This window comes from Epilithonimonas sp., from assembly GCF_032054305.1.
In the GTDB taxonomy this organism is placed as follows: Bacteria; Bacteroidota; Bacteroidia; order Flavobacteriales; family Weeksellaceae; genus Epilithonimonas.
Map to the genome: position 1 here is coordinate 173,015 of NZ_DAMBSX010000004.1, position 57,671 is coordinate 230,685.

At 35.2% G+C, this 57,671-nt stretch carries 50 protein-coding genes, 2 pseudogenes and 1 riboswitch (2 of these 53 running past the window's edge); of the genes and pseudogenes, 27 read left to right on the forward strand and 25 right to left on the reverse strand.

Translation table 11 applies throughout. The features are described from left to right. From ileS to trpS, 9 genes and pseudogenes are all read left to right on the forward strand, one after another. Positions 1 to 3,203: the 3' portion of an isoleucine--tRNA ligase gene (gene ileS / locus RTX21_RS09940; RefSeq protein WP_312767272.1), read on the forward strand. Its footprint begins 250 nt before the window's first position; only the last 3,203 of its 3,453 coding nucleotides appear in the window; the start codon falls outside the window, past its left edge; it ends in the stop codon at positions 3,201 to 3,203. A 153-nt stretch (positions 3,204 to 3,356) separates the two neighbouring features. Beyond that, positions 3,357 to 3,737, forward strand: a complete 381-nt coding sequence (locus tag RTX21_RS09945; RefSeq protein WP_312767274.1) for a TraR/DksA C4-type zinc finger protein — start codon at positions 3,357 to 3,359, stop codon at positions 3,735 to 3,737. Positions 3,738 to 3,814: 77 nt separating this feature from the next. Beyond that, positions 3,815 to 4,057: a DUF6576 domain-containing protein gene (locus RTX21_RS09950; protein WP_312767275.1), complete on the forward strand. Its 243-nt coding sequence runs from the start codon at positions 3,815 to 3,817 to the stop codon at positions 4,055 to 4,057. Between the two features lie 63 nt (positions 4,058 to 4,120). Continuing rightward, positions 4,121 to 4,312: a DUF2683 family protein gene (locus RTX21_RS09955; protein ID WP_312767276.1), complete on the forward strand. Its 192-nt coding sequence runs from the start codon at positions 4,121 to 4,123 to the stop codon at positions 4,310 to 4,312. Then, positions 4,312 to 4,965 carry a lipoprotein signal peptidase gene (locus RTX21_RS09960; RefSeq protein WP_312767277.1) on the forward strand — a complete coding sequence of 218 codons (654 nt, stop codon included), beginning with the start codon at positions 4,312 to 4,314 and terminating at the stop codon, positions 4,963 to 4,965. Before RTX21_RS09955 ends, RTX21_RS09960 begins: the two co-directional genes overlap by 1 nt. Positions 4,966 to 4,983: 18 nt before the next feature. Further along, positions 4,984 to 5,624 (forward strand): annotated as a pseudogene (locus RTX21_RS09965) (vancomycin high temperature exclusion protein). Positions 5,625 to 5,999: 375 nt separating this feature from the next. After that, positions 6,000 to 7,088, forward strand: coding sequence for a histidine kinase (locus RTX21_RS09970; RefSeq protein WP_312767279.1), 1,089 nt, complete (start codon positions 6,000 to 6,002; stop codon positions 7,086 to 7,088). Between the two features lie 9 nt (positions 7,089 to 7,097). Next, entirely contained in the window at positions 7,098 to 7,820 is a 723-nt protein-coding gene (locus RTX21_RS09975) for a LytTR family transcriptional regulator DNA-binding domain-containing protein (protein ID WP_312767280.1), read from the forward strand. Between the two features lie 86 nt (positions 7,821 to 7,906). Beyond that, positions 7,907 to 8,875 carry a tryptophan--tRNA ligase gene (gene trpS, locus RTX21_RS09980; RefSeq protein WP_312767282.1) on the forward strand — a complete coding sequence of 323 codons (969 nt, stop codon included), beginning with the start codon at positions 7,907 to 7,909 and terminating at the stop codon, positions 8,873 to 8,875. A gap of 54 nt (positions 8,876 to 8,929) precedes the next feature. On the opposite strand, the gene RTX21_RS09985 is transcribed toward trpS, so the two are convergent. The 6 genes from RTX21_RS09985 to RTX21_RS10010 all read right to left on the reverse strand — a co-directional run bounded on the left by RTX21_RS09985 (position 8,930) and on the right by RTX21_RS10010 (position 13,746). After that, positions 8,930 to 9,628 carry a YjjG family noncanonical pyrimidine nucleotidase gene (locus RTX21_RS09985; RefSeq protein ID WP_312767284.1) on the reverse strand — a complete coding sequence of 233 codons (699 nt, stop codon included), beginning with the start codon at positions 9,626 to 9,628 and terminating at the stop codon, positions 8,930 to 8,932. A gap of 76 nt (positions 9,629 to 9,704) precedes the next feature. After that, positions 9,705 to 9,842 carry a hypothetical protein gene (locus RTX21_RS09990; RefSeq protein WP_312767285.1) on the reverse strand — a complete coding sequence of 46 codons (138 nt, stop codon included), beginning with the start codon at positions 9,840 to 9,842 and terminating at the stop codon, positions 9,705 to 9,707. A gap of 44 nt (positions 9,843 to 9,886) precedes the next feature. Continuing rightward, on the reverse strand, positions 9,887 to 10,477 hold the full coding sequence (locus RTX21_RS09995) for a sigma-70 family RNA polymerase sigma factor (RefSeq protein ID WP_312767286.1): 591 nt from the start codon (positions 10,475 to 10,477) through the stop codon (positions 9,887 to 9,889). A gap of 218 nt (positions 10,478 to 10,695) precedes the next feature. Further along, entirely contained in the window at positions 10,696 to 11,169 is a 474-nt protein-coding gene (locus tag RTX21_RS10000; protein WP_312767288.1) for a hypothetical protein, read from the reverse strand. A gap of 141 nt (positions 11,170 to 11,310) precedes the next feature. Further along, the gene (gene metK / locus RTX21_RS10005) at positions 11,311 to 12,591 is read right to left on the reverse strand and encodes a methionine adenosyltransferase (protein ID WP_312767289.1); all 1,281 of its coding nucleotides are present in this window, start codon (positions 12,589 to 12,591) and stop codon (positions 11,311 to 11,313) included. A gap of 201 nt (positions 12,592 to 12,792) precedes the next feature. Next, positions 12,793 to 13,746, reverse strand: a complete 954-nt coding sequence (locus tag RTX21_RS10010; RefSeq protein WP_312767290.1) for a hydrogen peroxide-inducible genes activator — start codon at positions 13,744 to 13,746, stop codon at positions 12,793 to 12,795. A 112-nt stretch (positions 13,747 to 13,858) separates the two neighbouring features. Between RTX21_RS10010 and RTX21_RS10015 the strand changes: the two genes are divergently transcribed. The 3 genes from RTX21_RS10015 (at position 13,859) to recJ (ending at position 18,185) form a co-directional block, all read left to right on the forward strand. After that, the gene (locus RTX21_RS10015; RefSeq protein ID WP_312767291.1) at positions 13,859 to 15,349 is read left to right on the forward strand and encodes a catalase; all 1,491 of its coding nucleotides are present in this window, start codon (positions 13,859 to 13,861) and stop codon (positions 15,347 to 15,349) included. Positions 15,350 to 15,480: 131 nt separating this feature from the next. Beyond that, positions 15,481 to 16,380: a T9SS type A sorting domain-containing protein gene (locus RTX21_RS10020; RefSeq protein ID WP_312767292.1), complete on the forward strand. Its 900-nt coding sequence runs from the start codon at positions 15,481 to 15,483 to the stop codon at positions 16,378 to 16,380. Between the two features lie 92 nt (positions 16,381 to 16,472). Then, on the forward strand, positions 16,473 to 18,185 hold the full coding sequence (recJ, locus tag RTX21_RS10025; protein WP_312767293.1) for a single-stranded-DNA-specific exonuclease RecJ: 1,713 nt from the start codon (positions 16,473 to 16,475) through the stop codon (positions 18,183 to 18,185). Positions 18,186 to 18,241: 56 nt separating this feature from the next. On the opposite strand, the gene RTX21_RS10030 is transcribed toward recJ, so the two are convergent. The 3 genes from RTX21_RS10030 to RTX21_RS10040 form a co-directional block, all read right to left on the reverse strand. Further along, positions 18,242 to 22,372 (reverse strand): PKD domain-containing protein, encoded by a 4,131-nt coding sequence (locus RTX21_RS10030; RefSeq protein ID WP_312767294.1) that lies wholly within the window; start codon positions 22,370 to 22,372, stop codon positions 18,242 to 18,244. Between the two features lie 82 nt (positions 22,373 to 22,454). Continuing rightward, positions 22,455 to 23,222, reverse strand: coding sequence for a LytTR family DNA-binding domain-containing protein (locus RTX21_RS10035; RefSeq protein WP_312767295.1), 768 nt, complete (start codon positions 23,220 to 23,222; stop codon positions 22,455 to 22,457). Continuing rightward, positions 23,219 to 25,135: a histidine kinase gene (locus tag RTX21_RS10040; protein WP_312767296.1), complete on the reverse strand. Its 1,917-nt coding sequence runs from the start codon at positions 25,133 to 25,135 to the stop codon at positions 23,219 to 23,221. Before RTX21_RS10040 ends, RTX21_RS10035 begins: the two co-directional genes overlap by 4 nt. A gap of 141 nt (positions 25,136 to 25,276) precedes the next feature. On the opposite strand from RTX21_RS10040, the gene nadD reads away from it, so the two are divergent. The 7 genes from nadD (at position 25,277) to RTX21_RS10075 (ending at position 33,546) form a co-directional block, all read left to right on the forward strand. Next, positions 25,277 to 25,891 (forward strand): nicotinate (nicotinamide) nucleotide adenylyltransferase, encoded by a 615-nt coding sequence (nadD, locus tag RTX21_RS10045; protein WP_312767297.1) that lies wholly within the window; start codon positions 25,277 to 25,279, stop codon positions 25,889 to 25,891. 7 nt (positions 25,892 to 25,898) lie between these two features. Beyond that, positions 25,899 to 26,645 (forward strand): hypothetical protein, encoded by a 747-nt coding sequence (locus RTX21_RS10050; protein ID WP_312767300.1) that lies wholly within the window; start codon positions 25,899 to 25,901, stop codon positions 26,643 to 26,645. 27 nt (positions 26,646 to 26,672) lie between these two features. Continuing rightward, complete coding sequence (locus tag RTX21_RS10055; RefSeq protein WP_312767302.1) at positions 26,673 to 27,272, forward strand: XAC2610-related protein; 600 nt, start codon at positions 26,673 to 26,675, stop codon at positions 27,270 to 27,272. Beyond that, on the forward strand, positions 27,269 to 27,610 hold the full coding sequence (locus tag RTX21_RS10060) for a DUF3817 domain-containing protein (RefSeq protein WP_312767304.1): 342 nt from the start codon (positions 27,269 to 27,271) through the stop codon (positions 27,608 to 27,610). The genes RTX21_RS10055 and RTX21_RS10060 overlap by 4 nt, the downstream gene beginning before the upstream one ends. A gap of 76 nt (positions 27,611 to 27,686) precedes the next feature. Beyond that, positions 27,687 to 28,685, forward strand: coding sequence for a 2-hydroxyacid dehydrogenase (locus RTX21_RS10065; RefSeq protein ID WP_312767306.1), 999 nt, complete (start codon positions 27,687 to 27,689; stop codon positions 28,683 to 28,685). Between the two features lie 298 nt (positions 28,686 to 28,983). Continuing rightward, positions 28,984 to 31,197, forward strand: a complete 2,214-nt coding sequence (locus RTX21_RS10070) for an outer membrane beta-barrel family protein (protein ID WP_312767308.1) — start codon at positions 28,984 to 28,986, stop codon at positions 31,195 to 31,197. Positions 31,198 to 31,266: 69 nt separating this feature from the next. Next, a complete protein-coding gene (locus RTX21_RS10075) occupies positions 31,267 to 33,546 on the forward strand; it encodes an outer membrane beta-barrel family protein (protein ID WP_312767310.1) in 2,280 nt (759 codons plus the stop codon). Positions 33,547 to 33,626: 80 nt separating this feature from the next. Here RTX21_RS10075 and ctlX read toward each other — a convergent pair whose 3' ends face one another. The 6 genes and pseudogenes from ctlX to RTX21_RS10105 form a co-directional block, all read right to left on the reverse strand. Then, positions 33,627 to 34,544: a citrulline utilization hydrolase CtlX gene (gene ctlX, locus RTX21_RS10080; protein ID WP_312767312.1), complete on the reverse strand. Its 918-nt coding sequence runs from the start codon at positions 34,542 to 34,544 to the stop codon at positions 33,627 to 33,629. 39 nt (positions 34,545 to 34,583) lie between these two features. Next, positions 34,584 to 34,973 (reverse strand): annotated as a pseudogene (locus RTX21_RS10085) (four helix bundle protein). A gap of 76 nt (positions 34,974 to 35,049) precedes the next feature. Then, positions 35,050 to 35,964: an arginine deiminase family protein gene (locus RTX21_RS10090; protein ID WP_312767314.1), complete on the reverse strand. Its 915-nt coding sequence runs from the start codon at positions 35,962 to 35,964 to the stop codon at positions 35,050 to 35,052. A gap of 259 nt (positions 35,965 to 36,223) precedes the next feature. Beyond that, entirely contained in the window at positions 36,224 to 37,510 is a 1,287-nt protein-coding gene (locus RTX21_RS10095; protein ID WP_312767317.1) for a citrate synthase, read from the reverse strand. Between the two features lie 220 nt (positions 37,511 to 37,730). Continuing rightward, the gene (gene eno / locus RTX21_RS10100) at positions 37,731 to 39,023 is read right to left on the reverse strand and encodes a phosphopyruvate hydratase (protein WP_312767320.1); all 1,293 of its coding nucleotides are present in this window, start codon (positions 39,021 to 39,023) and stop codon (positions 37,731 to 37,733) included. A gap of 127 nt (positions 39,024 to 39,150) precedes the next feature. Continuing rightward, positions 39,151 to 39,543, reverse strand: coding sequence for a septal ring lytic transglycosylase RlpA family protein (locus tag RTX21_RS10105; protein ID WP_312767321.1), 393 nt, complete (start codon positions 39,541 to 39,543; stop codon positions 39,151 to 39,153). A 133-nt stretch (positions 39,544 to 39,676) separates the two neighbouring features. Here RTX21_RS10105 and RTX21_RS10110 point away from each other — a divergent pair, with 133 nt between their 5' ends. Genes RTX21_RS10110 through RTX21_RS10125 form a run of 4 tightly spaced genes read left to right on the forward strand, consistent with a single transcriptional unit; the run spans position 39,677 to position 42,367 of the window. After that, entirely contained in the window at positions 39,677 to 40,444 is a 768-nt protein-coding gene (locus RTX21_RS10110) for an enoyl-CoA hydratase-related protein (RefSeq protein WP_312767323.1), read from the forward strand. A gap of 9 nt (positions 40,445 to 40,453) precedes the next feature. After that, the gene (locus tag RTX21_RS10115; RefSeq protein WP_312767325.1) at positions 40,454 to 40,894 is read left to right on the forward strand and encodes a dCMP deaminase family protein; all 441 of its coding nucleotides are present in this window, start codon (positions 40,454 to 40,456) and stop codon (positions 40,892 to 40,894) included. Positions 40,895 to 40,923: 29 nt separating this feature from the next. Then, positions 40,924 to 41,835: a site-specific tyrosine recombinase XerD gene (gene xerD, locus RTX21_RS10120; RefSeq protein ID WP_312767326.1), complete on the forward strand. Its 912-nt coding sequence runs from the start codon at positions 40,924 to 40,926 to the stop codon at positions 41,833 to 41,835. Between the two features lie 19 nt (positions 41,836 to 41,854). Beyond that, a complete protein-coding gene (locus RTX21_RS10125; RefSeq protein WP_312767327.1) occupies positions 41,855 to 42,367 on the forward strand; it encodes an NUDIX domain-containing protein in 513 nt (170 codons plus the stop codon). A 68-nt stretch (positions 42,368 to 42,435) separates the two neighbouring features. On the opposite strand, the gene RTX21_RS10130 is transcribed toward RTX21_RS10125, so the two are convergent. Together RTX21_RS10130 and miaA are read right to left on the reverse strand one after the other, a co-directional pair. Further along, on the reverse strand, positions 42,436 to 42,993 hold the full coding sequence (locus tag RTX21_RS10130) for a thioredoxin family protein (protein WP_312767330.1): 558 nt from the start codon (positions 42,991 to 42,993) through the stop codon (positions 42,436 to 42,438). Positions 42,994 to 43,037: 44 nt separating this feature from the next. Beyond that, on the reverse strand, positions 43,038 to 43,949 hold the full coding sequence (miaA, locus tag RTX21_RS10135; RefSeq protein ID WP_409414975.1) for a tRNA (adenosine(37)-N6)-dimethylallyltransferase MiaA: 912 nt from the start codon (positions 43,947 to 43,949) through the stop codon (positions 43,038 to 43,040). A 184-nt stretch (positions 43,950 to 44,133) separates the two neighbouring features. On the opposite strand from miaA, the gene RTX21_RS10140 reads away from it, so the two are divergent. Both RTX21_RS10140 and RTX21_RS10145 read left to right on the forward strand, forming a co-directional pair. Further along, positions 44,134 to 45,288, forward strand: coding sequence for a methionine aminotransferase (locus RTX21_RS10140; RefSeq protein WP_312767333.1), 1,155 nt, complete (start codon positions 44,134 to 44,136; stop codon positions 45,286 to 45,288). Positions 45,289 to 45,295: 7 nt separating this feature from the next. Further along, complete coding sequence (locus RTX21_RS10145; protein WP_312767335.1) at positions 45,296 to 45,862, forward strand: DUF2911 domain-containing protein; 567 nt, start codon at positions 45,296 to 45,298, stop codon at positions 45,860 to 45,862. A gap of 54 nt (positions 45,863 to 45,916) precedes the next feature. Here RTX21_RS10145 and RTX21_RS10150 read toward each other — a convergent pair whose 3' ends face one another. Together RTX21_RS10150 and hutI are read right to left on the reverse strand one after the other, a co-directional pair. Beyond that, a complete protein-coding gene (locus tag RTX21_RS10150; protein ID WP_312767336.1) occupies positions 45,917 to 46,543 on the reverse strand; it encodes an HAD family hydrolase in 627 nt (208 codons plus the stop codon). Beyond that, positions 46,543 to 47,769 carry an imidazolonepropionase gene (gene hutI, locus RTX21_RS10155; protein WP_312767338.1) on the reverse strand — a complete coding sequence of 409 codons (1,227 nt, stop codon included), beginning with the start codon at positions 47,767 to 47,769 and terminating at the stop codon, positions 46,543 to 46,545. The genes RTX21_RS10150 and hutI overlap by 1 nt, the downstream gene beginning before the upstream one ends. An 88-nt stretch (positions 47,770 to 47,857) precedes the next feature. Between hutI and RTX21_RS10160 the strand changes: the two genes are divergently transcribed. Further along, positions 47,858 to 48,529, forward strand: a complete 672-nt coding sequence (locus RTX21_RS10160; RefSeq protein ID WP_312767340.1) for a hypothetical protein — start codon at positions 47,858 to 47,860, stop codon at positions 48,527 to 48,529. Positions 48,530 to 48,562: 33 nt separating this feature from the next. On the opposite strand, the gene metF is transcribed toward RTX21_RS10160, so the two are convergent. The 6 genes from metF to RTX21_RS10190 all read right to left on the reverse strand — a co-directional run bounded on the left by metF (position 48,563) and on the right by RTX21_RS10190 (position 57,294). Next, entirely contained in the window at positions 48,563 to 49,519 is a 957-nt protein-coding gene (gene metF / locus RTX21_RS10165; protein WP_312767341.1) for a methylenetetrahydrofolate reductase [NAD(P)H], read from the reverse strand. Positions 49,520 to 49,538: 19 nt separating this feature from the next. Next, positions 49,539 to 52,220 carry a methionine synthase gene (gene metH, locus RTX21_RS10170; RefSeq protein WP_312767343.1) on the reverse strand — a complete coding sequence of 894 codons (2,682 nt, stop codon included), beginning with the start codon at positions 52,218 to 52,220 and terminating at the stop codon, positions 49,539 to 49,541. A gap of 3 nt (positions 52,221 to 52,223) precedes the next feature. Next, the gene (locus tag RTX21_RS10175) at positions 52,224 to 53,237 is read right to left on the reverse strand and encodes a homocysteine S-methyltransferase family protein (RefSeq protein ID WP_312767344.1); all 1,014 of its coding nucleotides are present in this window, start codon (positions 53,235 to 53,237) and stop codon (positions 52,224 to 52,226) included. Between the two features lie 328 nt (positions 53,238 to 53,565). Next, positions 53,566 to 54,726: an aminotransferase class I/II-fold pyridoxal phosphate-dependent enzyme gene (locus tag RTX21_RS10180; RefSeq protein ID WP_312767346.1), complete on the reverse strand. Its 1,161-nt coding sequence runs from the start codon at positions 54,724 to 54,726 to the stop codon at positions 53,566 to 53,568. A gap of 82 nt (positions 54,727 to 54,808) precedes the next feature. Then, positions 54,809 to 56,347 carry an ACT domain-containing protein gene (locus tag RTX21_RS10185; RefSeq protein WP_312767348.1) on the reverse strand — a complete coding sequence of 513 codons (1,539 nt, stop codon included), beginning with the start codon at positions 56,345 to 56,347 and terminating at the stop codon, positions 54,809 to 54,811. After that, the gene (locus RTX21_RS10190) at positions 56,347 to 57,294 is read right to left on the reverse strand and encodes an alpha/beta fold hydrolase (RefSeq protein ID WP_312767350.1); all 948 of its coding nucleotides are present in this window, start codon (positions 57,292 to 57,294) and stop codon (positions 56,347 to 56,349) included. The genes RTX21_RS10185 and RTX21_RS10190 overlap by 1 nt, the downstream gene beginning before the upstream one ends. Positions 57,295 to 57,349: 55 nt before the next feature. After that, positions 57,350 to 57,454, reverse strand: a riboswitch (SAM riboswitch). A gap of 170 nt (positions 57,455 to 57,624) precedes the next feature. Between RTX21_RS10190 and RTX21_RS10195 the strand changes: the two genes are divergently transcribed. Next, a protein-coding gene (locus tag RTX21_RS10195; protein ID WP_312767351.1) for a glucose 1-dehydrogenase crosses the window boundary here: on the forward strand, positions 57,625 to 57,671 show its 5' portion. 760 nt of this gene lie beyond the right edge of the window; the window shows 47 of its 807 coding nt (coding positions 1-47); the start codon lies at positions 57,625 to 57,627; the stop codon falls past the right edge of the window.

Genomic DNA, 57,671 nt, shown 5'->3' on the forward strand with positions numbered 1-57,671 from the left:
CAGGTTGGGACACGCACGGGCTTCCTGTAGAATTGGGTGTTGAAAAAGAATTGGGAATTACCAAAGAAGATATCGGAAAGAAAATCACAATCGAGGAATACAACGAAGCTTGTAAAAACGCCGTGATGCGTTACACCGACGTTTGGAACGATATGACTGAAAAAATTGGTTACTGGGTTGATATGGAAAATCCATACGTCACTTACAAACCAAAATATATGGAAACGGTTTGGTGGCTTTTGAAGCAGATGTATGACAAAGGTCTCATCTACAAAGGTTACACCATCCAGCCGTATTCCCCGAAAGCAGGAACAGGATTATCTTCTCACGAGGTTAATCAGCCTGGTGCTTATCGAGATGTGACGGACACAACTGTTGTAGCTCAGTTCAAAACTTTGCCAGAATCGTTGCCTTCATTTTTACAAGGTTTTGGCGATGTTCATTTCTTGGCTTGGACGACTACACCTTGGACTTTACCTTCAAACACGGCGTTGACTGTTGGTCCAAAAATCGATTATGTTTTAGTAAAAACTTTCAATCAATATACCTTTGAACCGATTAATATTGTTTTGGCAAAACCATTGGTTGGGAAACAATTTGGGAAGAAATTCGTGGAAGGAACAGATGAAGATTTCGCGAACTATACTTCAGAAAGCAAAACAATTCCTTATCAAATCTTAGCCGAATTCAAAGGTGCTGATTTGGTTGGAATCAAATATGAGCAACTTTTAGATTATGCCAAACCTTACCAAAATCCAGAAAATGCTTTTAGAGTAATTTCGGGAGATTTCGTTACGACGGAAGACGGAACAGGAATCGTTCACACTGCTCCAACTTTCGGTGCAGATGATGCTAAAGTTGCGAAAGAAGCTTCGCCAGAAGTTCCACCAATGTTGGTTTTGGATGAGAACGGAAATCCGGTTCCTTTGGTAGATTTGCAAGGTCGATTCTTATCTGTTGTTAATGATGAAATGTATGGTTTCGCTAATGAATATGTGAAGTCTGAATATCTCAATGATGATGAAAAGAATGTTGAATTCAATATTCAGAAAGAGAATTTAAAATCAATCATCGCAGATTTAAAAGTTTATTTATCTGTTGATGAGAGAATTGCACTTAAATTAAGAAAAGAAAACAAAGCTTTCAAAGTTGAAAAATATGTTCACAGTTATCCGCACAGTTGGAGAACCGATGAGCCTTTGTTGTATTATCCGCTAGATTCTTGGTTCATCAAGGTAACCGATGTGAAAGACAGAATGTTTGATTTGAATGAAACCATCAACTGGAAACCAAAATCCACAGGAGAAGGCCGTTTCGGAAACTGGTTGAAAAATGCCAACGATTGGAATCTTTCCCGCTCAAGATATTGGGGAATTCCGTTGCCAATTTGGAGAACGGATGATAAAAAAGAAGAAATTCTAATCGGTTCTGTTGAGGAATTATACAACGAAATCGAAAAATCAATCGAAGCTGGTTTCCAAAAAGAAAATCCTTTCAAAGGTTTTGTAGTTGGCGATATGTCTGAGGAAAATTATGCATTGGTTGACCTTCACAAAAACATTGTTGACCAAATCACTTTGGTCTCAGCTTCCGGAAAACCGATGAAGCGTGAAAGTGATTTGATTGATGTTTGGTTCGATTCAGGTTCGATGCCTTATGCGCAATTGCACTACCCTTTTGAAAACAAAGAGCAAGTTGACAACAACAAAGCTTTCCCGGCAGATTTTATCGCAGAAGGTGTTGACCAGACTCGTGGATGGTTTTATACTTTACACGCGATTGCAACAACAGTTTTTAATTCTGTAGCTTATAAAAATGTGGTTTCAAACGGTTTGGTTCTAGACAAAAACGGACAAAAAATGTCTAAACGTCTTGGAAATGCAGTTGACCCATTCGAAACGCTTTCTGTTTACGGACCGGATGCGACACGTTGGTATATGATTTCCAATGCGAATCCTTGGGAAAACCTTAAATTCGATATTGAAGGAATTGATGAAGTGAGAAGAAAATTCTTCGGAACACTTTACAACACTTATTCTTTCTTCGCTTTGTATGCAAATGTTGACGGATTCAAATACCTTGAAAGCAATGTAGAAAATCGTCCGGAAATCGACAGATGGATTTTGTCTGAATTAAACTTATTAATTAAAGAAGTAAAATCTTTCTACGAAGATTACGAACCGACAAAAGCATCAAGAGCCATCAATACTTTTGTTAATGACAACTTGTCCAATTGGTACGTGAGATTGTGTAGAAGACGTTTCTGGAAAGGCGATTATTCTGATGACAAAATCTCGGCTTATCAGACTTTATATACTTGCTTGGAAACTGTTGCGAAACTTTCTGCACCAATTGCGCCATTCTTCATGGACCAATTGTTCCAGGATTTGAACAAAGTGACTGGAAGAGATTTGGTAAACTCTGTTCACTTGACAGATTTCCCTATTGCAGATGAAAGTTTGATTGACCAGGATTTGGTTGAGAAAACCCATTTGGCTCAGCAAATCACTTCGATGGTTTTTTCATTAAGAAAAAAAGAAAATGTAAAAGTTCGTCAGCCACTTCAAAAAGTGATGATTCCTGTTTTGGATAAGAAAACTGAGAAACAAATCTTGGCCGTCTCTGAACTCATCAAACAGGAGGTCAACGTTAAGGAATTACAACTCATTAACGCAGAAGAAGCTTCGCATCTTATTGTAAAACAGATAAAACCGAATTTCAAAACGCTTGGTGCGAGATTAGGAAAAGATATGAAAACAGTTGCTGGCGAAATTTCAAACTTCGGTTCTGAGCAAATTGCTGAATTGGAGAAAACAGGAAAAGCAAATGTTTCAGGATATGACATTACGGTTGAAGATGTTGAAATTTCCACCAAAGATATCCCAGGTTGGACAGTTGCAAGCGAAGGAAAAACAACTGTGGCATTAGATTTGGTATTGACGGATGAATTGAAAGCGGAAGGAGTCGCAAGGGAATTCATCAATAGAGTTCAGAACCTTAGAAAAGATAAAGATTTCGAACTAACGGACAGAATTTCAATAGAATTGGAAGAATCTTGCCCATTCCGCAAAGAATTTATTAACAATGAAGCATATATTTCTGCGGAAGTATTGTCGGATAAAATAGAATTTGTAAATTCACTCTCAGATTTCGAAGAAATAGAGATAGATGAGGAAAAATTCAAGGTTAAAATTGAAAAATAATCATCACTATTTAATTATTGTTAAGGATTTATGAATTAAAAATCATTATTGGGTTATTTCAAACTTTATCTTTATTCTTGTTAATTAAAATGCGTGGCTGCTAAAATAAAAAGCCAAAAAAAATAAAAATTTGAACAATTAACAACGATGGAAATGGCAGACGAAAAATTAAGATATAGCGATGCTGAACTTCAAGAATTTAAACAATTAATTCAAGAAAAAATTGCAAAGGCAGAGAATGACCTTGGCCTTATAAAAGAAAGTTTTATCAATAATCAAAATAACGGAACGGATGACACTTCACCAACCTTCAAAGCTTTTGAAGAAGGTGCAGAGACATTAAGTAAAGAACAAAATGCAATCTTGGCATCGAGACAGGAAAAGTTTGTTCGTGATTTGAAACATGCACTGATTCGTATCCAGAACAAGACCTACGGTGTTTGTAGAGTAACGGGAAAACTGATTCCCAAGGAAAGGCTGAGAGCTGTCCCACATGCAACACTTAGTATCGAGGCTAAGAATATGCAGAGATAAATAAATGATCATCAAAATACAAAGTCCGAGTTTCCAGTTCCAAAGACTGGGAATTGGGACTTTTTTCTTATAAACAAATGATGCTAATTATTATTTTACTTTTGATCACTGTAGTTGGTTTTGTCCTTAGTAGAAATCAATCTGTCAAAAACATCTTCAAACCTGAGGAGAAATATTACACTATTGATGATGAGTACAATGCAAAGCGCAAGGAAAGACAGGACGAAATTGATAAACTTTTGGGTAAGATAGGAAAAAACGGCTTGAACGACCTTACCGAAAAAGAACGCAAAAGACTGGACGAGTTATCTAAGAAATAACTAATTTGAAGTACATTTGCAAAAATATCCCCTGGGGAAATAATTGTCTCAAAAAATCAAAAAATGGAATCTATAATTGTACATACCAAAAACTCTATGGAGCTGACAGCACTGAAAAGTGTTTTGAAAGAGATGGGAATCGAGTTTGAAAAATTTCATACCAGAAACCAATTCCATAATCAGAAAACTATCCAAAAGATCAGTGACAGAAAAGATAAAAAAATCACTAAAAATCAAAAACCAAAAGGATTGTAATGAATAAGAAGACAATAATCATATTAGTTACAATATTAATTCTACTTATAGATCAGGCTTCAAAAATCTACGTTAAAACCCATTTCTATCTTGGTGAAAGCGTGAATGTTTTTGGACTCAATTGGTTCAAGATGACTTTTGTGGAAAATCCGGGAATGGCTTACGGGTTGCATTTCGGAGGATTGTGGGGAAAATACGCATTGATTATCCTTAGAATAGTTTTAGCAATCGGAATGGTCATTTTATTTAAAAAATGGCTGAAAGAAGGCGCGTCCAATTATCTTATTATTCCAATGGCAATGATATTTGCCGGCGCAATCGGTAATGTTTTTGACGGCATTTTCTACGGTGTAATTTTCGACAGTGGTACTTTTTATGATGCAGCTTCTGAAAGATGGATTGATTACGGTGGAGTTTCTAAACTGACACAAATTGGACATGGCTATTCTGATCTAATGAAAGGTTGCGTGGTAGATATGCTCCATTTTCCTTTGGTAGATACGACTTGGCCAGAGTGGGTTCCGGTTTTGGGAGGAAATAGAATAGAATTCTTTAAATATATCTTCAATGTTGCAGACAGTTCGATAACGGTTGGCGCTTTATTTCTTTATATCTTTAGAAAAAAGGCATTTCCAAACGGATTGGATTTTTAGAAAATAAAACAAACACAAATGAAACTATTTAAAAACTTAATCAAAATATTCCTGTTGCTTATCGTGACAGGATTTCTTTTTGTTCTTTTCGCGAATTATTCTATCAAAAAAGAAAGTGATTCTTTTATCTCTTATTCTATTTCGGACATTCCGAAGATAAAAACAGATATTGTTTTGGGAACGAATAAAAATTTAAGCAACGGAAATCCCAATCTTTATTTCAAATACAGAATCGATGCGGCGACAGAATTATACAAATCTGGAAAAATAGAATCTATCATCGTAAGCGGAGACAATTCTGTAAAAGGATACAATGAACCTAGCAAATGAAAAATAACCTCATTGCCAATGGAATTCCAGCCAATAAAATCTATGAAGATTTCGCAGGATTCAGGACTTTAGATTCTGTCGTGAGAGCCAAAGAGATTTTTGGACAAAACAAAGTTATTTTCATTTCATAGAAATTCCATAATGAACGAGCGGTTTTTCTTGCTCAAAAATTCGGGATAGAAGCCTTTGGATACAACGCAAAAGATGTAAACAAATACGCCGGACTGAAAACCAATCTCCGGGAATATTTTGCAAAGGCAAAGGCTTATCCGGATATCTGGTTCAATGTTGAGCCGAAATTTGGTGGAGAAAAAATCTTAATTCCTTAGAAAAAACCTTTCAATATTTACAATTTACCGCCCGTCATATTTTGACGGGTTTGTTGTTTTCTACATTCTATATTTGTTTTAGAAAATCATCAAAAACTTTAATTATGGTCACAATTATTATCGAAATCGTTTTCAAAATCATTGACTTCATCACTCAGTTATTTTAACTATTAACCATGAAAATTTAAAAACTATGAAAAACAAACTTGGTTTCGGGAATTCGATTTTCAAAATTTCACATTTCACAACCAGCATTGGGTTTTGTTTACCCTGTTACATTTATCGTAGCTATAATTTTGGTATTTAAAAAAACCAAAAAACAGCCTAGTAAATAAAGTTTAAACTAAATTCGTAACATTAAATACAACTCCGATTGTGACATTGCTCAAAAACTGGAAATATCACGTTTTTACATTTACTTATTTACTAAGTACCATTTTCTTTTTTTTGACATTCAAAAAACTAATTTATAATGAGATATATTCAAAACTATATCTTAACGTTTATATTTTCGAATTGTTCTTCGTCACATTTCTACTCTATATCATTTCCAATATTGTCATCTATTTTATTGAACAATTGTCGTTAAAACAGATATTCAACTTTAGAAATATTGCATTGATATTAGGAATTGTCTTGTTTTTGCATATCCTTTTCCAACTGATGCTTTGGCCTTTTCTGCTCTACGCACAAGATTTTTTGGCAGAATCTCAAGCCAGATACGAATTTACAGCCAGCGAAACTTTTGACAAAAGATTGGTTAATTATTTTTACTTTCTTTTTATAACCATTAATTGGTTGGTCTTCATTTATGCATACAAAATCTATCAAAGTAGACAAGAGGATCTGAAGCAAAAATTATCCATCGAAAAAAGTCTGAAGGACGCTCATCTTAACACATTGAAAGGACAGATCAATCCGCATTTTATTTTCAATAGCCTTAATAATATCCGCGGATTGGTGCAGGAAGACCCTTTGAAATCAAAAGAAATGATCACACGGCTTTCTGAGCTGCTTCGGTCTTCTCTGCTTTTAGGAAAAACCAATTTTGTAACCGTAGAACAAGAGTTGGAAACGGTGGAGAACTTCCTCGAAATTTCTAAAATCCAATATGAAGATAGGCTGAGTTTTCAGTTTGATATTTCTGAGGAAACGAAAAGCATTCAGATTCCGCCGATGATTTTGCAAATGTTGGTCGAAAATGCAGTTAAACACGGAATTTCTACGTTGAAAAATGGTGGCAATATTTTTATTAAAACTTATTTAGATAAAAGCGATCTTCAAATAATTGTAAAAAATACCGGTAAAATTTCCCAAAGTGAAGATTCTACAAAAATCGGTTTGCAGAATATTGAAGAGCGTTTGAAGCTTTTATACGACGACAAAGCAACGTTCAAATTATCAGAAAATAATAATGAAGTGACTGCAGAAATCAGCATCAATTCAGGAAAAATTAATATTTAAATTAAAAAAATGAAGAAAATCAAGGCCATCATCATCGAAGATTCCAGACTTGCGAGAAACGAGTTGAAAGACCTGTTGAATGATATCCCTGAAATCGACATTCTTGCCGAAGCAGAAAATGCGGATGTCGCTTTTGAATTGATTAATTCTCATAAACCGGATTTGATTTTTCTGGACATTCAGTTACCTGGAAAAGATGGATTTCAGCTTTTGGAAATGTTGGATAATATTCCGATGGTTGTTTTCACAACCGCTTTTGACGAATTTGCCATCAAATCTTTCGAATACAATACTTTAGATTATTTACTAAAACCAATTAATCCAAAAAGACTTTCTCAAGCTGTCGAAAAAGTCAAACAAAAACTGGCAGAAACGATAGAAAAGCAAGATAAAAAATTGGATTTTGACGACCAGATCTTTATTAAAGATGGCGAAAAATGTTGGATGGTAAAAATCTCAGAAATTTATCTTTTTGAAGTAGAAGGCAATTACACAAAAGTATTTTTTCGAAATGAAAAAGCAGTTTTGACTCGTTCTCTTAATGTCATTGAAAAGAAACTCCCCGAAGAAAAATATTTCCGAGCCAATAGAAATACGATTTTCAATATCAATTATATCCAGAATATCGAGAATTGGTTCAGCGGAAATCTGATGATAAAACTTCCGAATGATAACCAAGTAGAAATTTCCCGTCGACAAGCCGTTCTATTCAAAGAAGTTTATGGAATCTGATTAGAAATTTAAAATATTCTTAATGCGTCTAAAAATGAGATAAAAAACTAAATTTTATCTATTTTTGTACAAATTATAATTAAAAAATGTCTAGAATCTTAACCGGAATACAAGCCACCGGAACCCCACATTTGGGGAATCTTTTGGGAGCCATCATCCCCGCAATCGAATTATCAAAACAAGCAGGAAATGAATCTTTTCTTTTCATCGCCAATCTGCATTCTTTAACGCAAATCAAAGATGCAAAGGAGCTGAAACAAAATACCTATGAGATTGCTGCGGCTTGGCTTGCCTGCGGACTAGACACAGAAAAAACGTTTTTTTACAGACAAAGCGACATACCGGAAACCTGCGAATTATCCTGGCATTTGTCGTGTTTTTTTCCTTACCAAAGGTTGACTTTGGCGCATTCTTTTAAAGATAAAGCAGACAGATTACAAGACGTGAATGCTGGGCTTTTTACCTATCCAATCTTGATGGCGGCAGATATTTTGTTATACGATGCAGAAATTGTTCCTGTTGGTAAAGACCAGTTGCAACATTTGGAAATTGCCCGTGACGTAGCTTCAAGATTTAACAATCAAATGGGTGAAGTTTTGGTTTTGCCACAAGCAGAATTGCAGGAAAACACCAAATATGTTCCCGGAATCGATGGACACAAAATGTCAAAATCCAGAGGAAATATCATCAACATCTTCTTGCCGGAAAAAGAATTGAAAAAGCAGGTGATGTCAATTGAAACAGATTCCAAAACGCTGGAAGAACCAAAAGACCCGTCAACTGATAAGACCTTTGCAATCTATGAATTGGTTGCCTCGCCTGAACAAACTGAAGAATTGAGAGCAAAATATCTGGCTGGAAATTATGGTTACGGTCATGCGAAAAAAGAACTTTTAGACTTGATCCTTGTAAGATTTGCGAAAGAAAGAGAAACTTTCACTTACTACATGAACAATTTGGATGAGCTGGAAGCTAAATTGCAAGAAGGCGCAGAAAAAACCAGAGTTATTGCAACTGAAACAATTAAAAGAGTCAGAGAAAGTCTGGGAATTTAATTCTGAACTTTAAAATAATAACAAAGCTTTTCAAATTTGAAAGGCTTTTCTTTTTTATAAATATTGTTTGATTTCTGATAAGTGTTTGACAAATTTCAAACCTTCTTCCAGTGGATTTTCATCCAAAACATCGAAGAAAATAATATCAATTCCGAAGTTTTGCGCTCCTTTTACGTCAGCAATCCAATCGTCTCCAATTAGAATACTTTCATTTTTTTCAGCTTTTGCAAGATTGAGAGAATATTCAAAAATCTCTGGTCTTGGTTTTCGGATGTTGACAGAATCTGCACTTGTAATCGTTTCAAAAAAATCGGCAATTCCGGATAAAATGCATTTTCTTTCTGTCACTTCCTGGAAACCGTTGGAAATAATATGCATTTTATAATTCTTGTCTTTCAGATAATTGAGCAAATCTAAAGCGCCATCAACCAACTCATTATATTTCAGAATTTCGTCTAAGAAATGATGTTCGAAATAATCTGCAAGATTTGCATCATCCACTCCAAAATTCAGAAACGTGTCATAAAAACGATGATTTCTCAGATATTCTTTATCAATTTCACCATCCCGAATCTGCTCCCAAAGTCTTTCATTGATGATATGATAAGTACTGTGAAATTCTTCGAAATCGATTTTATATTTTTCAGAGATCTTCTGATTCTTAAACAACTCCTTTATTGTTAGATACGCATTTTTGCGGTGATCCCAAAGTGTATTGTCCAGATCAAAAAAAATGTGCCTTACGTTTTTCATAAGGCACAAATCTAATCATTTTTTGATCCACGTAGGAAAGTTCAAATCATAAATCAATTATTAAAATCAAAAAACTTTAATTTTTCGAAACCAAAATAGCTTTTCTGTTCTTCGTTTTCAGTACCTGAATATTCTTGGAATAATTCAATAGAAAATCAATTATTTCTTTTTTGGGCATCAAAGCTTTTTTAGTTAAAGTGTCGTTTTTTTTCATAGGCAGACTTTTACAAGAATAACGCCAAAAAAAAAACTTTATTATTATTTTGTCAAAATAATTTTATGCTCCTCCATTATTTTTCTAAGATTGATCAGTGCATATCTCACTCTGCCCAAAGTGGTATTGATACTTGTATCTGTATGATCTGCAATCTCTTTAAAGCTTAGCCCGTCAAAAAATCTTAATTTGATGACCTCTTGTTGGTTATCCGGCAGCATTACCAGCATCTTTAGCAAATCCTCATTAATTTGATTATCGATCAATTTATCCTCAATATTATTTTCAGGCTCTTTTATAATGTCAAAAATAGAGAACTCTTCATTCTCAAAAGACGTTTCAGAGATCTTGATGTTTTTAGATTGCAATCTGTAATGGTCAATTATCAAGTTATGAGCAATCCGCTTTGCCCACAGAATAAACTTATTTTCTTCTTTATAACGTCTTTCCTTAAGAGTTACAATTATTTTTATGAACGTGTCTTGGAAGATATCATTTGCAAGATCCTCATCCATCAATTTGTAATAGATAAAATTGAAAAGATCTTTCTTGTGCCTGTTTATCAAATAAGAAAGTGATTTTTCATCACCGTTTTGATACTGTAGAATCAGCTGGCTATCAGTTTGCGTTTTCATAACTTTTACTTCATTAAGTATAGAACCCGACCAAATATTAATTATATAAAATAACTAATTCGGCAGATTCGATCTATTTTATTTTTTTTTGAAGTAAATTTATTCTATACGCTTAATTTAGGTCTGTAAAAATAATAAAAAACTTAAAACGAAATGTTAATGAATTGTTAAACTTTCGTTTTTCTTTAATTTGATTCAAATAATTTTAAAAAGTTAAATCATTTTATCACAACTAATGGGATATTTATTGTGAAATTGACATTAAGGCCTTTTAGTTCTTTACCATTTAATCCGTCTTTATCAAGAGAAAATCCATAACCGCCTGTCAGGTCCAAAATCCCAAAAAGACTGAAACCCACTTTTGGAGCAACATATTTGTTCGTTGCTTCTGCTCCCAAAATAAAATAATGGGCGTGATAAAAATCGACGTTCTTCTGGAAATTCAGTAAAAAATCAGCGTTCACTTTTGGCATTATCGCAAATTTATTATTGGCAGAGCCCATTAATGCAGATGCACCAACTCGGAACAGAACATCATCATTACTCAAAAACAAAAGTTTTCCTCCAACTTCTCCAAAACTTTGATTTTGGTAGACGTATCCGACATTGATGAACTTATGCATTGTCAATTGTGACTTTGCGACTCCACAAAAAGCAAACAGCAGAATGATTATATAAATTTTTGATTTCATTTTTCTTAATCTTATATACGACAAAAATAACAAAAGAGATTTTGGAAACATCAGATATTTTAAAAGAATATTAGGAATTGAAAACAAAAAAAACTGCTTCGTCCAAAGACAAAGCAGTTTTAATATTTCTAAGAAACAAGATTACAATCCAAATTCTTTTTTGATATCATCTACCCGATCTAGTTTTTCCCAAGTGAAGAATTCCAGATCTTTCAAAGTTAATTCATTTTTCTGTCCTTTGTTGAAAGTTTTATCTGCTACGTAATAATCTTTGCCCATATGTCCGTAAGCTGCAGTCTCCAAATAGATAGGATTTCTGAGTTTGAGATTTTTCTCAACCGCATAAGGTCTCAGATCAAACAATTGCTGAACTTTCTTTGCTAATTCCCCATCGTTGATCCCAACTTTCGAAGTCCCATACGTATTGATATAAAGCCCACAAGGCTCGGCAACACCAATTGCATAAGAAACCTGTACCAAAACCTCATCTGCAACACCTGCAGCAACCAAATTTTTAGCAATATGTCTTGTCGCGTAAGCTGCACTTCTATCTACTTTACTTGGATCTTTTCCAGAGAATGCACCACCTCCGTGAGCCCCTTTTCCTCCGTAAGTATCAACGATGATCTTCCTTCCCGTCAAACCAGTATCGCCGTGAGGACCACCTATCACAAATTTTCCGGTCGGGTTGATATGATATTTGATATCACCATTGAATAATTCCTGAATCTCCGGTTTTTGCTTAGCTTTCACTTTAGGGATCAAGATCTCGATAATATCTTTTTTGATCTTCGCTAACATCGCATCCTCGCTTCCGAAATCATCATGTTGTGTGGAAACCACAATACTATCGATCCTGATTGGTTTATGGTCATCAGAATACTCTATTGTAACCTGGGATTTTGCATCTGGACGAAGGTATGGAATCGCGTTTCCTTCCCTTCTTAGATCCGCCAATTCTTTAAGGATCTGATGTGCCAGATCTAAAGCCAAAGGCATATAATTCTCAGTTTCATTGGTTGCATAACCGAACATCATTCCCTGATCTCCAGCTCCTTGAGCATTGGCCCTGGTTTCGAAATCGGTTTCATCCAAAGTTCTGTCAACACCTTGATTGATGTCCGGAGATTGCTCGTGGATCGCGGAGATCACACCACAAGAATCACCATTGAACATATATTCGCTTTTTGTATAACCGATCTTGTTGATCACATTCCTTGCAATATGCTGAACATCAAGATAAGCCTCAGACTTCACTTCACCAGCCAAGACTACCTGACCAGTTGTAACCAAAGTCTCACAAGCAACTTTCGAGTTTTTATCGTATGCTAAGAAATGATCAATAAGCGCATCAGAGATCTGATCTGCAATTTTATCCGGATGCCCTTCAGAAACTGATTCGGACGTAAATAAATAAGACATAAATTATTCCTTTTGTATTTTATATTTCGAAGTCGAAAAAATGACGATTGCAAAAAGGAACTAAAAGAGAAAAATCTGTTTTAGCATTTTTTATTGAGGTTGCAATCAGTCAAAGTTCTCCTCCTTTATTCAAAATTCGACCGCAAAAATACATACTATTTTTTAGATTTCAAAATCAATTCCTATTAATCTGGTATGAATTTACTCAGGCTTGATACTGACATAATTTTCCTGATCCTTGTAATAATTAAGTCTCTGCTCCATGGATGTTCTGATCTCGGAAATCAATTCATCAATGATTTTTTGCTTATAAGTCGGCTTATAATAGATCAAACTGATCTCTCTGAAAGGAAACGGCTTAATAAATCTGGAAACTTTTTGTTTCTGTTCAGTTGACAATTGCTCAATTCCCATTTCCGGAAGAATAGTGATGCCACCTACTTTGTCAACCATTTGGATCAATGTATTGATATTGGAAGCCAAGAACTCCAAGTTATTTGGTTTCAAAGAATTTTCTTTCAAATGACAGATATTTTCGAACTGGGTTCTAAGGCAATTCCCTTCCTCCAAAAGCCAAACTTTGTCCACATCAATATCTTCCGGAACAACAAAACAATCTTTCTTCACACCGGCTTCTTGATTTGCAGAATACAACATCAATTCCTCATTGAAAAGAAAATCCTGATAAAACTCATCCGCAGCAGAATATGGCGTTGAAATGATTCCTGCATCCAGCTCTCCGGATTTCAAAGATTTAATTATACTTTCTGTGGTCATTTCCTTGATATTCAATTCGATCTGTGGATTATTTTGAAGGAATTTGAAGATCTCATTTGGAAGAATATAGCTTGAAACAGTCGGGATGATCCCGAGATTCAGTTTACCCGCAAGAATATTGTTTAGGAAATTAGCTTTATTCTTCAGTTCATTTACAGAATCGATGACTTTCTGAGCCTCCTTGATGATTTCAGCTCCTGCGTCTGTTGTTCTGATCGGATGCGTTGTTCTGTCAAAAACTTTTACATCGAGCTCATCTTCAAATTTCTGAATCATCGCACTAAGTGTTGGCTGAGTAATAAAACAAGCTTGTGCAGCTTTACCAAAATGCTTATATTTATCTACTGCAATCAGATATTCTAGTTGTTGGATATTCACGACTTGTAATTAATTTTATCTATTACAAATATACTTATTAATTTGTTTCATGAATAAGTTTTTTTATCGAATTTTGTCTCTCAACAAATGAATTAAATCATAAATCTAAAATATGGAAAACAAGAAAAAACTCACAAATTCCGTTGGCTCACCATATTACGAGCATCAGGATTCACAAACTGTTGGACCAAGAGGGCCGGTTCTGTTACAAGATTTCGTTCTTCAGGAGAATCTTGCACACTTTGTAAGAGAAAGGATTCCTGAAAGAATTGTCCATGCCAAAGGTTCCGGTGCGTATGGAACTTTTACAGTTACGCACGACATTAGCAAATATACAAGAGCAAAATTGTTTTCAAAAGTTGGTAATTCTTGCAAAATGTTTGCGAGATTCTCGACAGTTGGTGGAGAAATGGGAAGTGCAGATACAGAAAGAGACCCGAGAGGTTTTGCTTTGAAATTCTATACAGAAGACGGAAACTGGGATCTGGTAGGAAATAACACTCCTGTTTTTTTTATTAAGGATGCAAAAAAATTCCCCGATTTTATCCACACCCAAAAACGTGTTCCGAAAACCAACCTGAAAAGCAAGACTATGATGTGGGATTTCTGGTCTTTGAATCCGGAATCGCTTCATCAGGTACTGATTCTGATGTCCGATAGAGGAACCCCTCATGGATACAGACACATGCACGGGTTTGGTTCCCATACTTTTTCTATGATCAATGAAAATAATGAGAGAACTTGGGTGAAATTCCATTTCAAAACACAACAAGGCATCAAGAATTTTTCTGATGAAGCAGCTACAAAAATGAAAGGCGAGAATCCTGATTTTTCTCAGGAAGACCTTGTAAATGCCATCGAAAAAGGAGACTTCCCCAAATGGACGCTTTACATCCAGACCATGACGGAACAACAAGCGAAAGAATGGCGCTGGAATCCGTTTGATGTAACAAAAGTTTGGTTCCAAGATGAATTTCCGTTACAAGAAGTTGGTGTAATGGAACTGAATGAAGTTCCGAGAAATTATTTCGTTCATGTAGAGCAATCGGCTTTCGCGCCAAGTCATTTGGTTGACGGCATCAGTTTTTCTCCGGACAAAATGTTACAGGGCAGGCTATTCTCTTATGCTGATGCGCATAGATACAGAGTTGGTGTCAACTCTCATCAACTTGAAGTTAACAAATGTCCTTTTGCCGTGAATAATTTCCAAAGAGGAGGTTTCATGGCAGACGATTCGGATTATGGGGACAAACCGAATTATTATCCAAACAGCTTCAGTGATGTAGAACCAAGCGAATCTCACAAAGCTTTGGACTATGATTTGGACAATTCTCACGTTGCTCATTACGACAGAAATCAAAACGATGATGACCATTACACGCAACCCGGATTATTCTACACAAAAGCTCTAAATCAAGAGGCAAGAACAGCTTTGGTCAATAACATTGTTGGACATATGAGCGGAATCGATGGTCCAAAACGTGATGAAATTATCAATCGCCAACTTTGTCATTTCTTCCGAGCTAATATTGAACTGGGAATGAGAGTTGCGCAAGGACTCGGTGTAAACATTGATGCTAATGCGATGAATCACGCTAAGTAGACTCAGAGATAATAGATTGATAGAATAAAGACTTTCAAATATAACCTTTCGATTTTTCGGAAGGTTTTTTTTATTGATCACAAGCAAATTAATAATTATTTCTTTAAATTCGCTTCCCTTTAATTTAATCTATGAAGAAAACTTTATTACCATTTTTAGCAGCTGCTCTATTTTCGGTTTCAAGTTTTGGCCAGCAAAAAATTTCTTTTGAAACTTCCGAAGGTTACAATCTTGCAACAGTTGTCGGTCAAAAAGAATGGACTGTGAAAACAGATAATGTTCCGAACAACAATTTCAAAGTTGTCACCGGGAAAGCAACAGATGGAAATAATTCTGTCGAAGTAACCAGCACCAATAACTATACTGAAAACTTCACATTTCTTTTCAAAAAAATCCCAGAATATAACAGGCTTTCTGTTTCAGCAGACGTAAAGTTGGAGAAACTGAACAGCTCGGATTATTATATGCTGTCATTGTATTATAATAATAATGGGAATTACTCTTGGGCTGGTGGATTTAATTTTATGTACAGCGGAAAACTGTACGCCGATAGTGATGTTAATTTTTTAGATCTCGGAAGTTGGGTTCCCGATAAATGGTACAACTTAAGAATTGAGATAGACCACGTTACAGAAAAAAATGTAAAATATTATCTTGATAATCAATTAGTGCACACTTCTTCTCTAGGAACAAAAGTTGTAAGAGCGAACGATTTGAATTTCGAATTTGATAACGACGGCAGCGGTTTTATCGTGGATAATATCATTATTAAAGATATGGACCAACTTTCGGTTTCTGAAATTAATAAAACTCAAATCAATATTTTCCCAAATCCTACTTCTGATTTTATTAATATCAAGTCTGATGAAAAAATCAAGTCTGTCAAATTATATAGTGCTTTGGGTTCGTTGGTAAAAACAGAAAATAATGAGTTTTCAAGAATCAATATCTCAAATCTTCCAAAAGGAAATTATCTGATCTCTATAGAAACTGATTCCGGAACCGAGACTAAAAAAATCATTAAAGAATAAACTCAATTTTCTTTAAATTTTAATAACGGTTGCTGATGATTTGGCAACCGTTTTAATTTCCCAAGCCGTTTTTTTTCATTACTTTTGTAACTATGAGTCAAAAATGGATCTATAAACCCGAGCCTGATGAAGAGATTGTTGACGGACTGATTTCTTCGATAGGATTTGGAACTTTAGAATCCAAAATCCTAGTCATGCGTGACATTGACAATTATCAAAAAGCACGCGAATTCTTCAAGCCAAACGGCACCGACATACATAATCCTTTCCTTATGGCTGATATGCAAAAAGCGGTGGAACGCATTGCAACGGCGATAGAAAACGGGGAAAAAATATTAGTTTACGGTGATTACGATGTTGATGGAACAACGGCTGTTGCATTGATGTATCTTTATCTGAGTAAAATTGTCGATAAAAAATATCTTGAATTCTATATCCCCGACAGAAATGTTGAAGGTTATGGCATCTCCGATGAAGGCATATACTTTGCAAAAGAAAATGGATTCTCTTTGATCATCGCATTAGATTGCGGAATCAAATCCATTGATAAAATTGACCTTGCCAATTCTGTAGGTGTTGATTTTATCATTTGTGACCACCATTTACCAGGCGAAGAACTTCCAAAAGCCATTGCGGTTCTGGACCCAAAAAGAAAAGATTGCCGATATCCTTATAAAGAACTCAGCGGATGTGGTGTTGGCTTCAAACTTTGCCAAGGCCTTAATACAATTTACAAAATCCCGGAAAGTGAGTTATTTGAATTGACGGATCTTTTGGCAATCAGTATCGCTTCCGACATTGTTGCAATGACCGGGGAAAACAGAGTTCTCGCAAAGCAAGGATTGAAATTCCTCAGGAAAACCAGAAAATTTGGTTTAAGACTTTTGATTCCCGAAGAGAAGTTGGCTCATTTTGAAATTTCGAACATTGTTTTTGATATTGCTCCAAAAATCAATGCAGCAGGAAGGATTTCTCATGCAAAAGCAGCAGTTGAACTAATGATCTCGGACAACCTGAAACAAGCTCAGCAAATCGTGGATGAGATCATCAATCTGAATGATGAACGTCGCGAGATGGATGTCAACATCACCCAATCTGCAATGAGCCAAGCCCTTGAGCTACAGAAAACCGAATGTTATTCTACAATTGTATATGATCCGAGCTGGAACAAAGGTGTAATTGGGATTGTCGCTTCAAGATTAATAGAAAACTATTTTAAGCCAACACTTGTTTTTACGGAAGGTAATAATGGCGAACTGGTAGCTTCCGCAAGATCCGTCTCTGATTTTGACATTCATAAAGCACTGGAATACTGTTCTGACCTATTTATGAAATTCGGTGGTCATCAGGCTGCTGCAGGTCTCTCAATGGAAAAAGAGAAATTTGAGGAATTCAAGATCAAGTTTGAGGATTATGTAAAAAATAATATTCAGGAACATCAAAAAGAACCAACTATTTATGTGGATAGTATTGTAAAACCTGAAGATCTGAATAGAGAATTCATTAATTTTCATAGAAAATTAGCACCTTTTGGACCTCAGAATATGAAACCTATCCTGGTTCTTAAGAATGTAAAAGTCAATGGCTACGTAAGATTGATGGGAAAAGAAAGTTCTCATCTCAAATTCAATATTTCTCAACCGAATACCGGAAGGAATGTCGAATGTGTAGGCTTCCGTTTCGGGCAATTTACAGAAGATTTCAAAACAAAAAGCTTTGATTTGGCATTTACAATTGAGGAAAATCACTGGAAAGGAAATGTTTCTCATTTTCTGAATATACGAGATGTTAAATTTCATAATTAATAAAAACACCCGACTCAAAACTGAATCGGGTGTTTTTATTTGATAAGGATTCTTTTCTATTCTTTGATTATCTTTTGATTGACTACTCCTTGCTTCGTCATAATCTTTAAGAAATAAATACCTTTACCATTATTGATGGTGAATTTTACCCTTTTTGATGGTGCAAAATGCTTCTTTTGCAAAATACGACCAACCGCATCATGAACCTCCACAGATAATATTTCAGAATCACTATCAATATTTAGTTCGCCATGTGTAGGAACTGGATATACACTCACACTTTGCTTTATCGGCTCCAGGCTCTGAAGCGTTATTGTTGGCGGAACTAACTTATTAGCATTCATAAGACCTGTAGAACTTGTCACGATAGCATTGACATCCAAAGATTCTCTTACAGTAGAATTATTAGAATACACCAAAACTTTGATATAATATGTTCCCGGGGATAATGCATAGTTATCTACTTTTGGACTTCTGCTGTTTACCCAACCTTTGAAACCATCACTATACCATTGTGTTCTTGTGATCTCTGTTTCTGTTTCACTTCCGTCTGCTTCCACTTTTACCAGATAGGTCCAGTTTCTGACAAAAGACAGGCTCCTTAAATTCAGCTTAGCGTCTGTAGCATTATTTGGAATTGTGAATACTCTACTCTTATAATTATAGTATCCTTCGAAATTATTAAGGCTTATCCATCGGCTATTGACACCGGTCGACATATCCGCATAACTCCATCCTGTATAGGTCGTTCTGATCTTAGGAGTAATCTCCGTTCCATTGATATCATATCCTTTCCAATCATCATCATCCGCATCAACAGCAATGAAATTACCATTATTATCCTTTCCAGTAGAAAGATCCGCCACGGTATTACCTATTTTGAAAGAAACAGTCCTTACAGATAAATTATTGTCCGCATCAGAAATAGTCAGTTTAGCAGTATAGTTTCCAGCGTTATTATAAGTCACCGTAGGTTTAATATCAGAGGTTGAAGATACAGATGTCGCATTCGGGAATTCCCAAGTATATGAAACAATATCTCCCGTGCTAAGACTTGCATCAAAATTGATTTTATAATTATTTGATGTAAAATCTGTCGCTTCGTAGTTGATTTTAGCATTTAATACAGAATGCTCGTCCAATATTGTAGTAACATACTCATTGGTAGTTATAGGGAAATTATAGTCAAAATAGATATCCGCACTATTGTCCACAGTATCACCTTCCTGCAGATTTGTAACCGATCTTACTTTCAATAATACATTACCATGTCCACCAGCTTTCAGCTTTATTTTTTTAAATCTAAATTCTACCTCGTTACCAATAATTACAGTAGTAACATCCGCAGAAGCATTCTGCAATTGCAAAGTATTGATATCGAATTCTGCTGGGTCTATCTTCATCTTTACAACGATATTTTCCGCCTCTGCCGTCCCAGTATTCTCAAAATTAACAACATAGTGCATATATTTACCAACAGCAGTCGTAGGCATGATCTCTCCTTCCATACAAGTGATATCGTTCGGATCAAATGAATTGACAACAGTCTGATCGAATTTGAAATTGTTATCTTCCGGAGTCTGATCGCTCGCATTGGGTGTGATCTGCGCATTGAACGAAAGAGTATCACCGGAATTCACCGGGTTTGTAGGGTTGGTTGGTGTATTGATGGTAAAAATCAGTTCTGTAGCCTCATTAGCATAAGGCTTCAAATTATTATAATTGAATTCTATCGTACCATTGCTGATTACCGAGTATGGGAGGGAACTACTTTGGAAGGCCATTCTATTATGATCATAATTGATAACAACCTTTCCTGACAATGTCGTATTCCCCTTGTTTCTCCAAACCAATTTATAAGTTGCATCGAAACCCGGTCTTGCTCCGGTAAGTGGCGCGATCACAATTTCTGCGTCATTTTGAGTTCCATTAGCTGTTACGCAAATATCCTGGGTGAAAACATTATTGTTGGAATCTGCAAAACTCGTAGAAAAATTAGCCGGAGAAATCGTAAATAAAGCAGGATTTTCCGCAAGAGCAGTGATATTGAAATTGCCCGCCTGTGTATAGAATTCATACTTTCCATTCTGTTGAACGAAGGTTTCTCCAGAAGTTGTTCCGTCATTGATTTTCAATTTCAAGAATTCGAAAGGATTGTCTGAAGTATCGCAACCATTGTTGTTGGTATCTATTTTTACAGTTCCTGAGATTGTATTAAAGTTTCCGCCTGGTGTGAAGGAGCAGTAGGAATTCACATTGGCTGTTATTCCAGCTAGTGCTAAATTTGATTTTATTTCTTCAATTTCCGAATCGTCTGCACAGATATACTTGAGGCTTGTATTGGAAAATGCACCAGAATAGTCTTCTATATATTGTTGTTTTCCGTTTTTGATGAAAAGAGATTCCAAATTAGGATTGTTCATCAAAGCAATAATTTCTAATTTTTTATTCTGAGAAAAATCTAGTGTTGAGAATTTTGAATCAGGACAATAGATCAGTTTAAGATGCTCCAGAGAAGACACATCTATTGTAGATAATTTGCTATCTCCAATATAAAGATTTTCAATTTTAAGAGTATTATCAAAACTTAATGTCTCCAGATTATTTCCGCCGACACTCAAAGTTTTCAGATTGTAGCAATTTTTAATATTTAAATCCTTTAGTTCAGTTTGCTCTGCTGTTATTTCTGTAATAGAAGAGCAATTTTCAAAATTTAATTTATTCAGTTCTGAATGGTTGTAACCCATTGCAAAAAGATAATTGAACTTTTCTAAGGATTGGCAATTTTTGAAATTGGCACTGAGCAAGCCCATCTGCCCCGTGATATCTAAATTTTTTAAAGAAATGCAATTTTCTGCGTTCAACAGATGTAAAAAACTCGTATTAAAATCAGGTTGCGGATCTCCAATCACACCGTAATTCACTCTTGTCGACAGTGTTTCTAAGTTTTGTAAATTACTTACATCCAATGCAGTAAGAATTTGATTATTAAGACTTAGTTTTTTAAGTAACAAATTACTTTTAACATTGAGATCACTAAGGGGTCCAAAATTATTAAAATAAGGATTGGAACTATAAACAATATAATCTAGATTTAGAGTTTCCAAATTAACAATAGGGGTGGCATCAAAAGAATCCCCTTTGAATCTTTGTACAATAATGCTCTTCAAATTTGGAACATTGCTTATGATAAAATCATTACCCGCAAACAAGTCTATCGATGAAAGCAGGGCACAATTATTTGCTTGTAAAACCTGTAAAAATTGGGAATCACATTTGATTGTTTCCAAACTACTACAGTTATTAGCAATCAATTCGCTTATCCCAGAATTGTTATTTGAAGCATTGTTAATGAGATTCAAATTGGAGAGTAATGGGCAATCACTCACATCCAATGTCCCAATCTGCATCGGATTATAGATCTGGAAATTTCCATTTATCGAAACTGTGGTCAGTTGATCGCAGTGGCTGAGATCTATGTTATCAAATCCTATATTAGAGATACTGACCGATTTCAGATTGTTATGATTATTGAGTATCAATACTTCAGATGGATCAAAATAGAAACTGTCACTATTGAGAGTGAGATTTTCCAGCAAATCAGCATTCTGAATCTTATCCAAAAATAAATTATTGGGGGAAGTGCCATAACTCAAACTGAGGTTTTTGAGCTGTGGGATAACATCCCCATTCGCAAGTTCTATACTAGAAAGATAAAGTGATTCCAGATTAGGAAGATTGGTTAGAGATACTTTTCCAGGGTCAGAATTATAAAAGCCAGATGTGAAGCTCTTTAATTGGCCTAGTCCCGATATAATTATTTCACTCGTGGGCGTTGCAATCCTGGACAGTTCTATAGATATGGCATTGATAAAATAATTAATGCCCCCATAATCCGCAATTGGATCTGTTTCATTGAAGTCCGGCTCTTGATACCCACCACCAAAATCAATCATCTTTGGCTGTATTTTTATGTCACTTACAGCTTGGGCTTCAGTCATACTGATTTCCCCGTCTCCATTTGCATCTATGGCAAAATAATTTCCACTTAAATTTTTTGCAATTGTATTACTTGGAGAAGAGGACAAAAGAATGGCTTTAAAATTCGCATCCGGAAAATTGATGTTTTGAGCCCGCATTCCTATAGAAAAGAATGCAAGCCAAAAGAGTAATTTAGTTTTCATCATTTGTGTTTATCGTGGTAAATTTAATTTAAAAAGACAATATGGTTGTTGGACCATTTAGAATTCGTTGGCTTTGAATTAGAATTTAAAATCTGCTGATCAGATCTTGTAATCTATCCCTTTTTCTTTGTGATACCGGGAGCTTTGCATTGTCCGACATGACTACAAATCCTCCATCTTTTTTGATGTAGGACCTCAACTCGTTCAGATTGATCAGGTGAGATTGGTGGATACGCTCAAATCCATGATCTGATAGCAACTCTTCATATTCTTTCAAAGTTTTGGATATCATGACCACCTTATTATGATTTTTGATATAGAATTTGGTATAATTATCCACCGATTCGCATCGGATAATATCCTTAATCTCAAAAAGATGAATTCCATCCGAAGTTGACAAGGCTATTTTTTTGAAATTATCGGTTTTCCTTGTGATATTTTCCAGAAGCAGCTCGATGTTTTTATTCTCACTGTTCAAATGAGTTATGTTTTTGATTTTTCTAATAACCGCCTGGAGATCTTCCGGATCGATCGGCTTTAGGAGAAAATCCAACGCACTGAATCTAAAAGCCTTTATCGCAAATTTTTCATGAGCTGTTACAAAGATAATATGTGAGGAGATCTTTCCATATTTTGTATTAATATTTTCCAAAATATCGAATCCCGAACCGTCATTCATCATGATGTCTAGGAAAATAATTTGAGGATTTGTTTTTTTTATCAGCTGTATCCCGGTTTTTACACTTTCCGCTTCTCCCAGGATTTCAATCTCTGGAGCGTATAAAGACAACATCGCCTTCATCCCATTTCTGAGGTTATGGTCATCATCTATTAAAATTGCAGTTATCATCATTTGTGTTTTATAAATTCTAATGGCAGTTTTATCAGGACCTGAGTTCCCAAGACAATTTCATTATTATTTAGTTCTGTAATATCCAATTCGATTTTTTTATTTTCCAGTTGCTCCAGCGTTTCCAATCTTTTCTGCGATATCTCCATTGCCATAGATCTGTGTGCGTTGACAAAATTTGTTTTCACCATCTTCGATTTTTCGATTCCCACACCGTTGTCTTTGATAGTACAAATAAGATACTCACTTCTCTGTTGAAAAGTGATATCAATGAAGCCTTTCCCATCTTTGGGAACTACACCATGAATGATGGCATTTTCCACATAAGGTTGCAACAGCAAAGATGGAATTGCTGCGTCATCTTCAATTTCCGGATCTTTGGAAATCTGAAAGTCGAACTTATTGTTGAATCTTAGTTGTTCCAATTCGAGATAATTCTTCAGCGCCTCTATTTCTTTATCAATTGTAATTGAGGATTCTTTGGAAAACTCCAGGGTAAGGCGCATTAGTTTTGAAAATTTGGAAAGATACCTGATCGCTTCCTCTTTTCCATTCTGCATTACAAAAGCCGAAATCGCCGCCAGGCAATTGAAGACAAAATGCGGATTCATCTGTAGATGCAAAGCTTTGTGTTCAAACTCTGCTAGTTGCTTTTGGAGGAGAATTGTTTTTTGCTTCTCTCTGTTTCTGTAATAGAAAAATGTTCCCAGCAGAAAAATCCCTGCCAACGCAATGATAAAAAGCCATTTCAGCCTCTCACGGCTCGCAATCTGTCGTTTTTCCAACTTTTCTTTTTCATATTGGAAGTTAAGTTCGGTTTTCAGTCGTTGTTGTTCATTTCTTACAACATCAAAATTTTCTTTTTCGATATCATAATTTTTGAGATGTAATAATGCTAATTTTTGATCTCCTTTTTTATCATATATCTGTGAGAGCAGTTTTTCAGCATTCATAGTTGCTTCTGTCAATTCCAATTCTTTTGAAAGTTCAAGACCTTTATTTGCAAATTTTAGAGATTCATTCAGTTTATTTTCATTAAAATAAATTTCTCCCAAAAACAAATAAGTATCGGACAGACCAAATTTGTCATCAATCGATAAAAATTCTTTCTCCGCCTTTTTCAAATTGGATTTAGCTGATTCGATTTGCCCTATTTGAATATAATATTGAGAATAATTGTTGTAAAGCTCTCCTAGAGCTCTAGGATTTTCACTTTTTTGATAAAATCTAAAACTTTCGTCAAAATATTTTTTTGAATTTTCCAGCGTATTCTGATAAAGATAGATCAGTCCAATATTGGACGCACTTGCAGCAAATGTTGCTTCATCTTTATTTTTTGAGATCTTGTTAGCTTTCAAAAAATATTCCAGCGATTTTTCTTTGTCATCAATAGACTTATAAATGACCCCAATATTATTATAAAGTTTAGAGATCTGAACCTCATTCTTTGTCTCTTCATAAATTTTCAACGCTTCAAAATCATGATCTAAGGCTTTGGCGTAATTATTTTGTTCAGAATAGACAACACCTTTACTTCCCAATGTTTTAGCAAGTGTTTCTTTTACTTTCCCATCATTAGAATTAATTTTCAAAAGGATCTTTTCTGACGCCTCAAAATTTTGCAAAGCTTTATCGTAATCTCCAAAAATCAAAAATGAAGTTCCAATATTCTGATAAGCAACAGCCTGTTGATAAGGACTATGGTATTTTTTCGCATTTTCTAAGGCAAGAATTGCAAACTTCTGCATCTGCTCCGGATCCGAATGTTTGTATGCATCGGAGATCTGATTTTGCAAAACAAGAATATTCTGAGGAGTCTTTTCTTTTTTAAGAACTGCCAATAGAGAATCCGCAGCAGATTGAGCCGATATAAAAAATGCAGAAAGTATCAGTAGAAAAAATAGAATTTTTCTCATCCGTTGTGTTTGTTGCAAAATTAATCATAAGTAATTGATTTTAAAAAGATCTAATGAGAAAACGCAGTTTTTGGATGAGAATTCGATTTCAGATTGACATTTTAATTCTTTAAATTTGAGGTTTATAAATCATTGATAATTTTGGAAAATCGCAAAAAGATCGGATTATTTTTCGGCTCATTCAACCCCATTCATATTGGTCATTTGATTTTGGCCAATTATATTTTGGAACATTCTGATATGAAAGAATTATGGTTTGTAGTGAGTCCGCAAAACCCTTTCAAAGACAAAAAATCACTTCTGAAAGACCACAATCGTTTGGATATGGTACAATTGGCGATAAAAAATTATCCAAAAATGCGAGTTTCCAATGTTGAATTCTCTTTGCCAACACCAAGTTATACGATTGACACTTTGACTTATCTTCAGGAAAAACATCCGGATTATTCTTTCTCACTTATAATGGGAGAAGATAATTTGAAAAGTCTTCACAAATGGAAAAACTATGAATTGCTTCTGAAAAATCATCAGATCATTGTTTATCCTAGAGTTTTCGGAGAAGAAAAAAGAGATGAAGTCTTCGAGAGCCTCAGACTGACAATTGCGCAGCACGAGAATATTCATCAAATTGATGCGCCCATCATAGAACTTTCTGCAACGGAAATCAGAAATATGATCAAAGAAGGTAAAAATGTGAGGCCAATGCTTCCACCGGAAGTTTTTGAATATCTTGACGGAAGTAGTTTCTATAAATAAATCGTGGATGAAAAGATGTTTTTTCCTATTAGTTTTTTTTAATTTTATTTTAGTATTTTCTCAATTAGACTCTTTACAAAAGAAAAGATGGGAAGAAATCAATAAAAGATTTGAAGAACAATGTACTAAAGATGCAAAAAGGGCCATAGAAGATTCTAAATCGCAAACTATTTATTATATCAGTATTCCTGCTCCAAATGGGGAGGATTTTCTTCCAAGTAAGGAACTTGGAGAAATTTTAAAACCTTATGGAATCAAATTTGGAGGGAGTTGGATGGGAAGTGACATTGCAGGTTATTACACTAATAATCTGTGCTATAAAAGCTCTATGACAAGATTTGCTGAAGAAAAATTTGGAGAAAAATTTTTTGAAGATAAAATGCAAGAAGCATTAGTCACTTTTATAAAAAATAATCCAGAACGAGTATTTGATTATAGAAGCGAATCATTGAGTTTTTCTAAAAATAATTTTGAGGGAGACTTTTGGGATCATTTCAAATTGCCAAAGAACTATATTAAAAGAGCTAACAATGAAAATTTTTCTAAAGTATATGCCTACTTTATTGTGGACAGAAATGGCAAAGCAAATGATGTAGAGTTTGAAAGTGAATTTATTAACCTGAAAAACAAAAAACTTGAACCACAAATTTTAGCATCTATAAAAAAGCAGATTTTAGCTTATAAATGGAATCCTAATACCTACAAAGGATTTGTTGTGAAAAGCAAAAACACTATAGCCGTCACTTTTCCTTAATTATTTCACATCATAAAATAATTAAAAATGAAAAACTTAGTTATCTTAATTTTACTTTTCCCAATATTATTTGTTGCTCAAAACAAAGAAGTCATTAGAATAAACTGTGATTCAATTTTTAATAAAAAAGGTTATTCCGTTGCTTTGGAATTTGACCCGAAAGACCAAGCGATATTGAATATCCTATTTACTTTTTCAAAGAAAATCAATGGTAAAGAAAAAATAATATATCAGGAAAAATTGCACAGCCAGTTTCAGAATATGGAGTTCATCGATTTCAATGGTGACGGGATCAAAGATATTTTGATAGAAAACACTTCTGATGCGAGAAGTAATTTGACTTATCATCTTTTTATTGTTGATCTCAAAAATCAGAAATTGAGGAAAATTGAAGGTTTTGAAGAAATTAAAAATCCAAATTATCTCAAAAAATACGACCTAATAGATTGTATGGTAATGTCTGGAAAAAATTGGACCAGCTTTTATAAGATCGAAGGAAATAAAATCAAGGACTTTGGATATGTTATAGAAGATGGCGAAGACGACAATGGAAAACACCTGGAATATGATAAAAATTACAAGCTGACTTTAGAAAAGATTCTGAAATCTGAAAAAGAAAAAAAATGAACATCATAGAAAAATATTCCTCAAAATATCCCGAAGAAAAAATCATCAAATGGTTTAAACAAGTTTGTCTTGCAGAAGCGGTTTCCTGGTTTTTACTTTTCACGGCGATGGTCTGGATTCGTGTTGAGCCAAAAGGTCTTTTTGCAATTATTTACATTAGCACCATGGGAAGCATTCACGGGCTATTTTTCACGCTTTATCTTTTGCTTTTGCTTCCTGTGAAAAAGATTTTTAATTGGGATGATGAGGATTCAATTTTTGCTTTATGTGCAGCATTTTTCCCTTTTGCAACGATTTGGGTCGATAAAAAATTAGCCCGAAAAAATCGGGATGAATGATGAATATCAATGAGGAAAATCTTTTATTTGAAGTCAAACTTTGTAACTTTAAAGTATAAAAAATAGATTTCCATACATGAAAATTACATTTTTCTCTTCTAAGCCTTATGACAAGGAATTTTTTGACAAAGCGAATCAACAATTCAATTTTGAACTGGATTATTTTGAAACACATCTTGGTCCGCACGTCCTGAATCTCATCGAAAATACCGATGCTGTCTGCGCCTTCGTGAATGACAAACTGAATGCAGAAGTTCTGGAATCGCTTGCCAGCAAAGGTGTAAAATATCTTGCATTGCGTTGCGCAGGTTTCAACAACGTGGATTTGGAAGCTGCAAAACGTCTTGGACTAAGAGTTTCCAGAGTTCCAGCTTATTCTCCTGAAGCGGTTGCGGAACATGCAATGGCAATGATTCTCACACTTAACAGAAAAACACATAAAGCTTACAACCGAGTTCGTGAACAGAATTTTGCATTGAATGGATTGATGGGTTTTAATCTTTATCAAAAAACAATCGGGGTGATTGGAACGGGAAATATCGGTGCTGCATTTGCCAAAATCGCTAAAGGTTTCGGAGCGAAAGTTTTAGCTTATGATATTACTGAAAATCAAGAATTGAAACAACTTGGAATCGAGTATGTTTCTCAGGAACAATTACTTTCTCAATCCGATGTTGTTTCACTTCATTGTCCACTGATGGAATCTACACATCATTTGATCAATGAAGAGTCTATCAAAAAAATGAAACAAAATGTAATGATTATCAACACAAGCCGAGGCGGATTGATCGATACCAAAGCTGTCATCAACGGTTTGAAATCCAAACATATCGGTTATCTTGGAATTGATGTTTATGAGCAGGAAGAAAAATTATTTTTCCGAGACCTCTCCCATACGATTATTGAAGATGATACGATTCAGCGTTTGATGAGTTTCCCCAATGTTTTGGTTACGGCACATCAGGCATTTTTCACTCAAGAAGCACTTGAACAGATTGCTAATTCTACTCTAACAAGTCTTGCTCATTTTGAAAAAAATGAAGAATTTGAAAATCCGAACGCTGTTTTGATTTAGAATTTAGTCAAAATAATAAAATAAAACCTTAAAATTCCCGTCCGAACTTTCGGATAATGAAGCCATTGCAAAATCTGCAGTGGCTTTTTTCGTTTTTTTCTGATTCTGATGTAACATATTTTTGATTTCGATTGTCTTACTTATAAAGTAGTTAAAATTTTTAAATCTGATAATCAAACAATTACATCATTTAAATAATTTTATTTACTACTTTGTATTGCATAATACTTAAATTAATATATATCTTTGCAATGTTAAATATTAGAAACTACAAACTACCTTAATAAAACCAAGTATTATGAAAGCTAAAATCCTAATTGCAGTTATCTTTTTCTCAGGAATGATTTCCGCACAACAAGCTCAAAAAAACACAGACCAGATAAAAAATATTGAAGAAGTAAAACTTAGTAAAAAAGTTTTCGTGAAAAAATCCGACAGATTTGTTTATGATGTAGCTTCTTCTCCCGTTGCAAAAGGAACAAACTCATTCAATCTTTTGCAACAAACTCCAATGTTGTCTAGCACAGATGGAAAGACCTTCAAAATAATGGGAAAATCCAGCGTTGTTTTTTACATCAACGGAAAAAGAACCCTGATGGATGCAGAAGCTATTACTGAAATGCTAAAAAACACACCTTCAGAAAATATTCAGAGAATAGAAGTGGTAACTGTTCCGGGAAGCGAGTTCCAAGTTGAAGCAAACGAAGGTGTGGTAAACATAGTAATGAAAAAAAGTAAAACGAACGGTTACAACGGAACTTTGAAAATGAATAACAGCCAGAGTTTTTATAACAATCCTTCTTCAGGTGTTGCTTTCAACCTAAGGCAAAACAAGTGGTCTTTCAATTCCAATTTCAATATGGGAAGTTACAGAGAAAGAGAGAAATATACGCTTTCCAATGGTGATGCTACTTTCAGAAATGATTCTTACGGAACAATGGATGACCCAAACAAAAACTACGGTGGAAGTATCAATATCGATTATGAAATTAATAAAAATCAGAATCTTGGATTCAGTTATAATATGAGATATAACAAGAGTTTCGGTTCTGTGTTGGATATGACAAATTATGAAGATGGAATTTTATCAAATAACACTATAAATCAAGAAGATGCGCAAACGAGAAACCATAATTTCAATCTTAATTACGAAATTAAAACTGATACTCTTGGAAGTAAATTGACTTCAAATATTTCTTATTTGTGGTTTAATAGAGACAAAAAGAGTCTTGGTGAAACATTTCCATTAATTCAAGGTGGTAAATACAGTGCTTTCAAACAAGCTGTTCCTCAGATCATTAATAATTATGCTGCGAACGTAGATTACATCAAGAAATTCAGAAATGAAAGTACTTTCGCTATAGGAACAAGTTACAACTTTACCAATACTGACAGTGATACAAGACAGGATGATTTCGTGGGAAATGATTTCATTAATAATACCAATCTTTCCAATCATTTCATTTATAAAGAAAATATCATTGGTGCTTATGCAACTTATGAAAAAAAATTCTCAGACAAATTCACAGGAAAAATTGGAACAAGATTAGAAGCGACAATTAGCTCTGGTGATGTTGTAGGAAAATCTGACATCGGTTTTGAAAGAAACTATAACAATCTTTTGCCTTATGCGACATTGAATTATGCCATTAATGATAGCAATAACATCACTTATAGTTTTTCCAGCAGAGTCAGAAGACCTGGATTCGGACAACTGAATCCTTCCAGAACGTACTTTACACCAACCAATTATATTCAGAACAATCCTTTTATGCAGGCTTCCAGGAATTATAATCAGGAAATCAACTATATGTACAGGAACGCTTTCTATGCTAATGTGAGTTTCAATTTTGCTGAGAATGCTTACGGGCAGCTTCCATTACAAGGAAAGATGATTGACAACGCAACTGGCGAGGAAACCAAATTCTTAAGATATATCAGAACCAATTATGGTAATAATAAACAATTGGGATTGACTTTGGGAATGAACAAAGCTTGGTTCGGAGACATCTGGACAACCAATTATTCTGCCAATTTTGAATATGCAACAATCTCCGGAGGTGTAACGAAAGACCCAACTTCACAACCAATAGAAGGATTCACAGAAGTATTACAACCTTACACAATAAATGTAAAAACCCTGAATATGTTCTTCCAAACCAACAATATGCTAAGATTATCTGCGAAAAAAGATTGGTATCTGGGTGTTAATTACTGGATAATGCCTTCAAGAGAAATGGAAATTGGAAAACTTCACACACAACAGAGCTTCGATGTGAACATAAAAAAAATAATGGGAAATTTCACATTCCTGGTAGAAGTAAATGACCTTTTCAATCAAAATATCGATGACATCAGAACTGTACAATCCAACGGAAGTTTCAACAATGTGAGAAGTTTCCAATACAGAAGAGAATTCAATGTGAATGTGACTTACAACTTCGGAAATCAGAAACTGAAAAAAGCTAGAGAAGTGAAATCTGCTAACGACGCCATCCGCTCCAGAACTTAATTAAAAAAATAAAACTCTCAAACACCAAATCATCCAACTCTATAACTCTCAAACCCTAAAACTCTCAAAATGAAAACCAAGACTCTCATCGCCGCCATATTTTTCTCAGGATTGATTTATGCCCAGGAAACCAAAACCGATTCTGCAAAAACTAAAAACATAGAAGCTGTTACGCTGACAAAACAAGTCTTCAAAAAACAAAGCGACCGTTTCGTTTATGATGTTGCCGCATCGCCGGTGGCTAAAGGAAACACAGCATTCAATTTATTAAAGCAAACACCTTTGGTTTCTTCAACGGATGATAAAACTTTGAAAATCATTGGAAAAAACAATGCTGTGATTTTTATTAATGGCAGAAAAACCAATATGGATGCAGAGTCATTAACTCAATTTCTAAAAAATACACCGGCAGAAAATATCCAAAAAATTGAGGTCATCACACTTCCTGGAAGTGAGTTTCAGGTGGAATCTTCGGACGGAATCATCAATATCGTTCTAAAGAAAAAAATGACCGACGGACTGAACGGAAATATGAGAATGGGAAATTCCCAAAGTTATTATAACTCTTCTTACGCAGGACTTTCTCTTAATTACAGAAAAGACAAATTGGGAATCAGCTCCAATATCAATACAAGCCAAAATATTCAGGAACAATATTATATTCTGAGAAATGGAAGTGATAAAGCGAGCAACCAATCGGAGGGCAGAGTCACCGATCCGAACAAAAATCTCGGTGGTTACCTGAATATCGATTATCAACTGAATGACAATAGCAATCTTGCTTTGACTTATAATTCCTGGGCCAATAGAAGTTATGGTTCTACGTCCAATCTTTTCAACACCATTAATTCAAAAAATGATGCAGGTGTAGCTTTACCGACCAAATATAATTATACTAAAAATCTTGAAAATGCACGTTCTTACAACAATTCATTAAACTTAAATTATGAATTAAAAACAGACACACTTGGAAGTAAATTGAATTTGAACGCTGCTTATCTAAACTATAAACGTTTTCAAAATGCAGATAATATCACTTACAGATCAGATGTCTTCCAGAATTTAGGTCCAAAAATGATAGAAATCAACCAAAGTACACCTCAGATTATCAACAATTTTTCCTTCTTGGGAGATTACATAAAAAAATTCAAGAATGATTTTACAGTATCCATTGGAGGAAATTTTAACAAAACAAAAACAGATAATGACACAGAAAGCAACACCAATAATTATATCTATTTCAAAGATGGAAATGGTAATGATACTAATGACCTGAAGGAAATAATCCTTACACAAAACCCTAACCTCTTCATCTATGACGAGAATATCTATGGATTCTATCTTACATTGGAAAAGAAGTTGTCTGATAAGTTTTCGGGAAAGATCGGTTCCAGATATGAGATAACAAATAGCGTCGGAAAATCAGACAATGCACAAAACGAGTCGCTTAGAAATATTAAAAGAAATTACAACAATTTTCTTCCTTATGTCAGTCTCAATTATGCTATCAATGATAATAATAACGTTTCTTATGCATTCTCCAGTAGAATGAGAAGACCTAGTTTCTGGGAGCTGAATCCTGTCAAAAACTTTCTGACAGATGTTAATTACACACAGAATAATCCTTTTGTAAAAGCTTCTTCTGTTTATACGAATGAGTTTACTTATATGTTCAAGAATTCTTATTTTTTGATCCTGAATCACTCCTATTCCAAAAATGTGATCACTCAGGTCCCATTGCAAAGAGAGATCGTTAAGGATGGGGTAAATTATAAAGAGCTGCGATACATCAGAACCAACTTCGGCGATAAGCAAGAGATGTCTGCTATGATTGGGATGCAGAAATCTTTCTTCAAACAATATCTGACCTCGAATTTTAATATCGGGATACAGAGAAATGTAAATGACGGATTCCTCAACACAGACCCGATCACGGGCGATATTTTCCCGGATTATGTGAACAAAATCAAATCCAACAGCTTATTGATTCAAACCAACAATACTGTGAGATTGGACAAAAATAAAACATGGTTCTTGGGTGTGAACTATTGGTATGTGGACAACCAGCAGATAGAATTGGGAAGACTGAAATCTCTGATGAGCCTGGACGCTAACATCAAAAAAGTATGGAACGATTGGACTTTTACTCTAGAAATCTATGACCTTTTAAAAACCAACAAAGTAGTGATTACAGATTATCAGGACAATGGAAATTTCAATTACATCAATCAAAATCAATACAACCAAAGCGTGAACTTCAGCATCACTTATAATTTTGGGAACAAAAAAGTTCAGAAAATAAGAGATATCAGCAGCGCAGATAAAGACATTAAAAACCGCACCAGATAAACGTTCATTATATATTAAATCAAATTTTTCAATGAAACTCCCGATTGGTTATCCGGGAGTTTTTTATTTATATTTAATTTTTATTTCTTCGGCAAAAAGACCTCTGCCAACATACATCTGGCGCTTCCGCCACCGTTGGTCTCTATCACTTCCAAATCGGAGTAGATAATTTCGCAATATTTTTCGATTGTAGTAACTTGCTCGGGCTTCAAAGACCTGTAAGCACTTTGGCTCATTACTAAAAATTTTTCTCCAAAATGATTTTGGACCTGAAGCATATTTCCTGCAAAATTCTGCATTTGGTCTTCGGAGATCTCTATCAATTCTTTTCCTGAATTTTTAATTGTTTCAACCACTTTTTCCCTTTCCAGTCCGTCATCTATACAATCTAAGCAAATCACTACAAACTTGTCCGCAACGCACATCATCACATTAGTATGATAAATTGGCAATCTTTCTTCGCCAGCCGTTTGATAAGAATGAAAAACTATAGGTTTGAATCCAAACTCACTACAGAATTTTCTGAACAAATCTTCATCCAACCTCAACGAAACTGAACCGTAAGCAATCTTATTATCGTGGTCGAAAATCATGCTTCCTGTTCCTTCCAAGAATTTATTGTCTTTTTCGGTTTCAGAATAATCGATGATTTCGTTGATAATAAATTGTTCTTTGATATGGTCAAGAATATCATTTCGCCTTTCCAAACGTCTGTTTTCAGCAAACATCGGATAGAGAACCACTTTTCCATTTGCGTGAAAACTTACCCAGTTATTTGGAAAAATAGAATCTGGTGTTTTTGGGTCAAGGGTATCTTTTATGGTAATGACATTGATGCCTTTCGCTCTCAGTTTTTCAACAAAAGCATTGAACTCTTTCAAAGCTTCACCTTGAACATTGCCTTCCTGCTGAACCTGAAAATAATTGTTAACCGCCGTCTGCTCATTGAATCCGAAAGCAATTGGTTCTATCATTAAAACTGTATCTGTAGTTTGCATTTATAAGTTTGAGTGTTTTAGAATGAGAGAATTTGAGAGTTATTTTTCTAATGAGAATGAACACCATTTATTGGATTGATTCATCATAACTACAAGCATTCCAATTATCTCATTATATTGATTGTTCAAATTATTAAATTGTTCTTCGTTTATATAATCACAAGCGAACGAAAACCGAAGCCAGGTTTGAGTTTATCTTGCTTCTCCTTCAGAATCTGTAAGCTTTGCGACAAATGACTTTTCATATTTTCGTTTTCCCCACGCTTCGCTAATATTTGCAGAAACCGACCGAGACGAACGTCTTATTTGGTCTGTTAAAGAATAAATTTCTTCTTTTGGAAATGTTTTTGAGAGTTCGAATATTTGCATTGCGCCATTAAAGGACTTTTGAAAAACTTTCAAATCTTGATGAAATTTAATTGTTGACATCTTGTGTTTTTTATAAACTAAAATAAAAAAAATATCAACAAACTCAACGCTAAAACTCTCTGACTCTCAAATTCGCCTACTCTCTAACAAGCGGAAGCGTGGAGCATCTCAACAAGCCTCCCATTTTGGAAATTTCTCGATAAGGGATTTCTTCTACGGTAAAGCCCCACTCATCTCGCAGATGATGATTAAGTCTCGTGAAGGCCTTATCAGAAACCACAATATCCGGTGCAATTGAAAAGATGTTAGGAACCATGTCGAACATTTCTTTATCATTGATCTCGAAACAATTTTCTTCTCCAAAAATATCAACCAACAACTGATAATCAGACTCGTCAACAAATCCATTTTTATAAATGATACATTTGTCATTTCCAACAATATTGAATGTACAATCCAAATGAAGAATCCCTTCGTAGGGTTTTGTATCATTTTTTCTCAAATCAAGGTCGATGATCCTTTTCTTTGGAAAATATTCTTTCAGAATCTCTATGGCGTATTCGTTTGTTCTTGCCGTTTTAAGATTTCTATAATCTGGGCTATAACTTGTCCCGATGAAAAGGAATCCGTTCCAGACAATCACATCTCCACCTTCTATATGTGCCGTTTCCGGAAGATTGATAATATTCCTCCAAGACACTTTATCGATGATATGTCTGTAAGCTTCCTGTTCGTCTGCTCTATCCGGAATGATATTCGAAATTATCATTTTGTCCTCTATCACAAACGCAACATCTCTCGCAAAAACCTGATTGTAATCTTTGATGATTTTCGGTCGGAAAACCTCGACATCATATTTTTTCAGAACCTTTTCGAACTCTGTCATTTCAGAAATAATATCCTGTTCCTTTGGGTAGATATTATTCTCAATGGTGTGATAAGATTTCGCATCATAACTTTCTTCCAAAGTTGGGACAGCTCCGTTTGATTTTGGCTGTCCAAGAACTACGGATTTCAGTCTTCCTGTCTCGTTTTTGATATTTAGTCTCATATGTTACTTGCAGTCATTTCTAAAGGTCAAATGCAATCGCTGTATCCATAAGTAATTGGGCTAAAAAACCACGGCGATTTCATAATTTCAGAATCACGCAAATATAATTAAAGGATTCAAACCATTAATATTTTATTTTAGTTAATAACACCTGCCGGAAGGAGATTGTTGGAGAAAATTTTAGATTATATTATAAAAATGCCAAAAAAAATCCCCGAATAATTACTTTCGAGGATTTTATATTGATTTTCAGAAATTTTTATCTGTTTGCAATATCCACATAGTCACGGAGTTGTGAACCTTGATATATCTGTCTTGGTCTTCCGATAGGATCTCCTTTCAGTCTCATTTCTCTCCATTGGGCAATCCATCCCGGCAATCTTCCTAATGCAAACATTACAGTGAACATTTCTGTTGGGATTCCCAAAGCTCTGTAGATGATTCCTGAATAGAAATCTACGTTTGGATATAATTTTCTTTCGATGAAGTATTCATCCTCCAAAGCTACTTTTTCTAACTGCATTGCAATATCAAGTGCTTTATCTTGGATACCTAATTTTCCTAGAATATCATCCGCCGCTTTTTTGATGATCTTTGCTCTTGGGTCAAAGTTTTTGTAAACTCTGTGTCCGAAGCCCATCAATCTGAAGCTATCGTTTTTATCTTTTGCCTTCGCAACCCATTTGTTCACATCGCCACCATCCTTTTCTATCAATTCTAGCATCTCGATAACCGCCTGGTTAGCACCCCCGTGCAATGGTCCCCAAAGTGCAGAAACACCAGCAGATATAGATGCGAATAATCCTGTGTGTGCAGAACCTACCATCCTTACTGTAGACGTAGAGCAGTTTTGCTCGTGATCAGCATGAAGGATCAATAATTTATCTAATGCCGCAACTACCACCGGATCTAATTCAAATTCCTCGTTTGGTAATCTGAATGCCATTTTGTAGAAATTCTCAACATAGTTCAAGCTGTTATCACCGTGATTGATCGGCAAACCTTGAGTTTTTCTATAAGTCCAGGCGCAAAGATGAGAGAATTTTGCGATCATCAGTTCTGCTGCAAGATCCATTTCTTCTTTTGATTTAACATCTACTGCCTTCGGGTTGAATGCTGTTAAAGCAGAAGTTAAAGCAGACAAAACACCCATAGGATGTGCAGAACGCGGGAAGACATCGATCAGCCTTTTCATTTCGTCCGCCACGAAGTTATATTTCTTGATGTTGTTCTCGAATGAAGAAAACTGGTCGGTTGTCGGCAATTCCCCATGAAGCAAAAGATACATCACTTCTGTAAAATTGGATTTCTCAGCAATCTGCTCTATTGGATAACCTCTGTAGAATAATTCTCCTTTATCACCATCCAGGTATGTAATTTCACTAATTGTAGCACCTGTATTTTTGTACCCAAGATCCAAAGTAATCAAACCTGTTTGATCTCTCAATTTGGAAATATCAATTCCTCTGTCACCGATAGTACTATCTACGATCGGATATTCGAAGCTTTTTCCATCGTAATTTAATATAACTTTATTATCTGACATTTTAAAAAAATTTATTTGCTAAATATAACACTTTCAGTCCTAATGCTCAACTGACAAAAGTCATATCTCACAATCGATTCTATTAATATCAACAATTGAATAAAAAAAATAATTGTTTATGAAAAACCTAAATAATTAACAAATTGATTTTCAAATAAATAAAAAATAAAAGGCATCTGGAAAATTCCAAATGCCTTAAATTATAATTTTTTGTTAAATCTTATCTTTTGATTTTGAAAGCATCCAAACCAGGGAAAATTGCAGTTTCTCCTAGAGCTTCTTCGATTCTCAATAATTGGTTGTACTTCGCCATTCTATCAGACCTGGAAGCAGAACCGGTTTTGATCTGTCCACAGTTTTGTGCAACTGCCAGATCAGCAATCGTAGCATCTTCTGTTTCTCCGGATCTGTGAGACATTACTGTAGTATATTTGTTCTGCTGAGCCATTTGTACAGCAGCCATTGTTTCAGAAAGAGAACCGATCTGGTTTACTTTTACAAGGATTGAGTTAGCCGTGTTTTCTTTGATACCTCTAGAAAGTCTTTCAACATTAGTTACAAATAGATCGTCACCAACCAACTGAACCCTGTCTCCGATTTTGTCTGTCAATTCTTTCCAACCTGCCCAGTCATTTTCCTGCATACCATCTTCGATAGAGATAATTGGATATTTGTTTGCCAATTCAGCAAGGTAAGAAACTTGTTCGCTGCTTGAGAATACTGGCGCATCTGGAGTCTGGAATTTTCTGTAATCATAAACACCATCTTTATAGAATTCTGAAGCTGCACAATCCAAAGCAATCATTACATCATCACCGGGCCTGTAACCTGCTTTTTCGATAGCTTGTAATAACGTATCCAAAGCATCCTCAGTTCCTGTGAAAGTTGGAGCAAATCCACCTTCGTCACCAACTGCAGTTGACAAACCTCTTCCGTGAAGAATAGATTTCAAGCTGTGGAAAATCTCCGTTCCTTTTCTCAAAGCGTGAGAGAAAGAATCTGCTTTTACCGGCATTACCATAAATTCCTGGAAAGCGATTGGCGCATCTGAATGAGAACCACCGTTGATAACGTTCATCATTGGAACAGGAAGTGTGTTGGCGTTCACACCACCAACATATTTATAAAGAGGCATTCTCAATTCCGCAGCAGCAGCTTTAGCAACAGCCAAAGAAACCCCAAGAATTGCATTAGCGCCTAATTTTCCTTTATTAGATGTACCATCAAGATCGATCATTACAGCATCAATCAAATTTTGTTCGAAAACCGGAAGACCAATCAATTCCGGAGCGATAACTTCTTTCACATTTTCAACCGCTTTCAAAACACCTTTGCCAAGGAATTCCGGCGCGCCGTCTCTTAGTTCAACCGCTTCGTGCTCACCAGTAGAAGCTCCAGAAGGTACAGCTGCGCGTCCCATTGCTCCACTTTCTGTGAAAACATCTACTTCTATTGTAGGATTCCCTCTGGAATCTAAAATTTGTCTTGCTTCGATAAATGAAATGTAACTCATTGTCTTGATGTTTATTTTTTTAAGATTTTTATTTGTTCGCTTTTAAAGCAATGCAAATTTAAACATTTTTAAAATATTATGTGATGAATCATTCCTTAACATTTATCACATATAATAAAATGCATTATTATTTAAGGATTCTATATTTTACTTTTACGATTCCGACATTCAGAGTTGAAATTTTCTTGAAAGCGCCTTGGCTCAAATCAAATTCTCTGGAAGGTTTCAGCGGGCCTCGGTCGTTTACAGTAATAATAACAGATTTATCATTCTCAACATTTACGATTTCCACTCTCGTTCCGAAAGGCAGCGTTTTATGGGATGCCGTCATTTTAAAATGTCTGTAAACTTCTCCACTTGCTGTTTTCTTACCATCAAATTTATTAGCATAGTAAGATGCAGTAGTAAAATTATATCTACCTGAATTGCTAGTAGAGTTTCGGCTCCCACAAGAGACCATAAAAAGCAACAAAATGTATGTTTTCAATACATATCGGAATATTTTGTAAAAACTTTTCATTATTATAATTTACAAAGGTTAATATATGGACAATAAAAATGTTAATTGTTCATTAATATTTTGTTTATATTGCAGAAATTTTTAAATTAGTTTTCGAATTAGCTTAGAGATTAAAATATAATCTCCTATTTAAATGAATTACGAAAGTATAAAATTAACAATAGAAAGAAAAATTGCCGTTGTCACAATAAACAGGCCAGAAAGCTTAAACGCCTTGAATGCTCAGGTCTTTAATGATCTGGAAAATGTGTTTGATGTTTTGGCCTCTGATAGAAATGTAAACTGTGTTATCGTTACAGGAAGTGGAGAAAAATCTTTCGTGGCTGGTGCAGATATCAAAGAATTTTCTGCTTACGGCTCAGAAAAAGCGAAAGAACTTTCAAAAAGGGGGCATTTTGTTTTTAATAAAATAGAAAATCTTAATAAACCTGTAATTGCAGCAATCAACGGTTTTGCTTTGGGCGGAGGATTGGAATTGGCATTATCTTGCCACATCCGTTACGCTTCGGAAAATGCAAAATTAGGCTTACCAGAAGTAACTTTAGGATTAATTCCTGGCTATGGAGGAACTCAGAGATTGCCAAAATTGATAGGAAAAGGTCTGGCTAATGAAATGATTTTCTCAGCAAAAATGATTACTGCTGAAAAAGCCAAGTCGATAGGTTTGGTGAATGAAGTCTTTTCTTTGGAAGAATTGCTTGCAAAAACTCAGGAATTAGCTGAGCAGATTGTGAAAAATTCTCCAATCGGCATCGCAAAAGCTATAAAAGCAGTAAATGCAAGTGACAAAGAAAATGGAATGGAAACTGAGATTGATTCTTTTGGAGAGTTATTTGCGCAAGATGATTTTAAAGAAGGCGTTTCTGCATTTATTGAAAAAAGAAAACCTATTTTCAATTAAATTTGCAGGATGAATTATAACAAATTCGACATTGCTTATCTTAAGATGGCATCTGAATGGGCAAATCTATCTTACTGTAAGAGAAAAAAAGTAGGTGCGCTTATCGTAAAAGACAGAATGATAATTTCTGACGGTTATAACGGAACTCCTTCTGGGTTCGAAAACAACTGTGAAGATGAAAACGGCAAAACCAATTGGTTCGTTTTACATGCAGAAGCAAACGCCATATTGAAAATAGCAAGCAGTACACAATCTTGCAAAGGCGCAACATTATATATAACAATGTCCCCATGCAAAGAGTGTAGTAAATTGATATTACAATCCGGGATTGAGAAAGTAGTTTATATGACGGGCTATTCTGATGATAGTGGATTAGAATTTTTAAAGAACGCAGGAATTAAAGTTTTAAATATTACTGAACAAGAACTATATAACGATATGAATAAATAATATAAAAAGACAATTAAAAAACACAAATTATGAACTGGTCCGAAAAAATCGATGATTTTTCAAATTTTCTAAAATTTGAAAAAAGCTTCTCTGACAACACACTTGACGCATACATCAGAGACATTAAAAAGCTTGAAAGCTTTGCAACTACAGAACTAGAAGATGTTTCTCCACAGAACATCTCTTACGAAAACCTACAGGAGTTCATCTATCAACTATCTAAAAAGAAAATCAGTGAGCGTTCACAGGCAAGAGGTATCTCTTCTATAAAAGCGTTTTTCAAATTTCTTTTGGAGGAAGAATATAGAGATGACAATCCTTCCTCTCTCTTAGAAGGTCCTAAATTGGGATTATATCTTCCTGATACTCTTAGTATGGAGGATATTGACAGAATCATAAACAGCATTGATAAAAAAACTGACATCGGACAGAGAAACCAATGTATTCTGGAAGTTTTATACGGCTGTGGTTTAAGAGTTTCCGAATTAGTAGATCTGAAGATCTCGAATATCAATTTCAAAGAAAAATTCATTATTGTCGAGGGAAAAGGAGAGAAAACAAGACTTGTACCTCTTGCTAGCTCTACTGCAGAATATCTACACCATTACATACAGAACGTCCGAAACAAGATCAAAGTCAATAAAAAACATGAGGACATTGTTTTCCTAAACACAAGAGGAACCAATATGTCCAGAGTTATTGTTTTTATTATTATCAAAGAACTGACCCAAAAAGCCGGAATCAGCAAGAGCATTTCCCCACACACTTTCAGACACTCTTTTGCGACCCATTTGCTACAGAACGGAGCCGATTTGAGATTCATTCAGGAAATGCTGGGTCATAGCAGTATTACAACAACTCAAATCTATACGCATTTGAAAACGGAAGAATTAAGAGACGTTATTTTAAATTTCCATCCAAGAAACAGAAACATGGCGTAGTTTTCTTTAAATTTATCCAATGGAAAATTTAAAGTTCTGTCCAAAATGCGGTCAGGAAAAACTGTTATGGAATCACGTTACCAAATTTAGTTGCAGCAATTGTGATTTTGTTTTGTATCACAATACTGCTGCAGCTGTTGCGGTAATCATAAAATATAAGGATGAATTATTTTTCACGGTTCGGAACCAAGAGCCCGGAAAAGGAAAATGGGATTTGCCTGGCGGATTTACAGACCCGAAAGAAAGTTCCGAAGAAACTTGCTCCAGAGAATTGAATGAAGAATTAGGGTTAACAATCAATCCAAAAGAATTTAAATATCTTGGAAGTCAGCCGAACATTTATCCTTATAAAAATATTGATTACAATACTTTGGATCTATTCTACTTATATCATGTCGAGGAAAAATTTGAGATCCAATTAGAAGAATCGGAAATCTCGGAAACTATTTGGATAAAGTCCTCAGAGCTTGACTTAGATAAAATTGCTTTTGAGTCTCAGAAGAGATTCCTAAAAAGCTATTTGCAAACGTAATGTTCTCATCAGAACAGTGTTTTTAGTTAAAAAAGAAACTCCGGAAGCAATTTTCCGGAGTTTCAATTTTATTTCCATTTTATATTGCAACCCAAACTTGGCTTTTGGAATTCTTCCTGCTCAGCTCCTGCCAAAAGATTTTCAAAAGCGATAATCAAATCTTCGCCTGTAATTTCTTTTTGATTTCCCGGACGAGAATCATCCATTTGTCCACGATAAATCAGACTAAGATTTTCGTCAAAGAAGTAAAAATCCGGTGTACAAGCTGCTTCGAAAGATTTTGCAACATCCTGAGACTCGTCATATAAATAAGGAAATTTGATATTTCTTTCATCTACAAAATCTACCATCATTTCCGGAGAATCTGCAGGATATCTATCAACATCATTAGAATTAATCCCAATAAACTCAATTCCTTGAGATTTGTAATCTTCGTATAATTCTTCCAATTTATCGATGATATGAAGAACGAACGGGCAATGATTACACATAAAAACTACCAAAGTCCCTTTCTTTCCTTTCAAAGATTCGAGGCTTTGCAATTCGTTATTCTTTGCGGGATTTGGAAGTTTAAAATCTGGAGCTTTTGTTCCTAAAGCCAGCATATTTGAAGGTGTGTTTGACATAAGTTTTGATTAAAAGATTAAAATATTTTGGGATTAAGAAATTACTAAATCTCTGAATCACTTAATTTACTCAGCAAAGATAATGCTTCTTGCATAGAATTATTATAGTTGACCCAATTTACATTTTCCAGTTTTTTGTTCCACGTGATTTGTCGCTTGGCGTATCGTCGGGAATTTTTCTTGACTTCTTCGATTGCAAAATTCAAGTCCCATTCGTCATCAAAATATCGAAATAACTCTGAGTAACCAACCGTTTGCAAAGCGACTTTATCTTTGTCAGCAATCAACCCTTTTGCTTCTTCCAACAATCCGTTCTCTACCATTTTATCCACACGAAGATTGATTCTTTCATAAATGATTTCTCTTGGCGCATCAATTCCGATTCGGACGACTTGGAAATTTCTTTTTTTTCTCGGTAAACTAAGATTTTCGGTGTAAGTTTTTCCGGTCTGCCAAATGATATCAATCGCTCGCAGTAAACGTCTCGGATTGTCTTTATCAACAATTGAAAAATATTCTGGGTCTAATTCTTCCAGCAATTGTTGCAGAGCTTCCAAACCTTTGTTTTCCCAAATTGATAATAATTTTTGTTGATTATCTGCATTAGCTTCAGGCAGATCATTCATTCCTTCCACAACTGCTTTTTCGTACATCCCACTACCTCCAACCATTATAGCGACATCTTTTTCCGTAAAAATTTCATCAAGTTTTTTCAACGCATCAACTTCGTATTGCCCGATTGAATAATAATCGTTGATACTAAGATTACCCACAAAATGATGTTTGGATTCCGCTAATTCTTCATCGGTCGGCATCGCCGTTCCAATTCTCATTTCTTTATAGAACTGGCGAGAATCACAGGAAATAATCTCTGTATCTAGATGATTAGCCAAATCGATTGCTAATCGGGTTTTCCCGATTCCTGTAGTTCCGATAATTGAGATGAGATATTTCAACAAAAAATTTTTGCAAATTTACGAAATGTGAAATGTTTTTACTTTATAAATTTTCATGTCAGCCTGCTCTCGCTGATCTGTAAGATTTCGCGATTCATTTTTGAATTTGCCAAATCCGCGAGACTATTTTTCAGCAAAAATTCTTTTAAATCTAAAATAATAATTACTTATTTTTACATTCAGAATGACGTTCAAATTACCCAACTCCAAACTTCCTGATGTGAAAATGACGATTTTCACAGAGATGAGCTTATTAGCACAACAGGAAAACGCAGTCAATCTTTCTCAAGGATTTCCGGATTATCAGCCCGATGAAAACTTAATCAAATATCTCGGAGATTTTGCAAAACAAGGACATAATCAATATGCACCGTTGTTTGGAATCAAAGAACTTCGGGAAGAGATTTCGAGGAAATTCGATCTTCAATATCAAGTGGATTACCATCCCGATTCTGAAATTAATGTTACTGCTGGAGCAACTCAAGGAATTTTTACCGCTATCTCTGCATTTGTGGAAAAAGGAGATGAAGTCATTATTTTCGAACCGGCTTACGATTGTTATGAACCTGCAATTATTCTGAATGATGGCATCGTAAAAAACGTTAAAATGCTTTATCCTGATTATGAAATCAATTGGAACGAAGTCAAAAATCTGGTTTCCGAAAAAACCAAGATGATAATCATCAACAACCCGAATAATCCTTCCGGAAAAATCCTGAAACAAAAAGATATTGATAAACTGATTGCTATTGTAAAAAATACGGACATCATTATTCTAAGTGATGAAGTTTATGAAAGTATCACTTTCGATGAAAAACCTCATCTGACATTGGCAAAATATCCTGAACTGAAAGAACGAACATTCATTGTTGGCTCTTTCGGGAAGCTATTGCACATCACAGGCTGGAAAATAGGTTATGTTTGTGCGCCGTCGGACTTGATGAATGAATTCAGGAAAGTTCATCAATTCAATGTGTTTTGTGTGAACACGCCGGCACAATTTGCGATTTCTAAATATTTGCAGAATGTGGATGATTTTGAATCAATCTCAACATTTTTCCAAACAAAAAGAGATTATCTTAAAAATGCTTTGAAAGAAACCCCTTTCCAGTTAGTGGATTGTGGAGGAACTTATTTTTTATCTGCCAATTTTGGCGCAATTTCTGATAAGAAAGACAAGGATTTTTGCTATTGGCTAACGAAAGAATACAAAGTTGCAACTATTCCGTTTTCTGCATTTTACAAAGATAAAACTGATGAAAAAGTGATTCGTTTTTGTTTTGCCAAAGAGCAGGAAACATTGGACAAAGCCATAGAACAATTATTAAAAATAAAATAAAGCCATAATGAAAAATTTAATTTTAGCTGCTTCATTATTATTTGGAGTTAGTGCATTTTCACAAGCGAAAATTGATCCAACAAAACTGAATTATATGTCAGTTGACATAAGTCCAATGGATGCGGTTTACTATCCACTTCAAGTGACTTCATCCAAAACGGAAACTCCGAAAGTGAAATTAGAATACTCCCGTCCACAGAAAAAAAACAGAGTCGTTTTTGGAAACCTTATTAAGTACGGAGAAATCTGGAGATTCGGGGCTAATGAAAATTCTGAAATCAAATTTTATACGCCCGTGACAATCGGTGGAAAAGAAATTCCTGCAGGAACTTATAGTATTTTTGCAATTCCGTTTGAAAAAGAATGGACAATTGTTTTAAATTCTGAAACTGATAAATGGGGTGCGTATTTCTACGATAAAAGTAAAGATGTTGTGAGATTCAATGTTCCGGTTGAGAAAACAGCTTCTCCAATCGAATATTTTTCTGTGACTTTTGTACAGACAAAATCGGGAGCGGATTTGTACGCTGGCTGGGACAATACTCAGGTAAAATTCCCGATTGCTTTTAAATAATCTTTTAGAATAAAGATGAAGCCTTATCAAAATTGATAAGGCTTTTTTGTTTTTTTAAAACTTTACAGTAAGTAAATCTTCAAAGTTTTGAATCTGAACTTTTGAATTTTCAATTTTTCCAAAACCATAAGCTGCATAAATAAAGTCAACGCCAGCTTTCTTGGAAGATTCTTTATCCCAAATAGTGTCACCAACATAAACTGGATTTTGCAGATTATTTCGCTCCACAATTAGTCTGATGTTCTTATCTTTTGGCAAACCATCGTTGCCAAAACATTCGAAATCTTCAAACAAATTTCCAAAACTAAAAAACCCGATGAAGTTCTCGATGTAACCTTTCATACAATTGCTGACGATGAAAAGTCTATAATTTTCTGCTAATTTTTCTAATGTTTCTTTGACTTTTGGAAATAATTCGCCACCGAACTGTTTAAGATATTGACTTTCTTTTTCAGCATAAATTGTTTCAAATTCCTCTAACTTTTCTTTTGGAATAAAACTGAAATGTTGAGCGAAAATGTCGTCCATCTTCATTCCAGAAAAATCTCTCACAGTCTGAGAAGTTATATTGATATTAAATTCAATCGCTTGAATGCTGTCGTTAAAAGCTCTGACAACGGTTTCCGATGCATTCCAAAGTGTTCCGTCTAGGTCAAAAATAATACTGTCTCTTTCTATCATTATAAAACTTTTTCTCCATTAATATAAACTTGTGAAGGAGGCAAACTTCCCTGCTGGTAAAGGATATTCTGGAAATTATCGGTTTCATACGTGATGAAATCAGCTTTTTTCCCTTCAGACAAAACGCCTCTATCTTCCAAACCCAAAGCAAATGCAGCCCGGAAAGTGATAGCAGACAAAACCTCAGCAGTTGTTAGTTTCTGATAAGTTGCCAAAATTGCAGCCTGGGTCACCAGATTCCCCATCGGCGCAGAACCAGGATTCCAATCTGATGCAATAGCAAGAATCCCACCCCCGTCAAGGATTTTTCTTGCCGGTGAAAAAGGCTCACCTAATCCTAAACTTGCGCCAGGCAAAGCAATCGCGACAGTATTTGAATTTGCTAAAAATTCAATATCTTCATCAAATGTAGCTTCCAAATGGTCGGCAGATTTCGCACCAACTTCCACAGCAATTCTGGAACTTCCTGGCGTAAACTGGTCTGCGTGAACTGTGATTTGAAATCCTAATTGTTTAGCTTTCAAAAGGAAATTTTTACTTTCTTCTGGCTGAAACGCTGACTTCTCAATAAAAATATCAACTCGATCAGCCAGATTTTCTTCTTTTACTTTTGGTAAAATTTCATTAACAATATAATTAAGATATTCCTCGGAAGTTCCTTTAAAATCTCTTGGCTTGAGGTGTGCAGAAAGACACGTTGGAACTAATGTCGCTTTCGTTTGAGTCTGAGCTTTTTTGATGGCTCGAAGCATTTTAAGTTCTTCATCAATATTTAGTCCGTAACCACTTTTAATCTCAATTGTTGTAATACCTTGTTTGATAAGTCGATTGACTCTTTCTAAAATTCCTCCAACCAGATCTTCTTCCGAAGCAGCCCTTGTATGTTTCACAGAACTCCAAATCCCGCCTCCAGATTCTGCAATTTGGAGATAAGTTCTCCCAGCATTTCTCATAGCAAAATCATTCGCCCGATTTCCGCCGAAGCAAATATGCGTATGTGCATCTACAAAAGCAGGAAGTGCGATTTGTTCATTATCAATAAAATCGATTTCAGAATCAGGGAATTTTTGTTTTAATATATCAAAATCGTTGACTTCTAAAAGTTTTCCATTTTCTGTAAGAATTCCTCCGTTTGCAATGATTTCTAAAGATTCATCACTAAGCTTTCCTTTTAATGGAAGATTATTGAGTGTGATGATTTGCTTGAAAGGACCTATTAACTTCATAAATTTTTCTTAAAAAGTAAAAATAAGGATAAAGTTCTTTTTATTACAATGTTTATAAATTGTATTTTTACGAAAATTTAAAATTCAAATGAAAACTATAATCATTACAACAAGTTTACTTCTAAGTGGATTATTCCTAAATGCACAACAAATTGATTTAGCAAGAAATGCACAATTTGTTAAATCAATGGATGAAATCAACAATGGAAAAGGCGTTCTTAAATATTCTGACATACAGGGCAATCCTTTTTACAAAAAGGGATTTTCGGAAGCTAAAATTGGAGATACAGGAAGTACTCTACCTGTAAGATATAATTTGTACAAAGATGTATTTGAGCTTTTGAATAATAATGATATTTATACACTCCCAAAAGAAAGCTCATTTTCTAAATTTGTTTTTGCATCTACTAATGAAAAATTTATTTTAACTAATGATGATGAAGGATTTGCTGGGTATTTCCAAGTTCTTGTAGATGGAAAAAATAAACTTTTAAAGAAAATGGCTGTAAAATTCAGTCCCGAAGTTCCTGCTCAAAATACATTAGTTGCTGGTATACCTGCAAAATTTGAGAATCAAAGACCTATTTATTTTATTAAAACAGAAGATAATATTATAAAAATCACTAAAAAAAGTGAAGACCTATTAAATGCACTTCCTGCCGACAAAAAAGAGACGGCAAAAGATTTTATCAAAACAAAGAAAATAAAATTCAATCAGGAACTTGACCTTATTGCTTTGGCTAATTTCCTAAATAACTAACAAAAAAGAGATGCCAGTTGCATCTCTTTTTTGTTAAAAAACTTCTCTTCCTATCTTCAGAATATTATCACTTTTCCCCATCGAGTAAAAATGCAGAACAGGAATCCCAAACTCCAAAAGCTCTTTACTTTGGTTAATTGCCCATTCGATTCCCACTTCACGAACGTCATTGTTGGTTTTACATTTCAAAACTTCATTGATTAAAGCTTCAGGTAAATCGATTTTAAAAACTTGTGGTAACATTTGTAAATGCGTTTTCGTTGCAATCGGTTTGATTCCCGGAATAATCGGAACATCAATTCCAATTTCTCTCGCTTGTTTTACGAAATCGAAGAATTTTTGATTGTCGAAAAACATTTGAGTCACGATGTAATCTGCTCCGGCTTCTACTTTTTTCTTCAACATCTGAAGGTCATAATTCATAGAAGGCGCTTCGATATGTTTCTCGGGATAACCCGCAACACCAATGCAGAAACTGTTGTCAACATCCGATTCTATTTTACCGTGAAGATATTCTCCAATTCCCAAATCGTGAATTTGTTTAACCAAATCTGAAGCATATTTATGCCCTCCTATAGACGGTTCAAAATACTTTTCGCCTTTCATTGCATCGCCTCGTAAAGCAACAATATTATTGATTCCCAAATACATACAATCCACCAACAGATACTCGGTTTCTTCTTTGGTAAATCCACCACAAAGTACGTGTGGAACGGTATCAACATTATATTTATTTTGAATCGCCGAACAAATCCCTAACGTTCCAGGACGCATTCTTGTGATTTTTCGCTCCATCAAGCCGTTTCCTCTTTCCAGGAAAATATATTCTTCTCGGGAAGTCGTAACGTCAATAAATGGTGGCTTGAACTCCATCAATGGGTCGATATTCTTATATAAATCAGCAATGCCGACTCCTTTTTGTGGAGGAACAATTTCAAAAGAAAAAAGCGTTTTGCCGTTGGCGTTTTTTATATGGTCAGTAATTTTCATTCAATAATTTTAAATAATATTAATCAGCTAAGTTTGGAGCTAACCATTTTCTAGCATAGTCCAATTCAACATCTTTTCTTTCAGCGAAATCTTTTAATTGGTCTTCATCAATTTTCCCAACTCCAAAATATTTTGATTTTTCATTTCCGAAATAATACCCTGAAACTGCTGCAGTTGGCCACATTGCCAGACTTTCAGTCAAAGTCACTCCGATATTTTCTTCGACTTTTAGTAAATCCCAAATGGTGAGTTTCTCCAAATGGTCAGGACAAGCCGGATAACCGGGCGCAGGACGGATTCCCAGATATTTTTCTTTGATTAATTCCTCGTTATCCAACGTTTCATTTTCGGAATAACCCCAATATTCGGTTCTAACTTTTTTGTGAAGATATTCTGCAAAGGCTTCCGCAAATCGGTCGGCCAGAGCTTTCACCATAATCGCATTATAGTCATCATTTTGTTCTTCGTATTCCTTTGCTAATTCATCGGCTCCGAAACCTGTACAAACACAGAACGTTCCAATATAATCTTGTTTACCAGAATTTTCAGGTGCGATAAAATCACTTAAAGCAAAATATTCTTTTCCTTCCGATTTTTTATGTTGCTGACGTAAAGTTCTGAAAGTCGAAATCACATTCTGATTGTCATCAAAAACCAAAATATCATCTTGTTCATTCGCTTTCGCTGGAAAAATCCCGAAAATACCTTTTGCTTTGAAACTCTTTTCTTTCAAGATTTTCGTGAGCATTATCTGAGCTTCATTAAACAAAATTGTTGCTTGTTCCCCAACAACATTATCTGTTAGAATTTCAGGAAATTTCCCAAACAATTGCCAGCTTCTGAAAAATGGAGACCAATCAATGAATTCGACTAACTCATCAAGATTTTGGTCTTCGATAATTGTAATTCCTAATTTTTTAGGCGTCGGAATAGTTTCACTTTCCCAATCGATTTTGAATTTTTTCTCACGCGCTTCTGCAATCGGAACATATTCTTTATCGACTTGACGATTCAAAAACTTCTCACGGAATTCATCATAATCTTTTCTGATTTCCAAAGCATAAGCATTCGATTTATCTCTGTTTAAAAGAGAACTTACCACACCAACAGCTCTGGATGCATCGTTCACGTGAACAACTGTGTTGGAATATTTTGGCGAAATTTTAACTGCTGTATGTGCTTTGGAAGTTGTTGCACCTCCAATCAGTAAAGGGAAATCAAGATTCTTACGTTCCAGTTCGTCCGCAATATGAACCATTTCATCCAGACTTGGCGTAATCAATCCGCTTAATCCAATCACATCCACTTTTTCGTCAATCGCGGTTTGGATAATTTTTTCAGCAGGAACCATTACTCCTAAATCCACAATTTCGTAATTGTTACAACCCAAAACCACGCTCACAATATTTTTTCCGATATCGTGAACATCGCCTTTCACCGTTGCCATCAGAATTTTTCCGTTAGATTTTTGAGTTTGGTCTTTTTCCGCTTCGATGAATGGCTGAAGATAAGCCACCGCTTTTTTCATCACTCTCGCAGATTTTACAACCTGAGGCAAAAACATTTTTCCGCTTCCGAAAAGGTCGCCGACAACACCCATTCCTGTCATCAGATTAATCTCAATCACATCAAGCGGACGTTTTGAAACTTTTCTCGCTTCTTCCGCATCTTCTTCTATAAAACGGTCGATTCCTTTTACTAAAGCGTGCGTGATTCTAGTCTGCAAATCCTGCTCTCTCCAGCTAAGGTCTTCAACTTTTTCTTTTTTTGTTGATTTATGTTTTTCGGAATAATCCAGAAGTTTTTCTGTCGCATCTTCCGTTCTATCGAGCATTACATCTTCCACCAACTCCAATAATTCTTTAGGAATTTCGTCATAAACTTCCAACATTGTCGGGTTCACGATTCCCATATTCATTCCCGCTTTTATTGCGTGGTAAAGGAAAACAGAGTGCATCGCTTCTCTCACAGAATCATTTCCTCGGAACGAAAACGAAACGTTGGAAACACCGCCACTGACGGAAGCATTCGGAAGATTGGTACGAACCCAACGTGTTGCTTCGATAAAATCAATGGCATTTCTACGATGTTCATCCATTCCGGTCGCAACTGGAAAAATATTCAAATCGAAAATAATATCCTCGGAAGGAAAACCAACCTTATTAACCAAAATATCATAAGACCTTTTGGAAATCTCGATTCTTCTTTCGTAATTATCAGCTTGTCCAACCTCATCAAAAGCCATAATAATCGCTGCTGCGCCATAACGTTTGATGGCTTTAGCTTGCTTAATAAATTCTTCCTCACCACCCTTCAAACTAATGGAATTCACGATAGTTTTCCCCTGAACAACATGCAATCCGGCTTCCAGAATTTCCCATTTGGATGAATCAATCATAATCGGGACTCTGGCAATATCCGGTTCTGAAGCAATCAAGTTAAGGAATTTAACCATTGCATATTTTCCGTCCAAAAGTCCGTCGTCCATATTGACGTCAAGAATCTGAGCGCCACCTTCCACCTGATTTCTGGCAATATCGAGTGCTTCGGAATATTTTTCTTCTTTAATTAATCGAAGAAATTTTTTGGAACCAGCAACGTTGGTTCTCTCTCCAACATTGATAAAGTTGGATTCGGGAGTTATAATTAATGGCTCAAGGCCCGATAATTTCAGATATTTTCTTTTACAATCTGCTTCCATAAATTATTGACTAATTGCCGATAATTGTCTCGGCTTGTAATTTTTTGCCAAATCAGCAATCGCTTTGATATGGTCCGGCGTTGTTCCGCAACAACCACCAATAATATTGATTAAACCTTTTTCTAAATATTCTTCAACCTGATTTGCCATTTGTTCTGCAGTTTCATCGTATTGACCGAAGGCATTCGGTAAACCTGCGTTGGGATACGCAGAAATTCCAAAATCTGTGTGATTGGCAAGAATTTCTAAATAAGGCGTTAGTTGTTTTGCACCTAAAGCACAATTAAAACCAACACTTATCAAGTCCATATGTGAAACGGAAATCAAAAAAGCATCAGCCGTTTGTCCGCTCAAGGTTCTTCCGGAAGCATCGGTAATTGTTCCGGAAACCATAATTGGAATTACGATATTGCGTTCTTCTCGGATTTCGTCAATTGCGAATAATGCTGCTTTTGCATTCAATGTGTCGAAAATTGTTTCAACCAAAAGAATGTCAGAACCACCATCCAGCAAAGCTTTTGCCTGTTGTTTGTAAGCGATTCTCAGTTCATCAAAAGTAATGGCTCTATAACCTGGGTCGTTTACGTCCGGACTTAAACTTGCTGTTCTGTTGGTTGGTCCAATTGAACCTGCTACAAATCTTGGTTTATCGGGATTTTGAGCAGTGAACTCGTCACAGACTTTTTTGGCGATTTTGGCCGATTCATAATTGAGTTCGTAAACCAAATCTTCTATATGATAATCCGCCATCGCAATGGTTGTTCCGGAAAATGTATTGGTTTCGATGATGTCTGCGCCGGCCAAAAGATATTTTTTATGAATCTCTTCAATAGCTTCTGGTTGCGTTAAAGACAACAAGTCGTTATTTCCTTTAAGGGGAGATTCCCAGTCTTTGAATCGCTCACCGCGATAATCTTCTTCTGTGAAATTGTAGCGCTGAATCATTGTTCCCATCGCTCCATCGAGGATGAGAATACGTTCACCCAATGCTTTATATAATTGTTCTGAATTTTTCATAATTCATTTCTTTTTTCTAATGTCCCATCGGTTTTACCGACGGTTATTCAAATTGAATCCTTTGGATTCTGAATTTCTTTATTCATTTTTTACCATAGGTTTCACCTACGGCTACTGATATTGAATCCTTCGGATTCTTTATGTTTTAGTTTTGTAGTTGATTGAAGACAAAACCTCAACATAGCCCCGATGGTAGTGGCATCCTTTTTTTGCTTTGACTTAGTTTTCTTTTTGATGACAAAATGTTCTTGCAAAAAAAGATATAGCGGACAGCGGGTTGGAATCTTGTTTCGGAGCTGAAATGTTGTTGCTCCTAATTCCAATTTTGCTAATCCAAAGCTTGTTTCAGGTCTGTTATAATATCGTCAATATTTTCCAATCCTACGGAACATCGCACCAATCCAGCGGTAATCCCAACCTCATTTCTCTCTTCATCGGAAAGTTTGGAATGCGTTGTGGAAGCCGGATGCGTAACAATTGTCCTTGTATCTCCCAAGTTTGCGGAAAGGGAACACATTTTAATTCTGTTTAGGAAATTCCGTCCTCCTTCGATTCCACCTTTGATTTCAAAAGCCACGATGTTTCCACCTAATTTCATTTGCTTTTTAGAGATTTCGTAGCTTGGATGAGATTTTAGGAACGGATATTTTACTAATTCTACATTTGGATGATTTTCCAGAAACTCTGCTACTTTCAATGCGTTTTCGCAATGTTTCTCAACTCGAATTGCCAAAGTCTCCAAACTTTTACTCAAAACCCAAGCGTTGAAAGGCGACATCGCCGGACCAGTGTTTCTCGCAAACAAATAAATCTCACGAATCAAATCTGCTTTTCCAACAGCAACACCACCCAAAACTCGACCTTGACCGTCAATCAGTTTTGTTGCTGAATGAACGACAATATCTGCTCCGTATTTAATTGGCTGTTGCAAATAAGGCGTCGCAAAACAATTGTCAACGATGAAAATCAAATTATGCTTTTTCGCAATCTGTCCGAAAAATTCTAAATCCAAAACTTCGATTGCCGGATTTGTTGGTGTTTCCAAATACAAGATTTTTGTATTTGGTTTGATGTATTGTTCTACATTCTCTGCATCTTCTGCTTTGAAATATGATGTTTCGATATTCCATTTTGGAAAATATTTTGTGAACAAAGTATGCGTGGAACCAAAAACCGATTGACAACTTACGATGTGGTCACCGGAATCAAGCAAAGTTGCAAAAGTTGAATAAATCGCTGCCATTCCCGTTGCAAAAGCGTAACCGGATTCTGCACTTTCCATTTTCACAATCTTATCTACAAATTCTGTAACGTTGGGGTTGCTGAAACGGCTGTAAAGATTTTTGTCTTTTTCTTCTGCAAAGCTCGCACGCATATCTTCTGCATCTTCGAAAACGAAGCTGGACGTGAGATATAACGGCGTAGAATGTTCGTCAAACTGTGTTCTTTCGGTTTGCGTTCTTATGGCTAGAGTTTCAAAATTTTCCATAAAATAATGTAACAATGTATCTGTTTAACAATTTACCAATGTCATTGTTACATTTTACATTGGTAGATTGGTACATTATAATTTATTTAGTTTCACTTAATCTTAAAATATCTCCGAAAACGCCTCTAGCCGTTACTTTTGCTCCAGCTCCGGCTCCCATAATTACGATTGGATTTTCACCGTAACTTTCTGTATAGATTTCGAAAATAGAATCTGAACCTTTCAGTTGTCCTAATGCCGAATTGGCTGGCACAGAAATTAATTTGACATCCAACTCTCCTTTTTCTTTTTGTAAATCGCCGTGCAAATCGCCGACATATCTTAATACGTGGTCTGGTTGCTGATTTTCTTTGATGTTCTGGTATTCTGAATCCAGTTCTTCCAATCTTGAAAGGAATTCTTCTTTAGAAACAGACAGCAGAGTTTCCGGAACAAGATTCTGAATATTGATGTCATCAAATTCATTAACCAAATCCAGCTCTCTTGCCAGAATCAACAATTTTCTTGCGACATCATTTCCAGATAAATCTTCGCGTGGGTCCGGTTCGGTAAAACCTTTTTCCAGAGCTTCGTTGATAATGGTTGAGAATTTATCGTTACGAAGCGAAAAATTATTAAAAACATAACTCAATGTTCCTGAAAAAACACCTTTGATTCTCGTGATATTTTCTCCTGAAAGATGCAATAATTTAATTGTATCAATTAGAGGTAAACCAGCACCAACATTGGTTTCGTAAAGATATTTTTTCTTATTTTTTTCTAATAATTTTCTAAAATTTCGATATTCAGAGATTGGTAATGTATTGTAGATTTTGTTGGACCCAACGACATCAAATCCGTTCTCCACAAACACCGGATAATTTTTCACAAAATCTTTACTCGCCGTATTATCTACCATTACAAGATTTTCCAGATGATGTTCGTTTGCAAAATCTACTAAAGATTGTACACTTGATTCTGTTTGAGAATATTTGATTTTCTGTCTCCAATCGCTTCCGAAACCGGCTTTGTTGAAAGCAACTTTTCTGGAATTGGCAATCGCAACGATTTTCAGCTCTACCCTTTTTCGATTTAAAATATCGTGAGCAGAATCCAGAATTTGCTCAACCAAAGTTCCGCCAACATTTCCGTGACCAATCAAAGCCAGATGAACTGTTTTTGGTTTTCCGTAGATTTCGGTTTCGATGATATTTTTTGTGATTTCGGTTTGATTTCCGGTGACAACAATGTTCACTCTTCCGGCAGAAGCAATTTGACTTAACAACAAAGGATAAATTTTATTTCTCTGAAGTTCTGATAAAATTTTGTTGTAATTATCCGACACAAAACCAATCACGCTCAGATTTTCAATGCTATAAATATTGCTGACGTGACCTTCGGACTTTTCTTTTTCAAATTCTTTTTTCAGAAAATTAACCGCATCCTGCGCATCAACCTCATCCACCAAAACAGAAATTCCGTTTTCTATGGCTTGTTGGGAAATGACACCAACACTGATTCCGCCTCCATTCAAAGCCTGAAAAATACGTGAATCCACGCCAATCTGTCCAAGAAAATCCTTTCCCTCGAAATTCACCAAAGCTTTGTTTCTATAAATATTAATTGCGTTCTTGTCTGTCATCAGTTCAAAAAAATAGGTTTTAAAATTGTGTTCAGTTGTTCGTATTCCATTAGAAAAGCATCGTGTCCGTGGATAGAATTAATCTCGTGATACTGAACGTTTTTGTTTTTATTTTGTAAAAATTGGTAAGTATTTTTAATCTCAAAAGCCGGATAAAAAAGGTCTGAATCTACCGACACCAAATGAATCTCTGCATTGATATTTTCCAATTCATTTTCCTTTCCATTGATGTTCATAAGAAGATGATTGACGAGTTTGTAAGCTTTTAAACTAAATCTTTCGTTTAATCGATTTCCGTGAAAATTGAGCCAATCGTGGGATTTCAGAATTTGTTTTTCAGAATCTATTTCTCCATTGAATCTAGAATTAAGAGATTCCGGCGTTCTATAACATAACATTGCGTGGATTCGGGCTTTCTCAAGCGGTTTTTCTTCTGATTCTAATAAATATTTCTGAACCAGACATTGAGAATGTAGCCAATCCGAAGTTTTGAAATCTGTTGCAATCGGGATGAATCTTTCTGCTAAATCATTTTTTAAAGTCAACATTTCCCAACCGATAGAACCGCCAATTGAGCCTCCGACCAAAGCAAATAGTTTTTCGATTTTAAGAATTTTCAATCCTTCAAGGAAAATTTTTGCAATATCCTGAACTGTGAAATCTTCATAATCATCAATAAAACAGCCATCGAAACCATTGCCGACAATATTGAAACAGATGACTGTGAATCGATTGGTGTCAATGACTTTTCCTGCTCCAACCAAAGATTTCCACCAACCGTTTTCGCCGGCAACATCTGAGTTTCCGGTCAAAGCGTGATTAATCAAAACAATTGGAGCCGAATACAATTCTTTTCCGAAAAGCTGATAACTTAATGGGATATCGAGAACTTTTCCGTTCTGAGTTTCGAAATTATGAATGTTGATATGTCGTAGCTTGTCTTCCAATTTTTGTCTGATAAAAAAATTGAAAATGCTACAGGGAAATGTAGAATATAGGTTTGGGTTATCTTTTCCGCCATTGCGGATAGAATTTAGCACCTTCTTCGTTTCCGAAGGGTTGCCAAGGTTTCACAGAGTCTAATCTCTCCACCTTTCTCGATAACATTTTCAATATGTAAATGAACAATTCTGACTGCAAATATAGATAAGAAATTGTCGTTTTTCCAAATAAACTGAAAAATGTCATTATAAATTTTTTGTTAAGAATCTATTTTAAGATATTTATAAAAGCAATTGTGTATAATATTTGCTTAAAATTCTTCCTAAAGATAAAAAATGGACATTAATCTAAATAAGCAAGTTGCTATTGTCACAGGCTCTAG

Coding starts and splice junctions, on each gene's coding strand:
- RTX21_RS10065 (WP_312767306.1), top strand. CDS start 27,687: ATGAAAATTACATTTTTCTCTTCTAAGCCTTATGACAAGGAATTTTTT.
- RTX21_RS10150 (WP_312767336.1), bottom strand. CDS start 46,543: ATGATAGAAAGAGACAGTATTATTTTTGACCTAGACGGAACACTTTGG.
- RTX21_RS09995 (WP_312767286.1), bottom strand. CDS start 10,477: ATGAAAACGCAAACTGATAGCCAGCTGATTCTACAGTATCAAAACGGT.
- hutI (WP_312767338.1), bottom strand. CDS start 47,769: ATGAAGTTAATAGGTCCTTTCAAGCAAATCATCACACTCAATAATCTT.
- RTX21_RS09985 (WP_312767284.1), bottom strand. CDS start 9,628: ATGAAAAACGTAAGGCACATTTTTTTTGATCTGGACAATACACTTTGG.
- RTX21_RS10070 (WP_312767308.1), top strand. CDS start 28,984: ATGAAAGCTAAAATCCTAATTGCAGTTATCTTTTTCTCAGGAATGATT.
- RTX21_RS10075 (WP_312767310.1), top strand. CDS start 31,267: ATGAAAACCAAGACTCTCATCGCCGCCATATTTTTCTCAGGATTGATT.
- RTX21_RS10145 (WP_312767335.1), top strand. CDS start 45,296: ATGAAAAATTTAATTTTAGCTGCTTCATTATTATTTGGAGTTAGTGCA.
- RTX21_RS09975 (WP_312767280.1), top strand. CDS start 7,098: ATGAAGAAAATCAAGGCCATCATCATCGAAGATTCCAGACTTGCGAGA.
- RTX21_RS10035 (WP_312767295.1), bottom strand. CDS start 23,222: ATGATGATAACTGCAATTTTAATAGATGATGACCATAACCTCAGAAAT.
- ctlX (WP_312767312.1), bottom strand. CDS start 34,544: ATGCAAACTACAGATACAGTTTTAATGATAGAACCAATTGCTTTCGGA.
- RTX21_RS10000 (WP_312767288.1), bottom strand. CDS start 11,169: ATGAAATCAAAAATTTATATAATCATTCTGCTGTTTGCTTTTTGTGGA.
- RTX21_RS10050 (WP_312767300.1), top strand. CDS start 25,899: ATGAAAAGATGTTTTTTCCTATTAGTTTTTTTTAATTTTATTTTAGTA.
- RTX21_RS10125 (WP_312767327.1), top strand. CDS start 41,855: ATGGAAAATTTAAAGTTCTGTCCAAAATGCGGTCAGGAAAAACTGTTA.
- recJ (WP_312767293.1), top strand. CDS start 16,473: ATGAGTCAAAAATGGATCTATAAACCCGAGCCTGATGAAGAGATTGTT.
- trpS (WP_312767282.1), top strand. CDS start 7,907: ATGTCTAGAATCTTAACCGGAATACAAGCCACCGGAACCCCACATTTG.
- RTX21_RS09960 (WP_312767277.1), top strand. CDS start 4,312: ATGAATAAGAAGACAATAATCATATTAGTTACAATATTAATTCTACTT.
- RTX21_RS09955 (WP_312767276.1), top strand. CDS start 4,121: ATGGAATCTATAATTGTACATACCAAAAACTCTATGGAGCTGACAGCA.
- eno (WP_312767320.1), bottom strand. CDS start 39,023: ATGAGTTACATTTCATTTATCGAAGCAAGACAAATTTTAGATTCCAGA.
- metF (WP_312767341.1), bottom strand. CDS start 49,519: ATGAAAATTACTGACCATATAAAAAACGCCAACGGCAAAACGCTTTTT.
- RTX21_RS10140 (WP_312767333.1), top strand. CDS start 44,134: ATGACGTTCAAATTACCCAACTCCAAACTTCCTGATGTGAAAATGACG.
- RTX21_RS09950 (WP_312767275.1), top strand. CDS start 3,815: ATGATGCTAATTATTATTTTACTTTTGATCACTGTAGTTGGTTTTGTC.
- RTX21_RS10040 (WP_312767296.1), bottom strand. CDS start 25,135: ATGAGAAAAATTCTATTTTTTCTACTGATACTTTCTGCATTTTTTATA.
- RTX21_RS10110 (WP_312767323.1), top strand. CDS start 39,677: ATGAATTACGAAAGTATAAAATTAACAATAGAAAGAAAAATTGCCGTT.
- RTX21_RS10030 (WP_312767294.1), bottom strand. CDS start 22,372: ATGATGAAAACTAAATTACTCTTTTGGCTTGCATTCTTTTCTATAGGA.
- RTX21_RS10060 (WP_312767304.1), top strand. CDS start 27,269: ATGAACATCATAGAAAAATATTCCTCAAAATATCCCGAAGAAAAAATC.
- RTX21_RS10160 (WP_312767340.1), top strand. CDS start 47,858: ATGAAAACTATAATCATTACAACAAGTTTACTTCTAAGTGGATTATTC.
- RTX21_RS10180 (WP_312767346.1), bottom strand. CDS start 54,726: ATGGAAAATTTTGAAACTCTAGCCATAAGAACGCAAACCGAAAGAACA.
- RTX21_RS10115 (WP_312767325.1), top strand. CDS start 40,454: ATGAATTATAACAAATTCGACATTGCTTATCTTAAGATGGCATCTGAA.
- RTX21_RS10095 (WP_312767317.1), bottom strand. CDS start 37,510: ATGTCAGATAATAAAGTTATATTAAATTACGATGGAAAAAGCTTCGAA.
- xerD (WP_312767326.1), top strand. CDS start 40,924: ATGAACTGGTCCGAAAAAATCGATGATTTTTCAAATTTTCTAAAATTT.
- RTX21_RS10175 (WP_312767344.1), bottom strand. CDS start 53,237: ATGAAAAATTCAGAACAATTATATAAAGCATTGGGTGAACGTATTCTC.
- RTX21_RS10130 (WP_312767330.1), bottom strand. CDS start 42,993: ATGTCAAACACACCTTCAAATATGCTGGCTTTAGGAACAAAAGCTCCA.
- RTX21_RS10105 (WP_312767321.1), bottom strand. CDS start 39,543: ATGAAAAGTTTTTACAAAATATTCCGATATGTATTGAAAACATACATT.
- RTX21_RS10055 (WP_312767302.1), top strand. CDS start 26,673: ATGAAAAACTTAGTTATCTTAATTTTACTTTTCCCAATATTATTTGTT.
- RTX21_RS10090 (WP_312767314.1), bottom strand. CDS start 35,964: ATGAGACTAAATATCAAAAACGAGACAGGAAGACTGAAATCCGTAGTT.
- RTX21_RS10020 (WP_312767292.1), top strand. CDS start 15,481: ATGAAGAAAACTTTATTACCATTTTTAGCAGCTGCTCTATTTTCGGTT.
- metK (WP_312767289.1), bottom strand. CDS start 12,591: ATGTCTTATTTATTTACGTCCGAATCAGTTTCTGAAGGGCATCCGGAT.
- RTX21_RS09990 (WP_312767285.1), bottom strand. CDS start 9,842: ATGAAAAAAAACGACACTTTAACTAAAAAAGCTTTGATGCCCAAAAAA.
- metH (WP_312767343.1), bottom strand. CDS start 52,220: ATGGAAGCAGATTGTAAAAGAAAATATCTGAAATTATCGGGCCTTGAG.
- RTX21_RS10185 (WP_312767348.1), bottom strand. CDS start 56,347: ATGACAGACAAGAACGCAATTAATATTTATAGAAACAAAGCTTTGGTG.
- RTX21_RS09945 (WP_312767274.1), top strand. CDS start 3,357: ATGGCAGACGAAAAATTAAGATATAGCGATGCTGAACTTCAAGAATTT.
- RTX21_RS10015 (WP_312767291.1), top strand. CDS start 13,859: ATGGAAAACAAGAAAAAACTCACAAATTCCGTTGGCTCACCATATTAC.